The organism is Mycobacterium sp. NGS63 (assembly GCF_059812295.1).
Genome location: NZ_JCALCJ010000012.1, coordinates 1 through 54591, shown reverse-complemented (window position 1 = coordinate 54591; position 54591 = coordinate 1). Strand labels below are relative to the sequence as shown.

At 69.8% G+C, this 54591-nt stretch carries 64 protein-coding genes and 1 pseudogene (1 of these 65 only partly in view); 53 read left to right on the top strand and 12 right to left on the bottom strand.

The genetic code is table 11. From position 1 onward, the window contains the following. The 3 genes in view from AC5Y4Z_RS24650 to AC5Y4Z_RS24640 are tightly spaced (at most 3 nt apart) and all read left to right on the top strand, a layout consistent with a single transcriptional unit that may run on beyond the window. Window positions 1–264, top strand: partial view of a crotonase/enoyl-CoA hydratase family protein gene (locus AC5Y4Z_RS24650; protein ID WP_499967564.1) — the 3' end only. Its footprint begins 675 nt before the window's first position; 264 of the gene's 939 nt are visible here — the last part of the coding sequence; the start codon falls outside the window, past its left edge; it ends in the stop codon at window positions 262–264. A gap of 3 nt (window positions 265–267) precedes the next feature. After that, window positions 268–987 (top strand): PaaX family transcriptional regulator C-terminal domain-containing protein, encoded by a 720-nt coding sequence (locus AC5Y4Z_RS24645; RefSeq protein ID WP_499967562.1) that lies wholly within the window; start codon window positions 268–270, stop codon window positions 985–987. After that, a complete protein-coding gene (locus AC5Y4Z_RS24640) occupies window positions 984–1751 on the top strand; it encodes a crotonase/enoyl-CoA hydratase family protein (RefSeq protein WP_499967560.1) in 768 nt (255 codons plus the stop codon). The genes AC5Y4Z_RS24645 and AC5Y4Z_RS24640 overlap by 4 nt, the downstream gene beginning before the upstream one ends. 8 nt (window positions 1752–1759) lie before the next feature. On the opposite strand, the gene AC5Y4Z_RS24635 is transcribed toward AC5Y4Z_RS24640, so the two are convergent. Continuing rightward, window positions 1760–2242, bottom strand: a complete 483-nt coding sequence (locus AC5Y4Z_RS24635) for a DUF3060 domain-containing protein (RefSeq protein ID WP_499967559.1) — start codon at window positions 2240–2242, stop codon at window positions 1760–1762. Between the two features lie 15 nt (window positions 2243–2257). Continuing rightward, window positions 2258–2623: a DUF3060 domain-containing protein gene (locus AC5Y4Z_RS24630; RefSeq protein WP_499967558.1), complete on the bottom strand. Its 366-nt coding sequence runs from the start codon at window positions 2621–2623 to the stop codon at window positions 2258–2260. Between the two features lie 218 nt (window positions 2624–2841). On the opposite strand from AC5Y4Z_RS24630, the gene AC5Y4Z_RS24625 reads away from it, so the two are divergent. From AC5Y4Z_RS24625 to AC5Y4Z_RS24575, 11 genes and pseudogenes are all read left to right on the top strand, one after another. Further along, entirely contained in the window at window positions 2842–3486 is a 645-nt protein-coding gene (locus AC5Y4Z_RS24625) for a TetR/AcrR family transcriptional regulator (protein ID WP_499967664.1), read from the top strand. Window positions 3487–3757: 271 nt separating this feature from the next. Beyond that, window positions 3758–4132 (top strand): 30S ribosomal protein S12, encoded by a 375-nt coding sequence (gene rpsL, locus AC5Y4Z_RS24620; protein ID WP_007167812.1) that lies wholly within the window; start codon window positions 3758–3760, stop codon window positions 4130–4132. Next, window positions 4132–4602, top strand: a complete 471-nt coding sequence (gene rpsG / locus AC5Y4Z_RS24615) for a 30S ribosomal protein S7 (RefSeq protein WP_499967556.1) — start codon at window positions 4132–4134, stop codon at window positions 4600–4602. The genes rpsL and rpsG overlap by 1 nt, the downstream gene beginning before the upstream one ends. A gap of 93 nt (window positions 4603–4695) precedes the next feature. Next, complete coding sequence (gene fusA, locus AC5Y4Z_RS24610; protein ID WP_499967555.1) at window positions 4696–6801, top strand: elongation factor G; 2106 nt, start codon at window positions 4696–4698, stop codon at window positions 6799–6801. A 97-nt stretch (window positions 6802–6898) separates the two neighbouring features. Further along, window positions 6899–8089 (top strand): elongation factor Tu, encoded by a 1191-nt coding sequence (tuf, locus tag AC5Y4Z_RS24605; protein WP_499967553.1) that lies wholly within the window; start codon window positions 6899–6901, stop codon window positions 8087–8089. A gap of 182 nt (window positions 8090–8271) precedes the next feature. Next, window positions 8272–9993: a PE family protein gene (locus AC5Y4Z_RS24600; protein ID WP_499967551.1), complete on the top strand. Its 1722-nt coding sequence runs from the start codon at window positions 8272–8274 to the stop codon at window positions 9991–9993. Between the two features lie 129 nt (window positions 9994–10122). Next, a pseudogene (locus AC5Y4Z_RS24595) lies at window positions 10123–10422 on the top strand (PE family protein); the annotation flags it as partial. Window positions 10423–10974: 552 nt separating this feature from the next. Further along, entirely contained in the window at window positions 10975–11805 is an 831-nt protein-coding gene (locus AC5Y4Z_RS24590) for an SHOCT domain-containing protein (protein ID WP_499967549.1), read from the top strand. 49 nt (window positions 11806–11854) lie between these two features. After that, window positions 11855–12682: a mycofactocin-coupled SDR family oxidoreductase gene (locus tag AC5Y4Z_RS24585; protein WP_499967547.1), complete on the top strand. Its 828-nt coding sequence runs from the start codon at window positions 11855–11857 to the stop codon at window positions 12680–12682. 25 nt (window positions 12683–12707) lie between these two features. Further along, a complete protein-coding gene (locus tag AC5Y4Z_RS24580) occupies window positions 12708–13892 on the top strand; it encodes an NAD(P)/FAD-dependent oxidoreductase (protein WP_499967545.1) in 1185 nt (394 codons plus the stop codon). A gap of 7 nt (window positions 13893–13899) precedes the next feature. Beyond that, entirely contained in the window at window positions 13900–14877 is a 978-nt protein-coding gene (locus tag AC5Y4Z_RS24575; protein WP_499967543.1) for a D-2-hydroxyacid dehydrogenase family protein, read from the top strand. On the opposite strand, the gene AC5Y4Z_RS24570 is transcribed toward AC5Y4Z_RS24575, so the two are convergent. The 4 genes from AC5Y4Z_RS24570 to mftR are packed head-to-tail and all read right to left on the bottom strand — an operon-like array spanning window position 14874 to window position 18368. Continuing rightward, window positions 14874–16142, bottom strand: a complete 1269-nt coding sequence (locus tag AC5Y4Z_RS24570; protein ID WP_499967541.1) for a VOC family protein — start codon at window positions 16140–16142, stop codon at window positions 14874–14876. The two genes, AC5Y4Z_RS24575 and AC5Y4Z_RS24570, sit on opposite strands and share 4 nt — an antisense overlap. Continuing rightward, the gene (locus AC5Y4Z_RS24565) at window positions 16139–16672 is read right to left on the bottom strand and encodes an RNA polymerase sigma factor (protein ID WP_499967540.1); all 534 of its coding nucleotides are present in this window, start codon (window positions 16670–16672) and stop codon (window positions 16139–16141) included. Before AC5Y4Z_RS24565 ends, AC5Y4Z_RS24570 begins: the two co-directional genes overlap by 4 nt. Before the next feature lie 53 nt (window positions 16673–16725). Beyond that, window positions 16726–17748, bottom strand: coding sequence for a DUF2332 domain-containing protein (locus tag AC5Y4Z_RS24560; RefSeq protein ID WP_499967662.1), 1023 nt, complete (start codon window positions 17746–17748; stop codon window positions 16726–16728). 26 nt (window positions 17749–17774) lie between these two features. Then, the gene (gene mftR, locus AC5Y4Z_RS24555) at window positions 17775–18368 is read right to left on the bottom strand and encodes a mycofactocin system transcriptional regulator MftR (protein ID WP_499967538.1); all 594 of its coding nucleotides are present in this window, start codon (window positions 18366–18368) and stop codon (window positions 17775–17777) included. Between the two features lie 92 nt (window positions 18369–18460). Here mftR and mftA point away from each other — a divergent pair, with 92 nt between their 5' ends. From mftA to mftG, 7 genes are all read left to right on the top strand, one after another. Further along, window positions 18461–18550, top strand: a complete 90-nt coding sequence (gene mftA / locus AC5Y4Z_RS24550; protein WP_499967536.1) for a mycofactocin precursor MftA — start codon at window positions 18461–18463, stop codon at window positions 18548–18550. A gap of 5 nt (window positions 18551–18555) precedes the next feature. Further along, window positions 18556–18828: a mycofactocin biosynthesis chaperone MftB gene (gene mftB / locus AC5Y4Z_RS24545; protein ID WP_499967534.1), complete on the top strand. Its 273-nt coding sequence runs from the start codon at window positions 18556–18558 to the stop codon at window positions 18826–18828. Further along, window positions 18825–20015: a mycofactocin radical SAM maturase gene (gene mftC / locus AC5Y4Z_RS24540; RefSeq protein WP_499967533.1), complete on the top strand. Its 1191-nt coding sequence runs from the start codon at window positions 18825–18827 to the stop codon at window positions 20013–20015. The genes mftB and mftC overlap by 4 nt, the downstream gene beginning before the upstream one ends. Before the next feature lie 2 nt (window positions 20016–20017). Continuing rightward, on the top strand, window positions 20018–21199 hold the full coding sequence (gene mftD, locus AC5Y4Z_RS24535; protein ID WP_499967532.1) for a pre-mycofactocin synthase MftD: 1182 nt from the start codon (window positions 20018–20020) through the stop codon (window positions 21197–21199). Between the two features lie 177 nt (window positions 21200–21376). Then, on the top strand, window positions 21377–22108 hold the full coding sequence (gene mftE / locus AC5Y4Z_RS24530) for a mycofactocin biosynthesis peptidyl-dipeptidase MftE (RefSeq protein ID WP_499967531.1): 732 nt from the start codon (window positions 21377–21379) through the stop codon (window positions 22106–22108). Beyond that, window positions 22105–23517: a mycofactocin biosynthesis glycosyltransferase MftF gene (mftF, locus tag AC5Y4Z_RS24525; RefSeq protein WP_499967529.1), complete on the top strand. Its 1413-nt coding sequence runs from the start codon at window positions 22105–22107 to the stop codon at window positions 23515–23517. The genes mftE and mftF overlap by 4 nt, the downstream gene beginning before the upstream one ends. A gap of 6 nt (window positions 23518–23523) precedes the next feature. Continuing rightward, entirely contained in the window at window positions 23524–24963 is a 1440-nt protein-coding gene (gene mftG, locus AC5Y4Z_RS24520; protein WP_499967527.1) for a mycofactocin dehydrogenase MftG, read from the top strand. A 23-nt stretch (window positions 24964–24986) separates the two neighbouring features. Here mftG and AC5Y4Z_RS24515 read toward each other — a convergent pair whose 3' ends face one another. Further along, the gene (locus tag AC5Y4Z_RS24515) at window positions 24987–26372 is read right to left on the bottom strand and encodes a PE family protein (protein ID WP_499967526.1); all 1386 of its coding nucleotides are present in this window, start codon (window positions 26370–26372) and stop codon (window positions 24987–24989) included. Between the two features lie 386 nt (window positions 26373–26758). Continuing rightward, window positions 26759–27637, bottom strand: a complete 879-nt coding sequence (locus AC5Y4Z_RS24510; RefSeq protein WP_499967525.1) for a PE family protein — start codon at window positions 27635–27637, stop codon at window positions 26759–26761. Window positions 27638–27902: 265 nt separating this feature from the next. Here AC5Y4Z_RS24510 and AC5Y4Z_RS24505 point away from each other — a divergent pair, with 265 nt between their 5' ends. The 31 genes from AC5Y4Z_RS24505 to rplO all read left to right on the top strand — a co-directional run bounded on the left by AC5Y4Z_RS24505 (window position 27903) and on the right by rplO (window position 49051). Beyond that, window positions 27903–28514: a TetR/AcrR family transcriptional regulator gene (locus AC5Y4Z_RS24505; RefSeq protein WP_499967524.1), complete on the top strand. Its 612-nt coding sequence runs from the start codon at window positions 27903–27905 to the stop codon at window positions 28512–28514. Window positions 28515–28849: 335 nt separating this feature from the next. Further along, on the top strand, window positions 28850–29155 hold the full coding sequence (gene rpsJ, locus AC5Y4Z_RS24500; protein WP_003873519.1) for a 30S ribosomal protein S10: 306 nt from the start codon (window positions 28850–28852) through the stop codon (window positions 29153–29155). Between the two features lie 14 nt (window positions 29156–29169). After that, complete coding sequence (rplC, locus tag AC5Y4Z_RS24495; protein ID WP_499967523.1) at window positions 29170–29823, top strand: 50S ribosomal protein L3; 654 nt, start codon at window positions 29170–29172, stop codon at window positions 29821–29823. Further along, the gene (rplD, locus tag AC5Y4Z_RS24490) at window positions 29823–30488 is read left to right on the top strand and encodes a 50S ribosomal protein L4 (protein WP_499967522.1); all 666 of its coding nucleotides are present in this window, start codon (window positions 29823–29825) and stop codon (window positions 30486–30488) included. The genes rplC and rplD overlap by 1 nt, the downstream gene beginning before the upstream one ends. Beyond that, window positions 30488–30790, top strand: a complete 303-nt coding sequence (rplW, locus tag AC5Y4Z_RS24485; RefSeq protein WP_066934863.1) for a 50S ribosomal protein L23 — start codon at window positions 30488–30490, stop codon at window positions 30788–30790. Before rplD ends, rplW begins: the two co-directional genes overlap by 1 nt. Before the next feature lie 16 nt (window positions 30791–30806). After that, window positions 30807–31649, top strand: a complete 843-nt coding sequence (rplB, locus tag AC5Y4Z_RS24480) for a 50S ribosomal protein L2 (RefSeq protein WP_499967520.1) — start codon at window positions 30807–30809, stop codon at window positions 31647–31649. A gap of 18 nt (window positions 31650–31667) precedes the next feature. Then, the gene (rpsS, locus tag AC5Y4Z_RS24475; protein WP_010908582.1) at window positions 31668–31949 is read left to right on the top strand and encodes a 30S ribosomal protein S19; all 282 of its coding nucleotides are present in this window, start codon (window positions 31668–31670) and stop codon (window positions 31947–31949) included. Beyond that, a complete protein-coding gene (gene rplV, locus AC5Y4Z_RS24470; RefSeq protein WP_499967519.1) occupies window positions 31946–32494 on the top strand; it encodes a 50S ribosomal protein L22 in 549 nt (182 codons plus the stop codon). Before rpsS ends, rplV begins: the two co-directional genes overlap by 4 nt. Further along, window positions 32494–33345 carry a 30S ribosomal protein S3 gene (rpsC, locus tag AC5Y4Z_RS24465; protein WP_499967518.1) on the top strand — a complete coding sequence of 284 codons (852 nt, stop codon included), beginning with the start codon at window positions 32494–32496 and terminating at the stop codon, window positions 33343–33345. The genes rplV and rpsC overlap by 1 nt, the downstream gene beginning before the upstream one ends. Window positions 33346–33348: 3 nt before the next feature. Then, window positions 33349–33765 carry a 50S ribosomal protein L16 gene (rplP, locus tag AC5Y4Z_RS24460; RefSeq protein ID WP_067324153.1) on the top strand — a complete coding sequence of 139 codons (417 nt, stop codon included), beginning with the start codon at window positions 33349–33351 and terminating at the stop codon, window positions 33763–33765. Next, complete coding sequence (rpmC, locus tag AC5Y4Z_RS24455; protein ID WP_499967516.1) at window positions 33765–33998, top strand: 50S ribosomal protein L29; 234 nt, start codon at window positions 33765–33767, stop codon at window positions 33996–33998. The genes rplP and rpmC overlap by 1 nt, the downstream gene beginning before the upstream one ends. After that, window positions 33995–34363, top strand: coding sequence for a 30S ribosomal protein S17 (gene rpsQ, locus AC5Y4Z_RS24450; RefSeq protein ID WP_499967515.1), 369 nt, complete (start codon window positions 33995–33997; stop codon window positions 34361–34363). Before rpmC ends, rpsQ begins: the two co-directional genes overlap by 4 nt. An 86-nt stretch (window positions 34364–34449) precedes the next feature. Next, entirely contained in the window at window positions 34450–36810 is a 2361-nt protein-coding gene (locus AC5Y4Z_RS24445) for an arylsulfatase (RefSeq protein ID WP_499967514.1), read from the top strand. A 4-nt stretch (window positions 36811–36814) separates the two neighbouring features. Further along, window positions 36815–37468 (top strand): hypothetical protein, encoded by a 654-nt coding sequence (locus tag AC5Y4Z_RS24440; RefSeq protein ID WP_499967512.1) that lies wholly within the window; start codon window positions 36815–36817, stop codon window positions 37466–37468. A 53-nt stretch (window positions 37469–37521) separates the two neighbouring features. Then, window positions 37522–38448 carry a DUF4436 domain-containing protein gene (locus AC5Y4Z_RS24435; RefSeq protein WP_499967511.1) on the top strand — a complete coding sequence of 309 codons (927 nt, stop codon included), beginning with the start codon at window positions 37522–37524 and terminating at the stop codon, window positions 38446–38448. Between the two features lie 167 nt (window positions 38449–38615). After that, window positions 38616–39557 (top strand): DUF4436 domain-containing protein, encoded by a 942-nt coding sequence (locus tag AC5Y4Z_RS24430; RefSeq protein WP_499967510.1) that lies wholly within the window; start codon window positions 38616–38618, stop codon window positions 39555–39557. A gap of 27 nt (window positions 39558–39584) precedes the next feature. Next, window positions 39585–40475 (top strand): formylglycine-generating enzyme family protein, encoded by an 891-nt coding sequence (locus tag AC5Y4Z_RS24425; protein ID WP_499967509.1) that lies wholly within the window; start codon window positions 39585–39587, stop codon window positions 40473–40475. Between the two features lie 39 nt (window positions 40476–40514). Continuing rightward, window positions 40515–40757: an AbrB/MazE/SpoVT family DNA-binding domain-containing protein gene (locus AC5Y4Z_RS24420; protein ID WP_499967507.1), complete on the top strand. Its 243-nt coding sequence runs from the start codon at window positions 40515–40517 to the stop codon at window positions 40755–40757. Next, window positions 40754–41134 (top strand): type II toxin-antitoxin system VapC family toxin, encoded by a 381-nt coding sequence (locus AC5Y4Z_RS24415; RefSeq protein ID WP_499967506.1) that lies wholly within the window; start codon window positions 40754–40756, stop codon window positions 41132–41134. Before AC5Y4Z_RS24420 ends, AC5Y4Z_RS24415 begins: the two co-directional genes overlap by 4 nt. Before the next feature lie 146 nt (window positions 41135–41280). Beyond that, window positions 41281–44112, top strand: coding sequence for a PE family protein (locus AC5Y4Z_RS24410; RefSeq protein WP_499967505.1), 2832 nt, complete (start codon window positions 41281–41283; stop codon window positions 44110–44112). Between the two features lie 319 nt (window positions 44113–44431). After that, on the top strand, window positions 44432–44758 hold the full coding sequence (locus tag AC5Y4Z_RS24405; protein ID WP_499967504.1) for a hypothetical protein: 327 nt from the start codon (window positions 44432–44434) through the stop codon (window positions 44756–44758). Between the two features lie 139 nt (window positions 44759–44897). After that, complete coding sequence (gene rplN / locus AC5Y4Z_RS24400) at window positions 44898–45266, top strand: 50S ribosomal protein L14 (protein WP_003403649.1); 369 nt, start codon at window positions 44898–44900, stop codon at window positions 45264–45266. Next, window positions 45267–45584, top strand: a complete 318-nt coding sequence (rplX, locus tag AC5Y4Z_RS24395; protein ID WP_499967503.1) for a 50S ribosomal protein L24 — start codon at window positions 45267–45269, stop codon at window positions 45582–45584. It begins immediately after the preceding gene. Continuing rightward, complete coding sequence (rplE, locus tag AC5Y4Z_RS24390) at window positions 45584–46147, top strand: 50S ribosomal protein L5 (RefSeq protein WP_066962992.1); 564 nt, start codon at window positions 45584–45586, stop codon at window positions 46145–46147. The genes rplX and rplE overlap by 1 nt, the downstream gene beginning before the upstream one ends. A 2-nt stretch (window positions 46148–46149) precedes the next feature. Then, window positions 46150–46335 carry a type Z 30S ribosomal protein S14 gene (locus tag AC5Y4Z_RS24385; protein ID WP_011739072.1) on the top strand — a complete coding sequence of 62 codons (186 nt, stop codon included), beginning with the start codon at window positions 46150–46152 and terminating at the stop codon, window positions 46333–46335. A gap of 20 nt (window positions 46336–46355) precedes the next feature. Beyond that, window positions 46356–46754, top strand: a complete 399-nt coding sequence (gene rpsH / locus AC5Y4Z_RS24380; RefSeq protein ID WP_499967502.1) for a 30S ribosomal protein S8 — start codon at window positions 46356–46358, stop codon at window positions 46752–46754. A 13-nt stretch (window positions 46755–46767) separates the two neighbouring features. Further along, entirely contained in the window at window positions 46768–47307 is a 540-nt protein-coding gene (gene rplF / locus AC5Y4Z_RS24375) for a 50S ribosomal protein L6 (protein WP_499967500.1), read from the top strand. 41 nt (window positions 47308–47348) lie between these two features. Beyond that, window positions 47349–47717, top strand: coding sequence for a 50S ribosomal protein L18 (rplR, locus tag AC5Y4Z_RS24370; protein ID WP_499967660.1), 369 nt, complete (start codon window positions 47349–47351; stop codon window positions 47715–47717). Between the two features lie 22 nt (window positions 47718–47739). Beyond that, a complete protein-coding gene (gene rpsE, locus AC5Y4Z_RS24365) occupies window positions 47740–48429 on the top strand; it encodes a 30S ribosomal protein S5 (RefSeq protein ID WP_499967499.1) in 690 nt (229 codons plus the stop codon). Window positions 48430–48431: 2 nt separating this feature from the next. After that, window positions 48432–48614 carry a 50S ribosomal protein L30 gene (gene rpmD, locus AC5Y4Z_RS24360; protein ID WP_499967498.1) on the top strand — a complete coding sequence of 61 codons (183 nt, stop codon included), beginning with the start codon at window positions 48432–48434 and terminating at the stop codon, window positions 48612–48614. Further along, window positions 48611–49051: a 50S ribosomal protein L15 gene (rplO, locus tag AC5Y4Z_RS24355; protein WP_499967497.1), complete on the top strand. Its 441-nt coding sequence runs from the start codon at window positions 48611–48613 to the stop codon at window positions 49049–49051. Before rpmD ends, rplO begins: the two co-directional genes overlap by 4 nt. 94 nt (window positions 49052–49145) lie before the next feature. On the opposite strand, the gene AC5Y4Z_RS24350 is transcribed toward rplO, so the two are convergent. After that, window positions 49146–50072, bottom strand: coding sequence for an LLM class flavin-dependent oxidoreductase (locus tag AC5Y4Z_RS24350; RefSeq protein ID WP_499967496.1), 927 nt, complete (start codon window positions 50070–50072; stop codon window positions 49146–49148). A gap of 39 nt (window positions 50073–50111) precedes the next feature. Here AC5Y4Z_RS24350 and sppA point away from each other — a divergent pair, with 39 nt between their 5' ends. Continuing rightward, window positions 50112–51902, top strand: a complete 1791-nt coding sequence (sppA, locus tag AC5Y4Z_RS24345; protein ID WP_499967495.1) for a signal peptide peptidase SppA — start codon at window positions 50112–50114, stop codon at window positions 51900–51902. A 6-nt stretch (window positions 51903–51908) separates the two neighbouring features. Here the strand turns inward: sppA and AC5Y4Z_RS24340 are convergent, their stop codons facing one another. From AC5Y4Z_RS24340 to AC5Y4Z_RS24330, 3 genes are all read right to left on the bottom strand, one after another. After that, entirely contained in the window at window positions 51909–52823 is a 915-nt protein-coding gene (locus AC5Y4Z_RS24340; protein WP_499967494.1) for a class I SAM-dependent methyltransferase, read from the bottom strand. Between the two features lie 9 nt (window positions 52824–52832). After that, the gene (locus AC5Y4Z_RS24335) at window positions 52833–53741 is read right to left on the bottom strand and encodes a class I SAM-dependent methyltransferase (protein WP_499967493.1); all 909 of its coding nucleotides are present in this window, start codon (window positions 53739–53741) and stop codon (window positions 52833–52835) included. After that, the coding region (locus AC5Y4Z_RS24330; RefSeq protein ID WP_499967491.1) for a class I SAM-dependent methyltransferase at window positions 53734–54591 on the bottom strand (858 nt) is incomplete at its 5' end. The genes AC5Y4Z_RS24330 and AC5Y4Z_RS24335, both read right to left, overlap by 8 nt.

Genomic DNA, 54591 nt, shown 5'->3' with positions numbered 1-54591 from the left:
GAACGGACCGAGCGGCTGGTGGCGCGCATCGCCGCGCTGCCCATCAATCAGCTGGTCATGGTCAAGCTCGCGCTCAATTCGGCTCTGCTGCAACAGGGTGTGGCCACCAGCAGGATGGTCAGCACCGTGTTCGACGGCGTCGCGCGGCACACCCCCGAGGGCCACGCCTTCGTGGCCGACGCGGTGCAGCACGGCTTCCGCGATGCGGTCCGGCATCGCGACGAGCCGTTCGGCGACCACGGCCGCAAAGCGTCCGGGGTATAGCCCATGCCGGACATGACGGCCCGCTCGGTGGTGCTCAGCGTGCTGCTCGGCGCCCACCCGGCGTGCGCCAGCGCCGGCGAATTGATCGCGCTCACGGCCGATTTCGGCATCAAGGAGACGACGCTGCGGGTGGCGTTGACCCGCATGGTCGGCGCGGGCGACCTGATCCGGTCGGCCGACGGCTACCGGCTCTCGGATCGACTGTTGGCCCGCCAGCGCCGGCAGGACGACGCCATGCGTCCGCCGACCCGGCCGTGGCGGGGGGACTGGCTCGTGGCGATCGTGACCAGCGTGGGCGGTAACGCCCGCACCCGCGCCGCGCTGCGAAACACCATGCATGACAAGCGCTTTGGCGAACTGCGCGAAGGTGTCTGGATGCGGCCCGACAACCTCGACCCCGACCTGGGCGCCGATGCCGCCGCCCGGGTGCGGACGCTGACGGCGCGCGACGACGCGCCCGCCCAGCTGGCCGGCGAGCTGTGGGATTTGCCCGCATGGGCGCGGACCGGCCACCGCCTGCTCGGCGAGATGAGCACGGCCACAGGCGTTCCCGGCCGGTTCGTCGCGGCCGCGGCAATCGTGCGCCACCTGCTCACCGACCCGATGTTGCCCCCCGAGCTGCTGCCCGCCGATTGGCCCGGCGACCGGCTGCGCGACGCTTACCACGACTTCGCCGCTCAGCTGGCGCGGCGACGTGACACAACCCTGTTGGAGGCGAGATGAGTGATGCGGTGCGCATCGAGCGCAACGGCCCGGTGACCACGGTGATCCTCAACCGGCCGGGGGCGCGCAACGCCGTCAACGGCCCGACGGCCGCCGCCCTGTACGCGGCGTTCGAGGAATTCGACCGCGACAACTCCGCCTCGGTGGCGGTGCTGTGGGGGGACAATGGAACGTTCTGTGCCGGAGCCGATTTGAAGGCCTTCGGGACACCGGACGCCAATGCCGTGCACCGCACTGGCCCCGGCCCGATGGGGCCGACGCGGATGGTGCTGTCCAAACCGGTCATCGCCGCGGTCAGCGGCCACGCCGTCGCCGGCGGACTGGAGCTGGCCATCTGGTGCGACCTGCGGGTGGCCGAGGAGGACGCCGTCTTCGGGGTGTTCTGCCGGCGCTGGGGGGTGCCGCTCATCGACGGCGGCACCGTGCGGCTGCCCCGGCTGATCGGGCAGAGCCGCGCCATGGACATGATCCTGACCGGCCGCGCGGTCAAGGCCGACGAGGCGCTGGCGATCGGGCTGGCCAACCGCGTCGTGCCCAAGGGTCAGGCCAGGCAGGCGGCCGAGGAACTGGCGGCGAAGCTCGCGGCGCTGCCGCAGCAGTGCCTGCGCTCGGATCGGCTCTCGGCGCTAAACCAGTGGGGCGCAACGGAATTCGACGCGATCGATTTCGAGTTCGCCAGCATTTCCCGCGTCGCCGCGGAGGCCGCCGAGGGGGCGGGACGGTTCGCCGCGGGCGCCGGGCGGCACGGCGCGCCGGCGCACTAGACCGAACGTCAGCCCTTGTTGATGGTGTTGCCCGAGCCGAGGTTGTCGACCTTGGGCTCACCGTCTTTGTAAGTGATGGTGTTGTTGAGCCCCAGCACGGTGATGCGGGTGTCGACCTTGTCGATGGTGATCTTGTTGTTGGTGCCGCCGATGCTCACCGAGGAGCAGGTGCCCGTGACGGTCAGCGTGTTGTCCGAACCGGCCACGTTCAGCGACTTGCCACTGGCGCAGTCGAGCGTGGTCGTGGTGCCCATCGACCCGTAGTTCACCGAGTTGCCGATCTCCACCGACGCGGTGGTGCTCGCCCCGCTCGAGCTCGTCGGCGCCGCCGCGCCACTCGTCGTCGTGGTCGCGCTGCTCTTCGTCGTCGTGGTGGAACCACCGGGCGGGTTGGCCGTCGAACTGCAGCCCGCCAGCACTAGCGCGGCGGCGGCCGGCGCGAGGGCGAGCGCGGCCAGCCTGGACGCGCGATCGGCGGTGTTCTCACCCATTGGTCCTCGATTCACTCAGCCCGGCACCTGCTGGAGCCGGTTGGTCATGCCCAGTTCGCGCCCACGGTCCCACAGGAACGGCGAGCCGCCGTGGAAGAACACGGTCTCGTCGTAGCCGTACACGGTGATGTCGTGGGTGACCGAGTCCGCGACGACGGTGTTGCCCGACCCCATGACCGTCACCGCCCAGCAGTTGCCCTTGGCGTTGACGACGTTGCGCGTCCCGTTGACGTACAGCGTGGCGTCGTTGCAGTCCAGCGTCTGCTCGACGCCCTCGCCGATGACGTGGGTGTCGCCGTTCTTGGCGTGCGCGGGCGGCGACGGGACGACCGCGACGACGACGCAGGCGACGAGTGGACCCGCGACGGCTGTCCAGTTCACTGCGGCCTCCCCTGTGGGACGGATCGACAGACGGGTCGATCTGCTCGAACGAGCCTGGAATGAGATTACGTGCAGATGCCCACCGGTGGGCAGGGGTATTTTGCATTTCGCTTGGCGCCCGACGCCCCGCCATGGCGCGGTGGATTGACGGCGAGTGTCAACTAGAGTCATTAGTTAACCGACCCGGTCTCAAGCGAAGGGCGATCGCCATGGCAGCTATGGAATCGCCGTCGGCTGCTGGGCGCCAGCGCTCCGGAAGGTCGGCCTCCCGCCCGGCCAAGCTGAGCCGCGACGGCATCGTCGACGGCGCCCTGACCTTCCTGGACCGGGAGGGCTGGGACTCGCTGACCATCAACGCGCTGGCCACCCAGCTGGGCACCAAGGGGCCCTCGCTGTACAACCACGTGGACAGCCTGGAGGACCTCCGCCGCGCGGTGCGCATCCGCGTCATCGACGACATCATCACGATGCTCAACAGGGTCGGGGAGGGTCGCGCCCGCGACGACGCGGTGCTGGTGATGGCCGGCGCCTACCGCAGCTACGCCCACCACCACCCCGGCCGGTACTCGGCGTTCACCCGGATGCCGCTGGGCGGCGACGACCCCGAGTACGCCGCGGCCACCAGGGGCGCGGCCGCGCCGGTGATCGCCGTGCTGTCCTCCTACGGCCTCGACGGTGACGAGGCCTTCCACGCCGCCCTGGAGTTCTGGTCCGCGCTGCACGGCTTCGTGCTGCTGGAGATGACGGGCGTGATGGACGACATCGACACCGACGCGCTGTTCTCCGACATGGTGTTGCGCCTGGCCCGCGGTTTGGAGGGGCTGGACAGGCGCGCCGCACACGAGCGCGCCGCACCGAGCTAGAGTCCGATGACGGCGGTCCCGCCGCCGCTTTGACCTGCGAGACCGCCGGCGGGTATTGTGGTAGCTCGTGCCTGGCGGCTTACGGCGCCTGACGTAAGTGAGCGGATGCCGGGCTAATTCGCATGTCCACGACGCACCGGATCGATTTCCGTGCTGAGCGCTTGCGACACACCCGGCCGCGGGGTACGAAGCTTGTCCCGCGGCGGGGGCAAAAACTGCAGTACAGAGACTTGACAGCTAAGCCAGAACACGAACAACAGAAAGCCGGTAGATGCCAACCATCCAGCAGCTGGTCCGCAAGGGCCGTCGGGACAAGATCGCGAAGGTCAAGACCGCGGCTCTCAAGGGCAGCCCGCAGCGCCGTGGCGTGTGCACCCGCGTGTACACCACCACCCCGAAGAAGCCGAACTCGGCGCTTCGCAAGGTCGCTCGCGTGAAGCTGACGAGCCAGGTCGAGGTCACCGCCTACATCCCCGGTGAGGGCCACAACCTGCAGGAGCACTCGATGGTGCTGGTGCGCGGCGGCCGCGTCAAGGACCTGCCGGGCGTCCGGTACAAGATCATCCGCGGTTCGCTCGACACCCAGGGTGTCAAGAACCGCAAGCAGGCCCGCAGCCGTTACGGCGCCAAGAAGGAGAAGAGCTGATGCCGCGCAAGGGGCCCGCACCCAAGCGTCCGCTGGTCAACGACCCGGTCTACGGGTCGCAGCTGGTCACCCAACTGGTGAACAAAGTTCTGCTCAAGGGGAAGAAATCGCTCGCCGAGCGCATTGTTTATGGGGCGCTCGAAACAGCCCGCGAAAAGACCGGTACCGACCCCGTCATCACGCTCAAGCGCGCTCTCGACAACGTCAAGCCCGCGCTGGAGGTGCGCAGCCGCCGCGTCGGTGGTGCCACCTACCAGGTGCCCGTGGAGGTGCGGCCGGATCGGTCCACCACGCTGGCGCTGCGCTGGCTGGTCAGCTTCTCGCGGCAGCGCCGGGAGAAGACCATGATCGAGCGGCTGGCAAACGAGATCCTGGATGCCAGCAACGGCCTCGGGGCCTCCGTCAAGCGGCGTGAGGACACCCACAAGATGGCCGAGGCGAACCGCGCCTTCGCGCACTATCGCTGGTAGGAGCGCTGGCAGGAGCCGTTTCGGCGACATCTGGCAGCGTCGCCGGGGGCCGCAAGACCGCTAACAAGCAACCGAAAGAGTGGGAAGACTTCTGTGGCACAGAAGGACGTGCTGACCGACCTGAGCAAGGTCCGAAACTTCGGCATCATGGCGCACATCGATGCCGGTAAAACCACGACTACCGAGCGGATCCTCTACTACACCGGGATCAACTACAAGATCGGTGAGGTCCACGACGGCGCCGCCACCATGGACTGGATGGAGCAGGAGCAGGAACGCGGGATCACCATCACCTCCGCGGCCACGACGACGTTCTGGAAAGACAACCAGCTCAACATCATCGATACCCCCGGCCACGTGGATTTCACCGTCGAGGTGGAGCGCAACCTGCGCGTGCTCGACGGGGCCGTCGCGGTCTTCGACGGCAAGGAGGGTGTCGAGCCGCAGTCCGAGCAGGTCTGGCGCCAGGCCGACAAGTACGACGTGCCGCGCATCTGCTTCGTCAACAAGATGGACAAGATCGGCGCCGACTTCTACTTCTCGGTGCGCACCATGGAGGAGCGCCTCGGGGCCAAGGCCGTGCCGATCCAGCTGCCCATCGGGTCGGAGTCCGACTTCGAGGGCGTCATCGACCTGGTCGAGATGAACGCCAAGGTGTGGCGCGGCGAGACCAAGCTGGGCGAGACCTACGACACCATCGAGATTCCCGCCGACCTGGCCGACAAGGCCGAGGAATACCGCACCGCCCTGCTGGAGATCGTCGCGGAGACCGACGAGGAACTGCTGGAGAAGTACCTGGGCGGCGAGGAACTCACCGTCGACGAGGTCAAGGGCGCGATCCGCAAGCTGACGATCGCCTCGGAGATCTACCCGGTGCTGTGCGGCAGCGCGTTCAAGAACAAGGGCGTGCAGCCCATGCTCGACGCGGTGGTGGACTACCTGCCCTCGCCGCTGGACGTGCCGCCGGCCGTCGGACATCCGCCCGGCAAGGAGGACGAGGAGGTGGTCCGCAACGCGACCACCGACGAGCCGTTCTCGGCGCTGGCGTTCAAGATCGCCACGCACCCGTTCTTCGGCAAGCTGACCTACATCCGCGTCTACTCGGGCACCGTCGAGTCGGGCAGCCAGGTCATCAACGCCACCAAGGGCAAGAAGGAGCGGCTGGGCAAGCTGTTCCAGATGCACTCCAACAAAGAGAACCCGGTCGAGCGGGCCAGCGCGGGCCACATCTACGCGGTGATCGGGCTCAAGGACACCACCACCGGTGACACCCTCTCCGACCCGAACCAGCAGATCGTGCTGGAGTCGATGACCTTCCCCGACCCCGTGATCGAGGTGGCCATCGAGCCCAAGACCAAGAGCGACCAGGAGAAGCTGAGCCTGTCGATCCAGAAGCTGGCCGAGGAGGACCCGACGTTCAAGGTCCACCTCGACCAGGAGACCGGCCAGACCGTTATCGGCGGCATGGGCGAGCTGCACCTGGACATCCTGGTGGACCGCATGCGCCGCGAGTTCAAGGTCGAGGCCAACGTCGGCAAGCCGCAGGTGGCCTACAAGGAGACCATCCGCCGGGTGGTGGACAGCGTCGAGTACACCCACAAGAAGCAGACGGGTGGCTCCGGCCAGTTCGCCAAGGTGCTCATCAAGCTCGAGCCGTTCACCAGTGAGGACGGCGCGACCTACGAGTTCGAGAGCAAGGTCACCGGTGGCCGCGTGCCCCGCGAGTACATCCCGTCGGTGGATGCCGGCGCCCAGGACGCCATGCAGTACGGCGTGCTGGCCGGCTACCCGCTGGTCAACCTGAAGGTCACGCTGCTCGACGGCGCGTACCACGAGGTGGACTCGTCGGAGATGGCCTTCAAGATCGCCGGCTCGCAGGTACTGAAAAAGGCTGCGGCACAGGCACAGCCGGTGATCCTGGAACCGATCATGGCCGTCGAGGTGACCACGCCCGAGGACTACATGGGCGATGTGATCGGCGACCTGAACTCCCGCCGTGGCCAGATCCAGGCTATGGAGGAGCGGGCGGGTGCGCGCGTCGTCAAGGCGCACGTGCCGCTGTCGGAGATGTTCGGCTACGTTGGCGACCTGCGGTCCAAGACGCAAGGCCGGGCGAACTACTCCATGGTGTTCGACTCGTACGCCGAAGTCCCGGCGAACGTGTCGAAGGAGATCATCGCTAAGGCGACGGGCCAGTGACCATTCGGTCGGAGTAACCTTGCCGGGTCAGAACCGCGGCACAACTGGAAAACACAACACTGCTTAACAAAGCACCAACAAGTCGGAGGACACAACAGTGGCGAAGGCGAAGTTCCAGCGGACCAAGCCCCACGTCAACATCGGGACCATCGGTCACGTTGACCACGGCAAGACCACACTGACCGCGGCTATCACCAAGGTCCTGCATGACAAGTTTCCGGACCTGAACGAGTCGAAGGCGTTCGACCAGATCGACAACGCTCCCGAGGAGCGTCAGCGCGGTATCACCATCAACATCGCGCACGTCGAGTACCAGACCGACAAGCGGCACTACGCCCACGTCGACGCGCCGGGCCACGCGGACTACATCAAGAACATGATCACCGGCGCGGCCCAGATGGACGGCGCGATCCTCGTCGTCGCCGCCACCGACGGCCCGATGCCGCAGACCCGCGAGCACGTGCTGCTGGCCCGCCAGGTCGGTGTCCCCTACATCCTGGTCGCGCTGAACAAGGCCGACGCCGTCGACGACGAGGAGCTGCTCGAGCTCGTCGAGATGGAGGTCCGCGAGCTGCTGGCCGCCCAGGAGTTCGACGAGGACGCCCCGGTGATCCGGGTCTCGGCGCTCAAGGCGCTCGAGGGCGACGCCAAGTGGGTCGAGTCCGTCGAGGAGCTGATGAACGCCGTCGACGAGTCGATCCCGGACCCGGTCCGCGAGACCGACAAGCCGTTCCTGATGCCCGTCGAGGACGTCTTCACCATCACCGGCCGCGGCACCGTGGTCACCGGTCGTGTGGAGCGCGGCGTCATCAACGTCAACGAGGAAGTCGAGATCGTCGGCATCCGTCCGGAGACCACCAAGACCACGGTCACCGGCGTGGAGATGTTCCGCAAGCTGCTCGACCAGGGCCAGGCCGGCGACAACGTCGGGCTGCTGCTGCGCGGTATCAAGCGTGAGGACGTCGAGCGCGGCCAGGTGGTGACCAAGCCCGGCACCACCACCCCGCACACCGAGTTCGAGGGCCAGGTCTACATCCTGTCCAAGGACGAGGGTGGTCGGCACACGCCGTTCTTCAACAACTACCGTCCCCAGTTCTACTTCCGCACCACCGACGTGACCGGCGTGGTGACGCTGCCGGAGGGCACGGAGATGGTGATGCCCGGTGACAACACCAACATCTCGGTGAAGCTGATCCAGCCCGTCGCCATGGACGACGGCCTGCGGTTCGCGATCCGCGAGGGTGGCCGCACCGTCGGCGCGGGCCGGGTCGTCAAGATCATCAAGTAGTTTCGCCACGACGCAAGCCCGGGCTGCCGATTCGGCAGCCCGGGCTTGCGCGTTTTCGGCTGCGACGTAGCCGGGCGAAACCGCCCGTCGGGGCCCTGGCCGCGGATACGATCTGGCCAGTATCGAGTCGGTTTTCGGGGTGCCGCGCATACTGCGGCAGCCAAACTGTGCCGGAGGTCGCGATGTCATTCGTGTTCGCCACGCCCGAGTATGTCCAAGCCGCGGCGGCGGACTTGGCGAATCTGGGTTCGACGATCAGCTCCGCCAACTCGGCCGCCTTCGCACCCACCTCCGCGGTGCTGGCCGCCGGCGCCGACGAGGTGTCGGCCAGCGTCGCGGCCCTGTTCGGCGCGCACGCGCAGGCCTATCAGACTCTCAGCGCCCAGGCGGCGCAGTTCCACCAGCAGTTCGTGCAGCTCATGAACGGCGGCGCGGCCCAGTATGCCGCGGCAGAGGCCGCCAACGCCTCGCCGCTGCAGACCGTCGAGCAGGCGGCGCTGGGGGCCATCAACGCGCCGTTTCAGACCTTCACCGGACGTCCCCTGATCGGCGACGGCGCCAACGGCACGGCCGCCAGCCCGAACGGCGGCGCCGGCGGATGGCTGTACGGCAACGGCGGCAACGGCTTTGCCAGCACCACCGCGGGCGTGAACGGCGGTAACGGCGGGTCGGCCGGGCTGATCGGAAACGGTGGCAACGGCGCCGCCGGCTTCAGCCCCGGCACCGCTTCCGGCGCCGTCGCGGGTACCAGCGGCGGCTCGGGCGGCCACGGTGGCTGGCTGTACGGCAGCGGCGGCGCCGGCGCCCCCGGCGGCAGCGGCGCGACGGGGCTGGTCGCCGGCGACAGCGGCGGTAACGGCGGCAACGGCGGGGCCGGCGGGGCGGCCGGGCTGTTCGGCGGTGTTCCAGGGGCGGGCGCCAACGGCGGGGCGGGAGGCAACGCCTTCCAGAGCGCGACGGTTGCGAATGGCGGCAACGGCGGCAGCGGGGGTGCCGGCGGCGCCCCCGGGTTGGTCGGGAACGGCGCGCTCGGCGGGTCCGGCGCAGACGGCGGGCTGAACCAGACCGGGCTGCCCGGAAACAACAACAATCTCGGCGGCAACGGCGGCGTCGGCGGCGCCGGGGCTGCCGGCGGCCGCGGCGGGTGGCTGTACGGCGCGGGCGGCGACGGCGGCAACGGCGGCGCCACCAATGCGTTCAACGTCGCCAACGGCGGGGCCGCCGGCAACGGCGGCAGCGCCGGGCTGTTCGGCGTCGGCGGGGCCGGCGGGGTTGGCGGCGCGCTACCGGGTGGCGGCACCGGCTTTACAGCCGGCGCATCGGGCACCGGGGGCGGCGGCGGGTTCTTCGACGGTGCCGGTGGTGCTGGCGGAGTCGCGACGGCGTCCAGCAACGGAGTCGGCGGCGCGGGCGGCAGCGCCGGCCTCTTCGGTATCGGCGGCGCCGGTGGCGCCGCGTCCGGAAACTTCGGTCATGGCGGTCAGGGCGGCGCCGGCGGGCAGCTATACGGCGCGGGCGGCGCCGGCGGCGCCGCGACCGGAATCACTTCGACCGGCGGAAACGGCGGCGCCGCCGGCTGGTTCGGCACGGGCGGTGCGGGTGGTGCCGCGTCCGCCGCCCCGGGCGGAACGGGCGGTGCCGGCGGGGCCGGCGGCAGGCTGATCGGCGACGGGGGCGCCGGTGGGGCCGCCGGCGTCAACGGCCATGGCGGTAACGGCGGCAACGGCGGCGTGAGCGGCAACGGCGGCGCCGGTGGGTCGGCGACGGGTCCCCAGAGCACTGGCGGCAACGGCGGCAACGCCCAATACATCGGCAACGGTGGCAACGGCGGGAATGGCAATACGCCCGGCAAGGGCGGCGCCGGCGGCACGCTGTCCGGCACCGCCGGCGCCAACGGCACCTGAGCGCGCATCACGAATCGGCGCATGTGTTGGCGGACCGCGCCGGCCACGATACGATCGGTCTCCGCTTGTTGAATCCGTGTCTAATGAACCGGGTCAAGCGTGATGCCGTGATCGTGTCGGGAGGTGTGGATGTCGTTCGTGTTCGCAACGCCGGAATATCTGGCGGCGGCGGCGTCCGACCTGGCAAGCCTCGGTTCGGCGATCGGCTCTGCCAACGCGGCCGCGCTGGGCCCGACGTCGGGCGTGCTCGCCGCGGGCGCCGACGAGGTGTCGGCGACGATCGCCGCGCTGTTCGGCGCGCACGCCGAGGCCTACCAGGCCCTCAGCGCCCAGGCGGCGCTGTTCCACCAGCAGTTCGTGCAGCTCATGAGCGGCGGCGAGGCGCAGTACGCGCTGACCGAGGCCGCTAACGCCGCGCCGCTGCTGCAGACCGCCGGGCAAGGGGCGGCGAGCGGGATCTCCATGCCCCTGCAAGCTGCGGCGGCCGCCCCGGCCACCGGCACTGCGGCCACCGGGGTGCTGGCGGCCGACACCGCCGCCGCGCCCGGCTCGCTCGGTTCCGGTGTGGCCGGCGCGTCCGGCCAACTGGTCGGCAGCGTCGGCGCGGGCCCGGCCGCCGCGGCCCTCAGCGGCGCATCCTTCGGTCCCGGCGGAGCCGGTTACGCGGGCAGCCTCGTCGCCTCCGGCGGCGCCACCGCGACCGCAGCAAGCGCGGAGGAGGTCGGTATCGCCGGGACGCCGCTGGCGGCGGCCGAGACCGATCCCGTGATGACGCCGCTCGCGGCGGTGCCGGCCGCGGCGCCGGCCGCCTCCACGGCCGCCGTGCGGCCCGCGACCCCGGCCTATTCTCCGGCGGCGGCCGCGGCGGGCGAGTCTTCCGACGAGTGACCCGCGCGGTTTGCTGCCAGATTTGGGATCGGTAGCTGTGGTGCCGGCGCTAGTCTGACACCACTTGTACGGGTCACAGTGAGGAGCAGCCACGTGTTTGCGCGCTACCTGAAGGCACAACTGGTCGTTTTGCTGTGCGGCGGCCTCGTCGGGCCGATCTTCCTGATCGTCTACTTCACCCTCGGGCTCGACAGCTTGCTGGGCTGGATGCTCTACGTCGGCCTGCTGATCACCATCGCCGACGTCGTCGTCGCACTCGCGCTGGCCAACTACGGGGCCAAGTCGTCGGCCAAGAACGCCGAACTGGAGCGCAGCGGGGTGCTGGCGCTCGCCCAGATCACCGGCATCAGCGAGACCGGCACCTGGGTCAACAACCAACAGGTGGTCAAGCTGCACCTGCACGTCGCCGGCTCCGGGTTCTTGCCGTTCGACAGCGAAGACCGGGTGATCGCCAGCGTCACCCGGCAGGGCAACTTCAATGCCCGCAAGGTCGTGGTCCTTGTCAACCCGACCACGCAGGAATACCGGATCGACTGGGAGCGAAGCGCGTTGGTCAACGGGCTGGTGCCGGCGCAGTTCACCGTGGCCGAGGACAACCAGACCTACGACCTCAGTGGACAGGCCGACCCGCTGATGGAGATCCTGCAGATCCTCAAGGCCAACAGCGTCCCGCTGGACCGGATGGTCGACATCCGGTCCAATCCCGGGCTGCGCCAGCAGATCCAGGCCGTCGTGCGGCGGGCCGCGGAGCAGCAAGCGCCTGCCGCCCAGCCCGCGACCGCCGGCGGCCCGGCTCCGGTCGTCACGCCGCCGCAGCCGTCGATCGCGCAGCGGCTCCAAGAACTAGAGACCCTGCGTTCCAGCGGCGCTCTCAGCGAGCAGGAGTACAACGCCCGGCGGGCCCAGATCATCTCCGAAATCTGAATCCCGGTCGCGTTAGAACACGTTTCAGTTCCGCTGCTAGCCTGTCCTGGTGGCTGCTCAGGTTGGATCACTGCAAGGGCGGGTCGCGTTCGTCACCGGCGCCGCCCGCGCGCAGGGGCGCGCGCACGCGGTGCGGCTGGCGCGCGAAGGCGCCGACATCATCGCGCTGGACATCTGCGCGCCGGCCTCCGACACCCTGACCTACACGCCGGCCACGCCCGAGGATCTCGCCGAGACCGTCCGCCTGGTCGAGGCGGAGGGCCGCAAGATGCTGGCCCGCGAGGCCGACATCCGCGACGACGCGGCGCTGCGGCAACTGGTGGCCGACGGCGTCGAACAATTCGGCCGGCTCGACATCCTGGTGGCCAACGCCGGGGTGCTGGGCTGGGGCCGGGTGTGGGAGCTCACCGACGAGCAGTGGGACGCCGTGATCGGGACCAACCTGACCGGCACCTGGCGCACCCTGCGCGCCGCGATTCCCGCGATGATCGAGGCGGGCAACGGGGGATCCATCATCGTCGTCAGCTCGTCGGCCGGCCTGAAAGCGACACCGGGCAACGGCCATTACTCCGCCAGCAAGCACGGGCTCACCGCGCTGACGAACACGCTTGCCATCGAGCTCGGCGAATACGGCATCCGGGTCAACTCGATTCACCCGTACTCGGTCGACACCCCGATGATCGAACCCGAAGCGATGATGGAAATCTTTGCCAAGCACCCCCGTTTCGTGCACAGCTTCCCGCCAATGCCGATGCAGTACAAGGGGTTCATGACGGCCGAGGAGGTTTCCGACGTCGTCGTCTGGTTGGCCGGCGACGGCTCGGGCACCCTATCGGGCACCCAGGTTCCCGTCGACAAGGGCGCGTTGAAGTACTGACCGGCCATCGTGGTATGAACACCACGTGACCAGTAGCGAAGGCGTCAAGCACATCGTGATCGTGGGCGGTGGGCTCGCCGCCGCCCGGACCGCCGAGCAACTGCGTCGGTCGGAATACGCCGGCTCGATCACGATCGTCAGCGACGAGGTGCACCTGCCCTACGACCGCCCGCCGCTGTCCAAGGAGGTGCTCCGCAAGGAGGTCGACGACGTCGCCCTCAAACCGCGCGAGTGGTACGACGAGAAGGACATCACCCTCCGCTTGGGCTCGGCTGCGACCGGTCTGGACACGGCCAACCAGACGGTGACCCTCGACGACGGAACCGCACTCGGCTACGACGAACTCGTCATCGCCACCGGCCTGGTGCCGCGGCGCATTCCGGCGTTGCCGGACCTCGAGGGCATCCGGGTGCTGCGCTCGTTCGATGAGAGCATGGCGTTGCGGGAGCAGGCGTCGGCCGCGCAGCGCGCCGTCGTCATCGGCGCCGGTTTCATCGGCTGCGAGGTGGCGGCCAGCCTGCGCAGCCTCGGCGTGGACGTGGTGCTGGTCGAGCCGCAGCCGACGCCGCTGGCGGCGGTGCTCGGCGAGCAGATCGGTGAACTGGTGGCGCGGCTGCACCGCGACGAGGGCGTCGACGTGCGCCTCGGGATCGGGGTCGCCGAGGTGCGCGGCCAGGGGCATGTCGAGACCGTGGTGCTCACCGACGGCACGGAGCTGCCCGCCGACCTGGTCGTGATCGGCATCGGATCACGCCCGGCGACCGGATGGCTCCAGGGCAGCGGCGTCGACGTCGACAACGGCGTCATCTGCGACGAGGCCGGACGCACCAGCGCCCCGAACGTGTGGGCGCTCGGCGACGTCGCCTCCTGGCGCGACACCACGGGACATCAAGCGCGCGTGGAACATTGGAGCAACGTTGCCGACCAGGCCCGCGTGGTGGTGCCCGCCATGCTCGGCCAGGAGGTGGCGTCGGCCGTGGTCGTGCCGTACTTCTGGAGCGACCAGTACGACGTCAAGATCCAGTGCCTGGGGGAGCCCGAGGCCACCGACACCGTGCACCTCGTCGAGGACGACGGGCGCAAGTTCCTGGCGTACTACGAGCGCGACGGGGTGCTGGTCGGCGTGGTCGGCGGCGGGATGCCCGGCAAGGTCATGAAGGTCCGCGCCAAGATCGCGGCGGCCGCGCCCATCGCCGAGGTGCTGGGCTGACGCAGCCATGCCCAAGGTGGCGATCCTCGACGACTACGCCGGACTGGCCCTGGAGCTCGCCGACTGGTCGGCGGTGCAAAGCCGCTCGGAGGTAACGGTTTTCGGCCGCCACCTGTCCGAGGCGGAAGCCGCCGAGGCGCTGCGGCCGTTCGACGTGATCTGCACCATGCGCGAGCGCATGGCGCTGCCGCGCACGCTCCTCGAGCGGCTGCCGAACCTCAAGCTGATCACCATCGTCGGCGCAAGCCTGCCGAATCTGGACCTGGCCGCGGCCACCGAGCGCGGCGTTCTGGTCGCCCACTCCGACTTCGCGCATCCGCGGTTTCGGGCCGTGCGCGACGCCACCCCGGAACTGGCCTGGGGACTGCTGATCGCGACGGTGCGCAACCTGGCCGACGAACATCGGCGCATGCGCGACGGCGGCTGGCAGACCACCGCCGGTATGACGTTGTCCGGCAAGACCCTTGGGCTCCTCGGCCTGGGCAGGACCGGCACCCGCATGGCCGAATACGCCAAGGCGTTCGGCATGCGGGTCATCGCGTGGAGCCAGAACCTCACCGAGGAGACCGCCGCGGCCGTCGGCGCCCGCCGGGTCGACAAGGTGACCGTGTTCGAGCAATCCGACGTGGTCTCCGTCCACCTGGTGCTCTCCGAGCGCACCCGGGGCCTGGTCGGAGCGCCCGAGCTGGCCCGAATGAGGCCACACGCCTACCTGATCAACACCTCCCGCGGCCCGATCGTCGACGAGGCCGCGCTGATCGAGGCGCTGACCTCCGGGCGCATCGCCGGGGCCGGGCTCGACGTCTACGACGCCGAACCGCCCCCGCCCGACCACCCGCTGCGGTCCCTGCCGAACGTGACGCTGTCGCCGCACCTGGGCTACGTCACCCGCGAAATGCTCGGCGCCTTCTACGAAGACACCATCGAAGCCGTGGTGGCCTGGCTGGACGGGACGCCGATCCGCATCGCGAACCCGGGGGCTTAGAACTCGCCGAGATAGAAGCGGCCACCCTGATCGTCGGAGCATTCGGCGCTCAGGCCGTACGGTTGGCGGTCCGGCTCGGCCAGTACCGAGCCGCCGGCCTCGCGGACCCGCGCGACGGCCGCGTGGATGTCCGACACGGTCCACATCGGCACAGTGGTGGAGCGCTCGCCGCCGCCGGCGGCGCCCGACATCGGGTGCGCGTCCTGCACCTGCCAGCCGTCGGTCACCCGGCCGGGCTCAAAGGACCAGCCCAGCACCCGGCCGTAGAATTCGCGGAAGGCCGCGGAATCCGCCACCTCGTAGGTGACGTACGACAACTCGCCGGGCCCGGATCCGTTGAGCCCCGGGCGCTTTCGTCCGGCCGCCGGCTCGTACACCGCGAACGCCGCCCCCTGCGGGTCGGTCGCGTCGAGCAGCACGCCGTACGCGGTGTCCCGAACCTCACCCGGGACGCCGCCGGCCTGCGCGATCGCCGCGCGGGCGGCCCGCACGTCGGCCACGGCGTAGCAGCAGAACAGGGTGGGCGGTCCGGGGTTCGCCGAAATGCCGGTCGGCAGGTCGGTATTGGTGACCCGGTGCGACGCCGCATCGTACGTCCAGCCCAGCACGTGGCCGTAGAAGGCGGCCGCGCGCTCGGCGTCGGGGGCCCACACGGACACGTAGCCGATGTCACCGTGCCGGATGCGATCGACGGGCGAGGCGACGGGCCCGGTCAGCATCCACCGGTGGCCGAACGGGTCGATGATGGTGGCGGTGCGGCTGCCGTAATTCTCGTAGGGCTCGCGCTGGACCGTGGCGCCGTGTTCGGCCGCCCTGCGCATAACGGCGTCGGTGTCGGCGACGGGCAGCATCAGACTCACCGAAACCCCGCCGGGCGCCGGGGCTTTCAGCCCCAGTTCCGGATACTCGTCCGCCAGGTACAGCACGCCGTCGCCGATCGCGAGCTCCGCATGCCCGATCCGGCCGTCGTCCATCACGATCGGCTCGCCGGCCACGACGGCGCCGAACGCGTCGGTGTACCAGGCGATCGCCGAGCGCCCGTCGGCGACGCTCAGGTACGGCAGCGCCGCGGGACGGGGCGCGTCGTGAGCCGTGGTCGGCTCGGTGAGTTCGACAATCGCTTCAGCGGTGCCGCTCATGACAACTCCTTCCGGTAGGGACAGCGCGGATTGCAGTCGCCGGCGCAGACTTTCGGCGAACGCCGGATCGGGTTGCACCGGAAGGTCGTCGGCGTGCAGCACGTCGAGCGGATCTTGCGGGCTCATGACGTGCCTCCTTCCGGATACTGGCGTTTGAAGGCCCGGCGGGCCCGGACCAAGAGCGCCTCGGTGGCATGCACGGTGCGGCCGATCAGCTCGGCGCACTCGCCGACCGAGCAGTCGTCCATATACCGCAGCACCAGCACCGCGCGGTGCGGCTCGCTCAGCCGGGCCAGCACGGCCTCGGCGACAATGCGGTCCAGCTCGGCGTCCCAGTCGTCCGCGGCCCCCCTCGCTTCGAAGGCCGGCTCCGGAGGCTCGGCGACCGGCACCGCCAGCCGCTGCGGGCCGCGCCGATAGTGGTCGGCCAGCTTGTGCCGGGCCACGCCCAGCAGCCACGGGATCGAGACCGGCGCCGGATCGCTCCTGCGCGCGGCGTCCATCGCCGCGAGGAACGTCTCCGACGTCAGGTCCTCCGCCGTGGCGCGCTCGGCGCAGCGCCGGACGAAGTACCCGTACACCACGGGCAACGCCTCGTCGTAGAGCGCGAGCAGCGCGCGTCGAGCGTCGGGTGGGTGGTCCGGTTCGGCGCTCACACCCCTATCGTCGCCGCGGCGGGCGGACTTCCGACGGGTCAATAGAAAAAAATCTACCGCCAGTTCACCGGCGGTCCGTGCGGATGACATTCGCCGAGGACCGCGAGCTCGCCGCCCGGCCAGCTGCGGGCGCGCACCAAGAATTCGATCGGCGCGCCCGGACCTTGGCGCCACGGCTCGAGGGTGAGGTGGGCGAACGGCGAGCGCGCGCCGGCGCGCGCACCGAGCGCCTCGATGCCGTCGCGGACCGCGGCGCGTTCGTCGTCGGACAGGTACTGCCAGGTGATCGAATGCCACAGCACGGTCAACGCGCCCTCGGCGAGGGTCAGCCCGGCCACCGCCTCGGCCGCCGTCCGGCGCTCGAGCCGCGCCGGGACGTTGCGGGCGACGGCGATGGCGCCGCGCAGCCGCCGCAGCCGGGCGTCCTGGTCGGGCCAGACGTAGCTCAACACGGTCAGCTCCCCGTCGGGGCCGGTGACGTCGATCGGCGCGATGTCGTAGCCGCTGCGCTCGACGATCCGGACGGGACCGTCGGGCGGCAGGGCGCCCCGCCAGGCCTCGTCGATGGTCACCGGCGAGTCTTCGGGCCCCCACCGGCCGCCGTCATAGCGATACTGATAGTGGTCGGCCCGCATGTTCAGCCCCGCGCTCGACCCGATCTCGAAAAGCCTTACCGGCAAACCGGATCCGCGATCCAGCCGCAACAGCCCGCCGATCAGCGCGGCCGACCGGCCCACCTCGTTGGTCTGCGGCGGTTGATCGAGCGCCGCGCGCAGCGAATCGCCGTGCTGCACGGCGGCGCGCAGGATTTCCGGCCAGGCGCTCGCCGCGTCCCAGCTGCCGCCGGTGCTGGGATACCAGCGGCGCAGTTGCGGCGCCCGCCCGTCGAGCACCAACCGGTGCAGCCCGCCGAGCAGCCGCAGCGGCACCGCCTGCCGGGAGGGCGCGTCCTCGTGGCCGGACAGGATGGTCGCGAAGACACCGGCCGCCTCCACGTCGTCGGCCACCAGATCGAAGAGCTCCCCGTACATCGGGGAGCCGGAGCCCGCGCAGAACCGGCCCTGGGACCGCAGCATGTGCAGCAGGTGCTCGGCCCCGGCGCTCACCGGCCCAGCCGTTCCAGCCCCGCGCCGACGACGTCGAACGCGTTGCCCAGCGCGGTCGGCAACGTGACGGATTCGTCGCTCAGCCACTGCTCGTAGGCGCTCAACGCCACCGCGAGCATCGTCCACGCGACGGTCTGCGGCAACAGGTCGGTGGTCTTGCAGTCCGAGCGGCGCGCCACGAAGCCGGCGATCACCTCCCGCCACCCGGCGTACATTGTCATCGAATACGCTTGCAGCTCAGCGGTTTGCAGGATGACGCGCATGCGCTGGCGGTGCCGGGCGGTCTCGGAGTCGTCAAAGGTGTTGAACGCCAACAGCGCCGAGCGCAGCGCCGCACCCAGCGGCACGCGTTGATCGACGTTGTCGAGCAGCTCGCGCAGGTGCTCGAGGTGGGTATCGAAATCCCCCCAGGGAATGGCGTTTTTCGACGCGTAATAGCGGAACAGCGTGCGGCGGGAAATACCGGCGGCGTGCGCGACATCGTCGACGCTGACATCGGCGAATCCGCGCGCGGTGAACAACTCGATGGCGACGTCGGTGATGTCCTGCGGCGTCGTCGAGCGGCGCCGGCCCACCCGCGACTGCGGCATGTCGGACCCCGCCCTTCCGTTTCGGCACTCGATGCCATATTCTGGCGACGATCGTGACCCGTTGTCGAGTCCCATGGCGAAAGGTAATCCAGATGGACCACGAAACCGAGACCCAAACCGAGCTGGTCACCGAGACCCTCGTCGAAGAGGTGTCCATCGACGGCATGTGCGGGGTCTACTGACCCGCGTGTTCGATCCCGATCGCGGCTGGCGGCTGCACCCGCAGGTGGCGGTGCGGCCCGAGCCGTTCGGCGCGCTGCTCTACCACTTCGGGACCCGCAAGCTGTCCTTCCTGAAGAATCGCACCATCCTCACGGTGGTCCGGTCGCTGGCCGACCATCGCGACGTCCGGTCCGCCTGCCGCGCCGCGGGCGTGGACGACCCCGCCCACGGGCCCTACCTGCACGCGCTGGGCGTGTTGGCCGATTCAAAAATGTTGGTACCCCAGGAGGCCCAATGACGGCGACGGCTGTACCGCGGCTCATCGAGCAGTTCGAGCGCGGGCTGGACGCGCCCATCTGCCTGACCTGGGAGCTGACGTACGCGTGCAATCTGGCGTGCGTGCACTGCCTCTCGTCGTCGGGCAAGCGCGATCCGCGGGAGCTGTCCACCCGCCAGTGCATGGACATCATCGACGAGCTGGAACGCATGCAGGTGTTCTACGTGAACATCGGCGGCGGGGAACCCACGGTGCGACCGGACTTTTGGGAGCTGGTCGACTACGCGACCGCCCACCACGTCGGCGTGAAGTTCTCCACCAACGGGGTGCGCATCACCCCGGAGGTCGCGGCCCGGCTGGCCGCCAGTGACTACGTCGACGTGCAGATCTCGCTCGACGGCGCCACCGCCGAGGTCAACGACGCCGTGCGCGGCGCCGGCTCGTTCGACATGGCGGTGCGGGCGCTGGAGAATCTCGCGGCGGCGGGCTTCAAAGACGCGAAGATCTCCGTCGTGGTGACCCGCCACAACGTCGACCAGCTCGACGACTTCGCCGCGCTGGCGAGCCGCTACGGCGCCACGCTGCGCATCACCCGGCTGCGGCCCTCGGGGCGCGGCGCCGCCGTCTGGGAAGACCTGCACCCCACCGCCGCCCAGCAGGTCCAGCTCTACGACTGGCTGGTCGCCAAGGGGGACCGGGTGCTCACCGGTGACTCCTTCTTCCATCTCTCCGGCCTGGGTGAACCCGGCGCGCTGGCCGGCCTGAACATGTGCGGGGCCGGCCGCGTGGTGTGCCTGATCGACCCGGTCGGCGACGTGTACGCCTGCCCGTTCGCCATCCACGACCGCTTCCTGGCCGGAAACGTGTTGTCGGACGGCGGATTCGACAACGTCTGGAAGAACGCACCGTTGTTTCGCGAGCTGCGCGAACCGCAGTCGGCGGGCGCCTGCGGCAGCTGTGGGCACTACGACAGCTGCCGGGGCGGATGCATGGCGGCCAAGTTCTTCACCGGCCTGCCGCTGGACGGTCCCGACCCCGAGTGCGTCCAGGGACACGGCGAGCCCGCGCTGGCCCGTGAGCGCCAGACGCCGCGGCCCCGGGCCGACCATTCCCGCGGCAAGCCCGTCCGCCAGCCGGTGCCGCTGACCCTGTCGGTTCGGCCGCCGGCGGTCCCGCCCGCGCGCCTGTGCAACGAGAGCCCGCTGTAGCGATGGCCAACGAATGGTTTGAAACGGTCGCCATCGCCCAGCAGCGCGCAAAACGCCGGCTGCCGAAATCCGTCTATTCGGCGCTGGTCGCGGCCAGCGAAAAGGGAATCACCGTCGCCGACAACGTCGAAGCGTTCGGCGAACTCGGATTCGCCCCGCACGTGGTCGGCGCGCCGGAAAAGCGCGACCTGTCGACTACCGTTATGGGACAAGATATTTCGATGCCGGTGATGATTTCGCCGACCGGCGTCCAGGCGGTGGATCCGGAGGGTGAGGTCGCCGTCGCGCGCGCCGCCGCGGCGCGGGGCACCGCGATGGGACTGTCCTCGTTCGCCAGCAAGCCGATCGAGGAGGTGATCACCGCCAACCCGAAGTTGTTCTTCCAGGTGTACTGGCTGGGCGGGCGCGACGCGATCGCCGAGCGGGTGGAACGGGCGCGCCAGGCCGGCGCGGTCGGATTGATCGTCACCACCGACTGGTCGTTCTCGCACGGCCGCGACTGGGGCAGCCCGCAGATCCCCGAGCAGATGAACCTGCGGACCATCCTGCGGCTGTCCCCGGAGGCGGCGTTCAAGCCGCGCTGGCTGTGGAAGTTCGGCAAGACGCTGCGGCCGCCGGAGCTGCGCGTGCCGAACCAAGGCCGCCGCGGCGAGCCCGGACCCCCGTTCTTCGCCGCCTACGGCGAGTGGATGGGCACGCCGCCGCCGACCTGGGAGGACATCGCCTGGCTGCGCGAGCTGTGGGGCGGACCGTTCATGCTCAAGGGCGTGATGCGCGTCGACGACGCCAAAAGGGCTGTGGACGCCGGTGTTTCGGCGATCTCGGTGTCCAATCACGGCGGCAACAACCTGGACGGCACCCCGGCGTCCATCCGGGCGCTGCCCGCGGTGGCGGCGGCGGTCGGCGACCAGGTCGAGGTGCTGCTCGACGGCGGCGTCCGGCGCGGCAGCGACGTCGTCAAGGCGGTGGCGCTGGGGGCGCGGGCGGTGATGATCGGCCGCGCCTACCTGTGGGGCCTCGCCGCGGCCGGCCAGGGGGGCGTCGAAAACGTGCTCGACATCCTGCGCGGCGGGATCGACTCGGCGCTGATGGGTCTGGGGCACGCCAGCGTCCACGACCTGAGCCCCGACGACATCCTGGTGCCCGACGGCTTCGCCCGGGCCCTCGGTGTCCCGCCCGCCTAAATTCGGCCAGGTTGGCCCCTTTACCAGTGTTTCTATTAGCGTTTATCCGCAAATGGACGTTCGCGAAAATTGTGGTGCTCGCGAGGCGACCGTGACGGACGAGCCGAGAATTCGACCGTTCGGTGTACAAGCCGGAAAAAAAATAATTTTGAAGGGTCAACAATTGGTGCACGCCAGGTGAATTCGTCCTACCATCGGCGAGTGCCCGTACTCGGCGAATTAGGAACGGCGACGTCGAGCCAGCTATCAAGCACCTCGCCGTCGATAATGGTCCCGCTGGGGTCGACCGAACAACACGGTCCGCACCTGCCGTTGGACACCGACACCCGCATTGCGACCGCGGTCGCCCGTGGGGCCCGGGCACGCCTCGACCAAGAATGGTCGGTGGCGCCCGCCATCGCCTACGGCGCCAGCGGCGAGCACCAGCACTTCGCCGGAACGATCTCCATCGGCAGCGAAGCGCTGACGCTGCTGCTCATCGAGTACGGCAGGTCAGCCGCCAGCTGGGCCCGGCGGCTGGTCTTCGTCAACGGCCACGGCGGCAACGTCGGCGCGCTGAACGAGGCGGTGGGCCGGCTGCGCGCCGAGGGCCGTGACGTCGGCTGGTGCCCCTGCGTCGCCCCCGGCGGCGACGCGCACGCCGGGCATACCGAAACATCGGTGTTGCTGCATATCTCGCCGGCCGACGTGCTGACCGACCGGTGGCTCACCGGTAACCGGGCGCCGTTGCCCGAACTGCTGCCCTCGATGCGCCGCGGGGGAGTCGCGGCGGTCAGCCGGGTCGGGGTGCTGGGGGACCCGACCACCGCGACGGCCGCCGACGGGAAACGCATCTTCGCCGAGATGGTCGAGGAGTGTGTCCGTCGAGTCGCCCGGTGGTCGCCAGGGCGCGACGGGATGCTGACATGACGGCCACCCGGCTGCCCGACGGATTCGCCGTCCAGGTCGACCGCCGCGTCCGGGTGCTCGGCGACGGCTCCGCACTGCTGGGCGGCTCGCCGACGCGGCTGCTCAAGTTGGCCCCCGCGGCCCAAAGCATGCTGTCGGACGGCCGGCTGAAGGTTCGCGACGACCTGAGCGCGCAGTTGGCCCGCACCCTGCTCGACGCCACGGTGGCCCATCCCCGGCCCGCCGGTGGCCCCTCGCACCGCGACGTGACCGTGGTAATCCCGGTGCGCGACAACGTTTCCGGAACCCGGCGCTTGGTCAGCTCGCTGCGCGGGCTGCGTGTCATCGTGGTCGACGACGGCTCCTTCCCGCCGATCGAGCCCGAAGACTTCATCGGTGCGCACTGCGACGTCGAGGTGCTGCGGCACCCTAACAGCAGGGGTCCGGCGGCGGCGCGCAACACCGGCCTGGCCGCCTGCTCGAGCGACTTCGTCGCGTTCCTGGACTCCGATGTGACGCCGCGCCGGGGCTGGCTGGAAGCCCTGCTCGGCCACTTCTGCGATCCCACCGTCGCCCTGGTCGCCCCGCGCATCGTCGGCCTGTCACACAGCGAGAACGTGGTGGCGCGCTACGAGGCGGTGCGTTCGTCGCTGGACCTCGGGGAGCGCGAAGCCCCGGTGCTGCCCCACAGCACGGTCTCCTACGTTCCCAGCGCCGCCATCATCTGTCGGCGCTCGGCCATCCGTAACGTCGGGGGGTTCGACGAGACCATGCAGTCCGGCGAGGACGTCGACCTGTGCTGGCGGCTCATCGAGGCGGGCGCCCGGCTCCGCTACGAGCCGATCGCGCAGGTCGCCCACGACCACCGCACCGAATTGCGGGATTGGCTGGCGCGCAAGGCATTCTACGGCGGCTCGGCGGCTCCACTGTCGGTGCGCCACCCGGACAAGACCGCCCCGGTGGTGATCTCCGGCTGGGCGTTGATGGCCTGGATACTGATGGCGCTGGGGACCAGCCTCAGCCAGCTCGCCTCGATCGCGGTCGCCCTGCTGACCGGCGGGCGCATCGCCAAGGCGATGCGCGGCGCCGAGACCTCGCTGCTGGACGTCGTCGCGATCGCGACCCGCGGCCTGTGGTCGGCGGCGTTGCAGCTGGCGTCGGCGCTGTGCCGGCACTACTGGCCGCTGGCCCTGCTCGCGGCCGTCCTGTCGCGGCACTGCAGACGGGTGGTGCTCGTCGCGGCGGTCATGGACGGCGTGGTCGACTGGCTGCGCCGCCGCGACGCCACCGGCGAGGAGGCCGAGCCGATCGGGCTGCTGACCTACCTCGTGCTCAAGCGCGTCGACGACCTGGCCTACGGCCTGGGGCTGTGGTGGGGCGTGGCGCGCGAACGCAACGTGCGCGCGCTCAAACCGCAGATCCGCACGTAGACCAGCTTGACTAACGCCGCCCCGCACTGCGATGTGCTGATCGTCGGTGCCGGTAGCGCTGGATCGGTTGTTGCCGAACGCCTTTCCGCGGATCCCGGACGCGCGGTGACCGTCCTCGAGGCGGGCCCCGGACTCGCCGACCCGGTGTTGCTGGCCCTGACCACCAATGGGTTGCAGCTGCCGATCGGGGCGGGCAGCCCGCTGACCCAGCGCTACCTGACCCAGCTCACCGACCGGCACGCCCTCAAAGTTCCCCTCGTGCGCGGGACGACGGTGGGCGGTTCGGGCGCCGTCAACGGCGGCTACTTCTGCCGCGCGCTGCCGCGCGACTTCGACCGCGCCCCGCTGCCCGGCTGGGCATGGCCAGAGGTACTCGAGCACTTCCGCGCCATCGAGACCGACCTCGACTTCGACACCCCCGCCCACGGCAATGAGGGTCCGATCCCGGTGCGCCGGACGCGCGAAATGACCGGCGCCAGTGAGGCTTTCATCGCCGCGGCCGAACGCGCCGGCTTTGCCTGGATCGACGATCTCAATGATTGTGGGCCGGAACTGGTTTCGGGGCTGGGGGCGGTCCCGCTGAACATCGTCGACGGCGTGCGCGTCGGCTCCGGCGCCGCGTATCTGCTGCCGGCGCTCGGGCGGCCCAACCTGACCGTGCTGGAGCGCACCCGGGCGGTGCGGCTGCGGTTCTCCGGGACGGCCGCGGTGGGGGTCGAGGCGATCGGGCCCCAGGGCCCGACGACACTGGCCGCAGATCGAATCGTGGTGTGCGCCGGGGCGATCCAGTCGGCACACCTGCTGATGGTCTCCGGCATCGGCGAGGAAGCCATGCTGCGGGCGGTGGGCATCGGGCCGGTTGTGCCCCTGCCGGTGGGGACATCGTTCGGCGACCACCCGGAGTGGGTGCTGCCGACGAACTGGACGGTGGCCCCGGGCCGGCCCGTGCTGGAGGTCGTGCTGTCCACCGACGACGGCGTCGAGATCAGGCCGTACACGGGCGGCTTCGTGGCGATGACCGGCGACGGCACCGCGGGACACCCCGACTGGCCGCACATCGGGGTGGCGCTCATGCGGCCGCGGGCGCGCGGGCGCCTCACGCTGGTCTCGGCGGATCCGGTCGTGCCGCTGCGCATCGAGCACCGCTACGACAGCGATCCCGACGACGTCGCGGCGCTGCGCCGGGGCAGCGAACTCGCCCGCGAATTGGCCGGCGCGGCAACATCGGTCGGGTCACCGGTGTGGTCGACGTCCCAACACCTGTGCGGCACAACCCCGATGGGTGTCGACGGCGATCCGCGCGCCGTCGTCGACCCGCGCTGCCGGGTCTACGGCATCGAAAACCTGTGGGTGATCGACGGTTCCATCCTGCCGACCGTCACCAGCCGCGGGCCGCACGCGACCATCGTGATGCTCGGGCACCGGGCCGCCGAGTTCGTCGGGTGAAACTTGGCGCGCAGTACGCGCGATCAGAAGAAAGTGACGCCGTCCGGTCCAGGTACGCCCAGCAGCGAGCCGCCCTGCCCGCCGACGCCGGCAGCATCGAGGGTGGCCTTGAACCCGTTGCCGCCGTTGCCGCCGTTGCCGATCAGTTGCGCGTCGCCGCCGTTTCCGCCGGCGCCATCAGCGTTGAAGCCGAACCCGCCGTTACCGCCCGAACCGCCGTTGCCGATCAACGCGGCCCTACCGCCGGCGCCGCCGTGGCCGCCGATCTGGCCATCCCCGCCGGCTCCGCCGGCTCCGCCGTTGCCAACCAGGAATCCCGCCGTCCCGCCGGCACCGCCCGGACCGCCGGTGGCACTCGCGTTGACCAATCCGCCCGCGCCGCCCGCGCCGCCGTCCCCGCCGAGAATGCCGCCATTGCCGCCGGCGCCACCAGCGCCGGCGGTGAGTCCGGCTCCGCCCACACCACCCGCGCCGCCGGCCGCCCAAACCCCGCCGGTTCCACCGGTTCCTCCGGTTCCGCCGATGTTTGCGGTGCCGAAGCCTCCCGTGCCCCCGGCCCCGCCGGCACCGAACAATCCGCCGGCGCCCCCGCCGCCGCCGTTCCCGCCGCCCGAGGCGCCCAGGCCGCCGGCGCCGCCAACCCCGCCGGCTGCCAGGAATCCGCCCGCCCCGCCCTGGCCACCGGTACCGCCGACACCGCTGACGAATGCCGCGCCGCCCTGGCCGCCGACCCCGCCGACCGCGAAGAGCCCACTCGCGCCGCCGTTGCCGCCGGCCCCGCCGCTACTCGGACCGCCGATGCCGCCGTTGCCGCCGGCCCCGCCGACGCCGCCGAAGAAGCCGCCCGCGCCGCCGTTACCACCGGTGGCTCCTTCGCCGCCGGCTCCGCCGGCCCCGCCGGCTCCGCCGAAGAAACCGCCGGCCCCGCCATTACCACCGTTTTGGCCAGCTGCGCCATACGCGCCATTGCCGCCGTTGCCAAACAGCCAGCCACCGTCCGCGCCGTTCGCGCCCGTGTTCGGTTTTCCATTGGCGCCGTTGCCGATCAACGGCCGGCCCGTTAGCAGCAGGCTGGGCGCGTTGATCACATTCAGCACGTCCTGCTCGACGGTCTGCAGCGGGTTGGCGCTGGCGGCCTCGGTGACGGCGTATTGAGCGCCACCGGCATTGAGCAGCTGCACGAACTGCTGATGGAACGCCGCCGCCTGGGCGCTGACCGCCTGATAAACCTGTCCATGAGCGCCGAACACGGCGGCGACGGCCTCCGAAACCTCGTCCGCGGCCGCGGCCATGATGTTGGCCGTCGGGGCGAACGCGGCCGAGTTGGCCGAGCCAATCGTGGAACCGATGTTCGCCAGGTCTGCCGACGCCGCCGCTACATACTCGGGCGCTGCGAGAACGAATGACATGGGGGGTCCCTTCAGCGAGCCGGGATGCCGCTTCCCCCGCCTTGACGGCTGTTGTGGGTTGAAGCGTAGCTCGATCGGCGGTTCCGCTCGGTCCGTTTCCTGTTAACCACAAAAAATTTCAAAGATTGCTCGCGCCCGCGCAGGCATGCCTTGATGCGAAGCCGCTGACGAAGTGATCGATTGACATTGCCGGGCCGCCGGGAGAAATTCGCCTGGCATTCCAGGCGCGTTCATGGATTGGACCTATGCGATGACCGTTTCGCGCGCGGAGGACCCATGCCCGTGTCATGGCTTGCTATGCAAGCCATCGATGTTTGCGGATGGCTGCGATGATCGGCGCCGGCACGACGGTCACCTTGAGCGCCATCTCGCGTTCGTTCAGTGAATCAGGCTGAATAGGGCGGTATTTCGACCGCTTCGGCCGTCGCCACCGGTTGCTCCCTGCCGGCCGCCGCGGGCGCCGCCGCCGGGGAATAGGCCGGCGTGGCCGGAGAGTAGTTCGGCGTCGCGGCTGGCGCCGCGGTGAGGGGAGTACCGATCGGCATCGCCTGCGCCGCGGTGGCAGGGGAGAAGACCGGCGCTTCCGCCTCGACGGCGGCCACCGGGGCGACCGCGGACGCGGGCGCCGCCACCACGGGAGAAACTTCCGCCGCGGGGAACGCCGCAGCCGGTGCGCTGGCCGGGGCCAGCGGGGCCGAAGCCGCCGCCAGGGGTGCCCCCGCGAGCGGCGTACCCGTCGGCGCCAACGCGACCGGAGCCGCCGACACCGGCGCAACCGAAGCCGTTACCGGCGCCGCCGTGGCGGCCGGGGCCGCGCCACCGGCCACCCCCGCCGACGCCGCCGGCACGCTGGCCGCCGCGGACCCCGCCGATGCCGCTCCGCCGACGAGCGGCTGCGCGGTCGACGCGGCGCTGACGGCCTGACTCTGGACCCCGCCGCCGTTCGCGCCGCCGCCCAGCACGCCCTGGCCGAGCGACTGCAGGTTGGCGGCCTCGCTGACCGCGTACTGCTCGGCGCCGGAGCTCATCAGCTGGACGAACTGGGCGTGGAAGGCCTGCGCGGCGGCGCTGATCGCCTGATACGCCTGCGCGTGCGCGTCGAAGAGGCTCGCGATGCCGGCCGATACCTCGTCGGCGCCCGCAGGCACCACGCTGGACACGGGACCCAACGCTGCGGAGTGGGCGTCGTTGATCGCGGATCCGATGTTGCCCAAATCCATTGCCGCGGCCGCCACGTACTCCGGCGCTGCGATCACATAGGACATTCCGCTCCCCCGGCTAGCCTCGACATCGTCCGCCTCCCCGTGACGGACGCTGCTCAAGCCGGATGGTAGCGCCCACCGCCGGTGCGCCGGGGCGTTTTCAGACGATTCCGGCCGACCCCGGGACTACCGCCGACGCGCGTCGCATCAGTACGCTGATCACGCCGTACCACGTTTCGAGACTCATAGTCTCGTTTGTCAGTCAGGGAGGTGGCTCGCAATTACCGGCGGGAGTACCGATCCCCGGCCAGCGCGGTCGCGAGCCCGCTTGCTCGAGGCCGCCTCCGCGCTACTGCGCTCCGGGGGACCCAGCGCGGTGACCGTCGACGCGGTCACCCGCAGCGCCAACGTGGCGCGGGCCACGCTGTATCGGCACTTCCCGAGCGGAAACGACTTGCTGGCAGCGGCGTTCAACAGCCTGATACCGCCGTCGCCGATGCCGCCGCCCGAGGGCACGCTGCGGGATCGGCTCATCGCGTTGGTGCTGGCCCAGGCCGACGCCGTGGCGCATGCGCCGGCCGCGCTGGCGGCGATGTCGTGGCTGGCCCTGGGGCGCGACCTGCAGGCGTGGCCGGAGCCCCGGCACGAGCCCGCGGCCGACACCGCATCGATCACCACGCTGCGCGAACGCATCGCCCAGCAGTACGCGGCGCCGTTCGACGCGATCTTCGACAGCCCGGAAGCCGCCGCCGAGCTGGGCGAGGTCGACCGGTCGCGCGCGATCGCCCTGCTGATCGGACCGCTGGTCCTGGGCCGGCTGTCCACGCTGCCCGACTTCGATTACCGCGAATGCGCGCGCGAGGCCGTCGACGGTTTCCTGCATGTTCAGCGCGCGCTACACAGGGCCAGCGCGGCGAGCATCGAATCGGCAGGTGCCTGAGCCCGTCCGGCCCGGCGCCGAATTTTGACCGAGAATGATCTTCAGGCATACTGTTCAGGTTGCCTTTCGCCAGGTTCTGCGCCTGGCCGGGCATACGACCAGCGCCCACAACGGGCGCGTCCGGTCCCATCCTTGGTACGCGACTAATTTGGCCGCGAGCAAGGCTGCGTAAGGGTGACACGCCCGACCGCGGGGGCCGGTGGACCACGACAGGTAAACAGCGGCGCAGTATCCGGCGCGGCGCTCGATCGGCCCTCGCGGGCCGGCCGATGGGCGCGCCGGGAGGCACCAGGCTCGGACACGGGCCATTTTCGAGGAGTGAGGGTAGGAGAAGCGTGGCGGGACAGAAGATCCGCATCAGGCTTAAGGCCTACGACCATGAGGCCATCGACGCATCGGCGCGCAAGATCGTCGAGACCGTCGTCCGCACGGGTGCCAGCGTCGTAGGTCCGGTGCCGCTGCCGACCGAGAAGAACGTGTATTGCGTCATCCGCTCTCCGCATAAGTACAAGGACTCGCGGGAGCACTTCGAGATGCGCACCCACAAGCGGTTGATCGACATCCTCGATCCCACGCCGAAGACGGTCGACGCGCTGATGCGCATCGACCTGCCGGCCAGTGTCGACGTCAATATCCAGTAGGAGATCCAGAACTCATGGCAAGAAGAGGCATCCTGGGTACCAAGCTGGGCATGACGCAGGTGTTCGACGAGAACAACAGGGTTGTGCCCGTGACGGTGGTCAAGGCCGGCCCCAACGTGGTGACCCGCATCCGCACGCCCGAGCGCGACGGCTACAGCGCCGTGCAGTTGGCGTACGGCGAGATCAGCCCCCGCAAGGTCAACAAGCCGGTGACCGGTCAGTACACCGTGGCGGGCGTCAACCCGCGCCGGTACCTGGCCGAGCTGCGCCTGGACAATTCGGACGCCGCCGCCGAGTACGAGGTCGGCCAGGAATTGACGGCCGAGATCTTCGCCGACGGCAGCTACGTCGACGTGACCGGCACCTCCAAGGGCAAGGGCTTCGCCGGAACCATGAAGCGGCACGGCTTCCGCGGCCAGGGCGCCAGCCACGGCGCCCAGGCGGTGCATCGCCGGCCCGGTTCCATCGGCGGCTGCGCCACCCCGGCGCGTGTCTTCAAGGGCACCCGGATGGCCGGCCGGATGGGCAACGACCGGGTGACCGTGCAGAACCTGTTGGTGCACAAGGTCGATACCGAGAACGGCGTGCTGCTGATCAAGGGCGCGGTCCCCGGCCGCACCGGTGGGCTCGTGATGGTCCGCAGCGCGGTCAAACGAGGTGAGAAGTGATGGCTGCCAAGAACGCGCTCAAGATAGATGTCAAGACGCCCGACGGGAAGGTCGACGGCTCCATCGAGCTGCCGGCCGAGTTGTTCGACGTCGAGGCCAATATCGCGCTGATGCACCAGGTGGTGACCGCGCAGCGCGCGGCCGCCCGCCAGGGCACGCACTCGACCAAGACGCGCGGCGAGGTTAGGGGCGGGGGCCGCAAGCCCTACCGGCAGAAGGGCACCGGGCGCGCCCGGCAGGGCTCGACGCGCGCCCCGCAGTTCACCGGCGGTGGCACCGTGCACGGACCCAAGCCGCGCGACTACAGCCAGCGCACGCCCAAGAAGATGATCGCCGCGGCGTTGCGCGGGGCGCTGTCCGACCGCGCCCGCAACGGACGCATCCACGCCGTCACCGAACTGGTGGCGGGCCAGACCCCGTCGACCAAGAGCGCCAAGGCATTTCTGGCCACGCTGACCGACCGCAAGCAGGTGCTGGTGGTCATCGGGCGCGCCGACGAGGCCGGTGTGAAAAGCGTGCGCAACCTGCCCGGCGTGCACGTCCTGTCGCCCGACCAGCTCAACACCTACGACGTGCTGCGCTCCGACGACGTGGTGTTCAGCGTCGAGGCCCTCAACGCCTACATCGCTGCCAACAACCAGACCGCCGAGGAGGTTTCGGCCTGATGGCGACCATCGCTGACCCCCGCGACATCATCCTGGCGCCGGTCATCTCCGAGAAGTCCTACGGGCTCCTCGATGACAACGTCTACACGTTCGTGGTGCACCCCGATTCGAACAAGACGCAGATCAAGATCGCCATCGAGAAGATCTTTTCCGTCAAGGTCGCGTCGGTGAACACCGCGAACCGGCAGGGCAAGCGCAAGCGCACCCGGACCGGATACGGCAAGCGCAAGAGCACCAAGCGGGCCATCGTGACCTTGGCTCCGGGCAGCAAGCCGATCGACCTCTTCGGCGCACCGAGCTAGAAAGACCTGATTAGACATGGCAATTCGTAAGTACAAGCCGACGACCCCGGGCCGCCGGGGCGCCAGTGTGTCCGACTTCGCCGAGCTGACCCGGTCGACGCCGGAGAAGTCGTTGGTGCGTCCGCTGCACGGTCATGGCGGCCGCAACGCGCACGGCCGCATCACCACCCGCCACAAGGGCGGTGGGCACAAGCGCGCCTACCGGGTGATCGACTTCCGTCGCAACGACAAGGACGGCGTCAACGCCAAGGTCGCCCACATCGAGTACGACCCGAACCGCACCGCGCGGATCGCGCTGCTGCACTACCTGGACGGGGAGAAGCGGTACATCATTGCGCCGCAGGGCCTCTCGCAGGGCGATGTGGTGGAGTCGGGCCCCAACGCCGACATCAAGCCGGGCAACAACCTGCCGCTGCGCAACATCCCGGCCGGCACCCTGGTCCACGCCGTGGAGCTGCGGCCCGGTGGTGGCGCCAAGCTGGCGCGCTCGGCGGGGTCGAGCATCCAGCTGCTCGGCAAGGAGGGCAGCTACGCCTCGCTGCGCATGCCCAGCGGCGAGATCCGCCGGGTCGACGTGCGCTGCCGCGCCACGGTCGGCGAGGTGGGCAACGCCGAGCAGGCAAACATCAACTGGGGCAAGGCCGGTCGGATGCGCTGGAAGGGCAAGCGCCCGTCGGTCCGCGGTGTGGTCATGAACCCGGTGGATCACCCGCACGGTGGTGGTGAGGGTAAGACCTCCGGTGGTCGCCACCCGGTCAGCCCGTGGGGCAAGCCGGAGGGCCGCACCCGCCACCCGAACAAGCAGAGCAACAAGCTCATCGTCCGACGCCGGCGCACCGGCAAGAAGCACGGTCGCTAGGAAGTCGAGGAGTAACCCATGCCACGCAGCCTGAAAAAGGGACCGTTCGTCGACGACCACCTGCTCAAGAAGGTGGACGTCCAGAACGAGAAGAACACCAAGCAGGTCATCAAGACCTGGTCGCGTCGTTCGACGATCATCCCCGACTTCATCGGCCACACCTTTGCGGTGCACGACGGGCGCAAGCACGTCCCGGTGTTCGTCACCGAGGCGATGGTCGGCCACAAGTTGGGTGAGTTCGCCCCGACGCGCACCTTCAAGGGGCACATCAAGGATGATCGGAAGGCCAAGCGGCGATGACCACAACTGAATTTCCGTCGGCGGTCGCCAAGGCGCGGTTCGTGCGGGTGTCGCCGCGAAAGGCGCGCCGGGTGATCGACCTGGTGCGCGGCAAGTCGGTGACCGACGCGCTGGACATCCTGCGCTGGGCGCCGCAGGCCGCCAGCGAGCCGGTGGCCAAGGTGATCGCCAGCGCCGCGGCCAACGCGCAGAACAACAATGGCCTGGACCCCGCGACGTTGGTGGTCGCCACCGTCTACGCCGACGAGGGGCCGACCGCTAAGCGCATCCGCCCGCGGGCCCAGGGCCGCGCGTTCCGGATCCGCAAGCGCACCAGCCACATCACGGTCGTGGTGGAGAGCCGCCCGGCCAAGGACCAGCGGTCGGCGAAGTCGACGCGTGCCCGCCGCGCCGAGGCCAGCAAGGCCGCCGCGACGGCGCCGGCCAAGAAGGCCCCCGCCAAGAAGGCGCCCGCCGCGAAGAAGACGCCCGCCAAGAAGGCGCCTGCGAAGAAAGCCGAAGCCAAGACGTCTGAGACTTCTGAAGCGAAGGGAGGCTCAGACTAGTGGGCCAGAAGATCAATCCGCACGGCTTCCGGCTGGGCATCACCACCGACTGGAAGTCGCGCTGGTACGCCGACAAGCAGTACGCCGAGTACGTCAAGGAAGACGTGGCGATCCGCCGGCTGCTGTCCACCGGCCTGGAGCGCGCCGGCATCGCCGACGTGGAGATCGAAAGGACGCGGGACAGGGTTCGCGTCGATATCCACACCGCGCGCCCCGGCATCGTCATCGGCCGGCGCGGCACCGAGGCCGACCGGATCCGGGCGGACCTGGAGAAGCTGACCGGCAAGCAGGTTCAGCTCAACATCCTCGAGGTGAAAAACCCGGAGTCGCAAGCACAATTGGTGGCCCAGGGCGTCGCCGAGCAGTTGAGCAACCGCGTGGCGTTCCGCCGCGCGATGCGCAAGGCCATCCAGTCGGCGATGCGCCAGCCCAACGTCAAGGGCATCCGGGTGCAATGCTCCGGCCGTCTCGGCGGTGCGGAGATGAGCCGCTCGGAGTTCTACCGCGAGGGCCGGGTGCCGCTGCACACCCTGCGCGCCGACATCGACTACGGCCTGTACGAGGCCAAGACCACCTTCGGCCGGATCGGCGTGAAGGTGTGGATCTACAAGGGCGACATCGTCGGCGGCAAGCGCGAATTGGCCGCCTCGGGAGTGGGGGCCCCGGCGGGCGCCGACCGTCCACGCCGCGAGCGGCCGTCGGGCGCGCGTCCGCGGCGCAGCGGCGCGTCGGGCACCACGGCGACCAGCACGGAGGCCGGCCGGGCCGCCGGTGCCGAGGAGACCACCGCGTCCGCCGCGCCCGCCGCCGAAGGGGCGCCCGCCCCCGAACCGCAGAGCACGGAGAGCTGAATCATGTTGATTCCCCGCAAAGTCAAGCACCGCAAGCAGCACCACCCCCGCCAGCGCGGCATCGCCAGCGGCGGCACGGCGGTGCACTTCGGTGACTACGGCATCCAGGCGCTCGAGCACGCCTATGTCACCAACCGGCAGATCGAGTCGGCGCGTATCGCGATCAACCGGCACATCAAGCGTGGCGGCAAGGTGTGGATCAACGTCTTCCCCGACCGCCCGCTGACCAAGAAGCCCGCTGAAACCCGGATGGGTTCGGGTAAGGGCTCCCCGGAGTGGTGGGTGGTCAACGTGAAGCCGGGCCGGGTGCTGTTCGAGCTCAGCTACCCCAATGAGGCGGTGGCCCGCGCGGCGCTCACCCGTGCGATCCACAAGCTGCCGATCAAGGCACGCATCGTTACCCGAGAGGATCAGTTCTGATGGCAGTGGGAATTTCGCCTGGCGAACTGCGCGAGCTCACCGACGAAGAGCTCACCGAGCGTCTGCGCGAATCCAAGGAGGAGCTGTTCAACCTGCGCTTCCAGATGGCGACCGGGCAGCTCACCAACAACCGCCGGCTGCGCACGGTGCGGCAGGAAATCGCGCGCGTCTACACCGTGCTGCGGGAACGTGAACTGGGTCTGGCCAGCGGGCCCGACGGTAAGGATTCGTGATGGCAGAAGCTAAGAAGTCGGCCGCCAAGGCCGCCCCGAAGAAGGCCGCCGCGAAGAGTGCGGCCGCTTCCGACAAGCCCAAGGGCCCCAAGCACACCCCGACCAACCCCAAGTCGCGCGGCCGGCGCAAGGTGCGCATCGGCTACGTGGTGAGCGACAAGATGCAGAAGACCATCGTGGTCGAGCTCGAGGACCGCATGCGGCACCCGTTGTACGGCAAGATCATCCGGACCACCAAGAAGGTCAAGGCCCACGACGAGAACAGCACCGCCGGCATCGGCGACCGGGTCTCGCTGATGGAGACCCGCCCGCTGTCGGCGACCAAACGCTGGCGGCTCGTGGAGATTCTCGAGAAGGCCAAGTAGTAAAGGCCACCTAGCCCGCTTCGAAACGAGTGTGACGCCGCTGCGAAAACCGGCCGGATCTTTCGCGGTGGCGTTACGCTCGGCGCATGTCCGCTGACTCGGCAGAATTTCAGGGCAAGATCGAGCTGGATATCCGCGACTCGGAGCCGGATTGGGGGCCGTACGCGGCACCGACGGCGCCGGAGAACTCGCCGAACATCCTCTATCTGGTGTGGGACGACACCGGCATCGCGACCTGGGACTGCTTCGGGGGGCTGGTCGAGATGCCCGCCATGACGCGGATCGCCGAGCGCGGCGTGCGGTTGTCGCAATTCCACACCACCGCGCTGTGCTCGCCGACCAGGGCGTCGCTGTTGACCGGTCGCAACGCGACCACGGTCGGCATGGCCACCATCGAGGAATTCACCGACGCGTTCCCGAACTGCAACGGACGGATCCCGGCCGACACCGCGCTGATCTCCGAGGTGCTCGCCGAACGGGGCTACAACACGTATTGCGTAGGCAAGTGGCACCTGACGCCGCTCGAAGAGTCCAATCTGGCCGCGACCAAACGACACTGGCCCACCTCGCGCGGCTTCGAGCGGTTTTACGGGTTCATGGGCGGCGAGACCGACCAGTGGTATCCCGACCTGGTGTACGACAACCACCCCGTCAACCCGCCGGGCACACCCGAAGACGGCTATCACCTCTCGAAGGACATCGCCGACAAGACCATCGAATTCATCCGCGACGCCAAGGTGATCGCGCCGGACAAACCGTGGTTCAGCTACGTGTGCCCGGGCGCCGGGCACGCGCCGCACCATGTCTTCAAGGAGTGGGCGGACCGCTACGCGGGCCGATTCGACATGGGCTATGAGCGCTACCGCGAGATCGTGCTGGAAAAGCAGAAGTCGATGGGCATCGTGCCGCCGGACACCGAACTGTCGCCGGTCAACCCGTATCTCGACGTGAAGGGGCCCGGCGGCGAGCCGTGGCCGCTGCAGGACACGGTGCGGCCCTGGGACTCGCTCGACGACGACGAGAAGAAGCTGTTCTGCCGGATGGCCGAGGTCTTCGCCGGGTTCCTGAGCTACACCGACGCCCAGATCGGCCGCATCCTGGACTATCTCGAGGAGTCCGGCCAACTCGACGACACCATCATCGTGGTGATCTCCGACAACGGCGCCAGCGGTGAGGGCGGCCCCAACGGATCGGTGAACGAGGGCAAGTTCTTCAACGGCTACATCGACACCGTCGAGGAAAGCATGAAGCTCTTCGACCACCTGGGCGCTCCGGAAACCTACAACCACTACCCGATCGGGTGGGCGATGGCCTTCAACACGCCCTACAAGCTGTACAAGCGCTACGCCTCGCATGAGGGCGGCATCGCCGACACGGCGATCGTCTCCTGGCCCAACGGCATTGCGGCCCACGGCGAGGTCCGCGACAACTACGTCAACGTCTGCGACATCACGCCGACCATCTACGACCTGCTGGACATGACACCTCCCGAAAGCGTCAAGGGCATCGCGCAGAAGCCGTTGGACGGTGTGAGTTTCAAAGCCGCCCTTGGCGATCCGGGCGCCGACACCGGCAAGCGGACGCAGTTCTACACCATGCTGGGAACCCGCGGCATCTGGCACGAGGGCTGGTTCGCCAACACCGTCCATGCCGCCACGCCGGCCGGTTGGTCGCACTTCGACGCCGACCGCTGGGAGCTCTACCACATCGAGGCCGACCGCAGCCAGTGCCACGACCTGGCCGCCGAACAGCCCGACAAGCTGGAAGAGCTTAAAGCCCTGTGGTTTTCGGAGGCGGCCAAGTACAACGGCCTGCCGCTGGCCGATTTGAACCTAATGGAGACGCTCACCCGCTCCCGGCCCTACCTGGCGGGGGAGCGGTCCAGCTACGTCTACTACCCCGACTGCGCGGACGTCGGCATCGGCGCCGCCGCCGAGATCCGCGGCCGCTCGTTCGGCGTGCTGGCCGATGTGACGGTGGATACCGCCGGCGCCGAGGGGGTGCTCTTCAAGCAGGGCGGCGGCCACGGCGGGCACGTGCTTTTCATCCAGGACGGGCGGCTGCACTACGTGTACAACTTCCTCGGCGAGCGCCAGCAGTTGGTGTCCTCGTCCGGCCCGGTGCCGCTGGGCCGCCACGTCTTCGGTGTCCGGTACGCGCGGACGGGGACGGTGGAGAACAGCCACACCCCGCTCGGCGACCTCACCCTGTTCGTCGACGACGAGGCGGTCGGCACGCTGGCGGATGTGATCACCCATCCCGGAACGTTCGGGCTGGCGGGGGCGGGCATCACCGTCGGGCGCAACGGCGGCTCCGGGGTGTCGAGCCGCTACAAGGCGCCGTTCGCGTTCACCGGCGGCACCATCGCCCAGGTCACCGTCGACTTTTCGGGTCGGCCGTATGAGGACGTGGAAAGGGAGCTCGCGCTTGCGTTTTCGCGCGACTGAACCGTTGGCCGCCCTGCTCTGCCTTGGGGCGGTCGTAACCGGGGGTTGCGACAAGACCACCGGCGGCACCGCCACCCGCACCGGCGGGCCGGCCGCGTCGACGAGCCGCACGGCGCCGGTGTCGTCCGACCCGGCCGAGCCCGTGCCGGGCGTCGAAGTCACACTGCCCGACCACATTCCGCCCAACGCCGTGGTGTGTTTTCCGCCGCCCCCGGCGAGCGGCAGCATGGTCCGGGCGTCGGTCCCCGACCCGGTGGCCCCCGCACTCACGGTCCCGCTGCCCAACGGCTGGGATTCCGCGCCGGGCACCGGCGACGTGGCGCTGACGGCGCGTGGGCCGGGCGGCATGTCGGCGCGGGTGACCATCGCGCCGACCGACCTCGACCCCGGCGGCGCCTTTCTGCGCTACGCCACCGACCTGCGCACCGGCCATCCCGGCGTCAACGTCACCGTCGCGCCCGCGCAGTTCTGCGGCTACAGCAGCCAGGTGCTGAGCGGCACGGGGCCCGGCTCGCTCGATTTCGCCGACCGCATCACCCACGTCTGGACCAACACCAAGGCGTTTCTCGTCGCGATTCATGTGGAGGGGCCGGCCGGCCCGCCCTTCGACGCCGCGAAATCCACAGCGATGCAGCAATTTGCCGTCGTCATCCCCTGAAAAGACTCGGTTTCGGCTCCGGCGCCGGTAGCATTTGGCCCCGTGATGCCGCAATGACCACCGACGCAGCGCCACCGCCGGCGCCACCCGAGGCGCGGGGACCGCGCGTTGCCATCGCGTTCGGGATCGTCGTGGCCGTCATCGTCATCTACGTCCTGTCCCTGATCGCCGTGCACCTGCTGGCCAAGTCGGCGCCGGCGCTGCCCGCCGTGGACCTCAGCAAGGTCGAGGCCGAGGACAGCGTCGTGCAGGTGCGCATGGAGAAGCTGGATACGGTGGCAAACCGCCTGACGGTGAATGTGCTTGTGTACCCGAAGGATTCGCTGTACGACAAGAACTTCGGCGTGCTCACCACCGACGCGGCCGTGCGCCTCTACCCGGAGAACGACCTCGGAGACTTGCAGTACCCGGTGGGAAAGGCGCCGGCGCAAGTCAGCACCACGATCCAGGCCCAGGGCGACCCGGGTAACTGGCCGTTCGACACGTACAAAACCGAGGTGATCGCCGCCGACGTCTTCACCGGGTCGGGGCAGAGTCGCGAAAAGGCCTCTGCCCGTGTCGAGGTCACCGGGAAGCTCGACGGTTGGGACGCCACCGTCGCGCGCGTGCACGACCCCGCCGATTCCAACCCCGATGCCCTGGACAACGTGATCATCACGCTGCACCGGGCCAGGGGCCCGCTGATCTTCGACATCGGCATCTGCCTGGTCCTCATCGCCCTGCCGGTGTTGGCGTTGTGGGTCGCCATTCCCGTGGCGTTGGGCAGGACCTCGTTCCTGCCGCCGATGACGACCTGGTACGGCGCGATGCTGTTCGCCATCGTCCCGCTGCGCAACATCCTGCCGGGCAGCCCGCCGTACGGTTCGTGGATCGACCAAGCCGTCGTGTTGTGGGTGTTGATCGGGCTGGTTGTTGCCATGGCGCTGTTCCTGGTGGGCTGGTGGCGGCAACGGGAACGAAGGCAACCCAACAAGGGCTGACCATTTCGGCTTCGCTGGGTGACGAACCGGCGCGTGGCGGCCCGGCGGGAAATGCCTCTTTACGGTGGGAATTCCATCGCCACGCGCGGAGGGCCCCGGTTCGCTACCATCTAATCCTCGTGTGCTCGCGCGCCGCGCTCCGCATGCCCGGACGAAGGTGTTGACCGATGACTCATCAGGCTCCACCCGCACCGCCTCCCTCTGCCACGCCCGAGCCGCCGCCCGCGGCACCCCCCGAGGCTCCCGCCAAGCGCGGAAGACGGGGCAGGGCAATCGGTCTCGGCATCCTGGCGGCCTTCGTCCTCGTCTACGGCCTGTCGTTGTTCGGCGTCCACCTGCTGTTCAACGCGGCGGGACCGATCAAGCCGCCGGACCTCAATGCCAACGACGACACCGTCGTGCTGGTGCGCCTGGAGAAGCTGGACACCGTCGCCAACCGCCTCATGGTGAAGGTGCTCGTCATTCCCCAGGACAAGATGTTCGACAAGCGCCTCGATGTGTTGACCACCGACACCGCGGTGCGGATGGATCCCCCGAATGATCTGGGAGACTTGGTCTACCCGGCGGGGAAGTCGCCCGCGCAGGTCGCCACCACGGTCGAGGCGCACGGCAACCCGAACAACTGGCCGTTCGACTCCTACAGCACCGACACCCTCTCGGCGGACGTGCTCGTCGGCCAGGGCGACGCCCGCCAGTACATCCCGGCCCGGGTCGAGGTGGCCGGGCAGCTGGACGGCTGGGAGGTCAGCCTGCGACGCGTCGGCGAGGCCAGCCAGGACTCGGACCGCGGGGACAGCGTGGTCATCACCTTGCACCGGGCCAAGGGTCCGCTGATCTTCGACCTGCTGATCTGCCTTGTCCTGTTCGCCTTGCCGGCCCTGGCTATTTCGGTGGCGATACAAATCGCCTTGGGGAGAAGGAAATTCGTGCCGCCGTTCGTCACGTGGTTCGCGGCCATGCTGTTCGCCGTCATCCCCATCCGCAACTTCCTTCCCGGCTCGCCACCGCCGGGTGCGTGGATCGACCAGGCCCTCGTGATCTGGGTGCTGATAGCGCTGGTCGGTGCGATGGCCCTGTACATGCGCACCTGGTACCGACAATCGGACTAGCGCGCATCGCATCACTACCCTGAGGGGGTGCTCACCGAGCTGGTCGACCTGCCCGGCGGATCGTTCCGCATGGGCTCGACGAGCTTTTATCCCGAAGAGGCCCCGATCCACACCGTGACCGTGGCGGCCTTCGCGGTGGAGCGCCACCCGGTGACCAACGCGCAGTTCGCCGAATTCGTCTCCGCCACAGGCTATGTCACCATCGCCGAGCAACCGGTCGACCCGACGCTTTACCCGGGGGCGGACCCGAACGACCTGTGCCCGGGGGCCATGGTCTTCCGGCCGACGCGCGGGCCGGTCGACTTGCGCGACTGGCGGCAGTGGTGGGCCTGGGTGCCGGGCGCCAACTGGCGAAATCCGTTCGGGCCGGGCAGCGACCTCGAAGGCAGGGCCGATCACCCGGTGGTGCAGGTGGCCTACCCCGACGCCGCGGCGTACGCGCGGTGGGCCGGGCGGCGGTTGCCCAGCGAGGCCGAATGGGAGTACGCCGCCCGCGGTGGGGCCGGCACGACGTACTCGTGGGGCGACGAGCCCAACCCCGGGGGCCGGCTGCTGGCCAACACGTGGCAGGGAAAGTTCCCGTACCGCAATGAGGGTGCGCTGGGCTGGGTGGGCACGTCGCCGGTGGGCACGTTTCCGCCGAACGGCTTCGGTCTTCTCGACATGATCGGCAACGTGTGGGAGTGGACGGCCACCGAATACTCCGCGCACCACCGGCTCGATCAGCCACCCAAGGCGTGTTGCGCGCCGACCGGTCCCGCCGATCCGAGCGTTAGCCAGACGCTGAAGGGCGGCTCGCATCTGTGCGCCCCGGAGTACTGCCACCGCTACCGCCCGGCGGCGCGCTCCCCGCAGTCACAGGACACCGCGACGACCCACATCGGGTTCCGCTGCGTGGCCGATGGGGCCGCCAGCTGATCCGTGGCACAAATGCTGTACTTGTGGCAGCATTTGTACATGAGTGTCACGCTGAGGCTCGGCAAGCAGGGCCGGATCGTCATCCCCGCCGACATACGCGAGTCGCTCGGGCTCTCACCGGGTGATCAGGTCCACGTCCGCCTTGACGGCTCGCGGATTGTCATGGAAAGGCCGGCGGATGCGATTGACGAAATCCGCGCGCTGGGCCGGGGGAAGGCACCGAATCGTTCCCTTGTCGATGAGCTCATCGCAGAGCGCCGCGCCGAGGCACACGGCAATTGACTGTCCTCGACGCGTCGGCGCTGCTAACCCTGATTCACGAAGAGCCCGGCGCCGACCTCGTCGCGGAGGCGATGACCGGTGCGGTCATCGGTACGCCGAACCTTGCCGAGGTCGTCGGCAAACTCGTCGACGCGGGGATTGACGCCTCGGGCATCCGCCGGCTTGTGGTGGCCGCAGGTGGCGCCATCGAACCGTTGACCGCCGATGACGCGGTGCTTGCCGGCGCTCTGCGTGCCATTACCGGAGGAAAACAGCTTTCGCTCGGCGACCGATGCTGCCTTGCCCTGGCTGTGCGCAGTTCGCCCCCGATCGTGATGACCGCCGACCGCACTTGGGCCGGCCTCGACCTGCCGATCGAGGTCCGGCTGATTCGCTAGCTGGCCTAGTGGCTCGTTAGTCCCGCTGCGAGGCTAAGGTCCGCGGAGCACGTACCGATGTTTTGAATTCCTGGAGTCTTGGATTGAAAGGTGGATACTCACTTCCATCTCATTTCCGATGGCCGGGGCACGATGGAGGGACAACGGTGTCCTATCTGATCGCAACACCAGGGATCGTGTTGGCAGCGGGAACGGATGTGGCCGAGATCGGTTCGTCGCTCTGTGCGGCCTTTGCGGCGGCGGCTCCAACAACCGCGGTGGCAGTTGCTGCGGGCGATGAAGTGTCGAAGGCAATCGCGGCGCTGTTTTCTTTTCATGGTCAGCAGTTCCAGTCGCTGGGCGCGCAGATGGCCGCGGTCGATCAGCAGTTCGCCGCCTCCCTCACCGCGGCGGCGAGGGCCTATGCGGGAGCGGAGGCAGCCAACGCGTCACCCTTGCAGACCGTCGAGCAAGCCCTGCTCAACGCCGTGAATGCGCCCACCGAGATGCTGTTGGGCCGACCGCTGATCGGCAACGGCCTCAATGGAATTGCGGGAGGGACATTGGCGCAAGCCAATGGTGGTCCCGGCGGGATTCTGTTCGGTAATGGCGGGGCCGGCGCGACCGACGCGGCTGGACAGGGCGGCACCGGCGGGGCCGGCGGGCTGATCGGGAGTGGTGGTGCCGGTGGTGCGGGCACTGGCGGCGGTGCCGGTGGTCGCGGCGGCGCCGCCGGTTTGCTTTACGGCAACGGTGGCATGGGTGGGGTTGGTGGCGCCGCCACCGGCGGCGGGGCTGGTGGGGCTGGCGGGGCCGGCGGGTCTGGGGGCTTTCTGGGCAACGGCGGAGCCGGCGGCAGTGGTGGGGCTGGCGGTGACGCGACCGTCGCCGGCGGTAACGGCGGGCCCGGCGGGGCTGGCGGGGCCGGTGGTAACGCCGGGCGTGTTGTCGGCGATGGCGGGGCCGGGGGTAGCGGCGGGGCCGGCGGTAACGGCGGGGCGGTCAGCGGCAGCACTGTCTTATCCGGCGACGACGGCGGGGCGGGCGGGGCAGGCGGGGCTGGCGGCTGGGCGGGCGGGCTGCTCGGCAACGCCGGTGCCGGCGGGGCCGGCGGCGCCGGCGGGCCGGGTGGGGCCGTGAGCGGATCCAGCATCGTCTACGCCGGCGACGTCGGCGGGGCGGGCGGGACCGGCGGCGTCGGCGGCCCGGGTTTCGGCGGCCAGGCTGGTAACGGCGGTGCCGGCGGGGCCGGTGGCGCCGCCGGCACCGTCACCGACAGCACCGTGTACTCCGGCGACACCGGTGGAGCCGGCGGCAACGGCGGCGCCGGCAACTACACCGGGTATTTCGGCGACGGAGGTCACGGCGGCGCCGGCGGTAAGGGTGGTGCCGGGGGCGCCGTCACGAATAGCGTCGTGCAGGCCGGCGACACCGGCGGCAACGGCGGCGCCGGCGGGGGCGGTGGCCTTGGCGCGTTTGTCGGTGACGGCGGGAGCGGTGGTGCTGGCGGTAGCGGCGGCGACGCCGGGCTGGTCACCGGCGGTTCCTCCGTCAGCATGGGTGACTTGGGCGGGGCCGGCGGTGCCGGCGGCGCCGGCAACAATGCCGGGTTAGTCGGTAACGGCGGTAACGGTGGCGCCGGCGGTAACGGCGGGGCAGGCGGGGCCGTGAGCGGATCCAGCACCATCACCACCGGCGACGACGGCGGGGCCGGCGGGGCCGGAGGCACCGGCTCCGGCGGTACCCACGGCACCCGGGTTATTCACGGGGGTAATGGCGGGGCCGGCGGGACCGGCGGGACCGTCACGGGCAGCACCGTTCACTCCGGCGACAACGGCGGGGCTGGCGGCGCTGGCGGGAGCATCGTTGGTGGTAATGACGCTGACGGCGGCACCGGCGGGGCCGGCGGAGCTGGCGGGGCCGTCATCGATAGCACCGTCACCGTCGGCGACGACGGTGGAGCCGGTGGTGCCGGCGGCAACGGCGCCTTTGCGGGGCAGATCGGTAACGGCGGCGCTGGTGGCGCCGGCGGTAACGGCGGGGCAGGCGGGGCCGTGAGCGGATCCAGCACCATCACCATCGGCGACGATGGCGGGGCCGGCGGGGCAGGCGGCAACGGCAACCTTAGCGGGTATGTCGGTAACGGCGGTGCTGGTGGCGCCGGCGGTAACGGCGGGGCTGGTGGGGCTGTGAGCGGATCCAGCATCGTGACCACCGGCGATATCGGTGGGGCCGGTGGGACCGGCGGCAACGGCGACCTAGCCGTGTTATTCGGTAACGGCGGCACCGGCGGGGCCGGTGGTGTCGGCGGGGCAGGGGGCGCCGTGAGCGGATCCAGCACCGTCACCACCGGCGACATCGGCGGGGCCGGGGGCACCGGTGGCGCCGCCGGCCTCGCCTCGGATGTCGGTAACGGCGGCGCCGGCGGTAACGGCGGCACCGGTGGGGTCGGTGGGGCCGTCACCGACAGCACCGTCGGCTTCGGCGATGTCGGCGGGGCCGGCGGGATCGGCGGAGCCGGCGGCGCCGTACTCGTGCTCGGCAACGGCGGGATCGGCGGTGCCGGTGGGGTCGGTGGGGCCGGCGGGGCCGTCACCAACAGCACCATCTCCACGGGCGATGTCGGCGGGGCCGGAGGCTCCGGCGGTGGCGGCGGGATCAACATGATCGGCATCAGCGGCGGTCATGGCGGCGCTGGCGGTGCCGGCGGCGACTCCGGCGCCGTGACCGGCAGTCAACCCGGTACCGGGGACACCGGCGGGGCCGGCGGGGCGGCCGGCGCCGGCGGCCAGGCGATCGGACTCGGCAACGGCGGTGACGGAGGTACCGGCGGGGCCGGCGGCAACTCCGCGACCGGTCACGGTGGCGATGGCGGAGACGGCGGTGGCGGCGGCGGCCCCGGGCTGATCGGCTCCGGCGGTCACGGTGGCCCGGGCGGTGACGCCGGCACCGGCCCCGCCGGCAACGGCACCAACGGCCAGCCAGGCCAGTCCGGTTAACCTCAGTTCCGCACCGGTTTTTGCCCCTTAGCCTCGATATTGCGTGGTGGTTGGCGGGGGCTGGGGTTGATGTCGAGTTGTGTTGCTGGGTAGTGATTTTCGTGTGGCGGTGTGGTTGATGTGTCCCGTGTCGCCGGGTGGGGCGGGCACTTCCCAGTGCCTGTTGGTCTTTCCTGATCGTTTGGTCAGATGGGCCTGGGTGTTATCGGAAGGCGGTGCGGAGGTGTTGCCAGGCGGTCGCGATCTGTGATGCCCACCGCCAGGTGGCGTCGATGCGTAAGCGGATTTGGCGGGCGCTGCGGGTGATGCGGGCTGCGGCGTGCATGTCAGCTTCACCATCCGGCTGCACCGGGTCCGCACCGAGCACGAGCCCGCCCTCGAGTCGATGTTCAACGACCTGCGGGCCCGCCGCTTCCGCTACAACGACTGCGACATCGACGCCACGCTCGCCGAGCTGGCGGCGGCCGCGGCGGGATTTCGCGACGAGGTCGCGCGCACGGCGGACTGGGACCGCGCGGGGACCCGGTTGCCGGGCGAGCGGCGCACCGCGCGGTGGCTCGTTCGCCAGGCGATGCACGAAGGCGTCCACCACCTCGCCGATATCCGCGAGATCGGTGAATTTGGCTCTGAGCAGGTCGTCCCCTAGACTCTAGGGGTTGCCTTGGGCAGACCTCGGCCGGTGCATATCGGCCCCGCGTGCCCTTCGGTGACAAACCGCTTTGAAAGACCGCGCACGCTCGAGGTTAGCTCCTGCCGTGCACACGTGAACCAGGTCAGGAGATCGAGTGATTCAGCAGGAATCGCGGCTGAAGGTCGCCGACAACACCGGCGCCAAGGAGATCTTGTGCATCCGGGTGCTCGGCGGCTCGTCGCGACGCTATGCCGGCATCGGTGACGTCATCGTCGCCACCGTCAAGGACGCCATTCCCGGCGGCAACGTCAAGCGCGGCGACGTCGTCAAGGCCGTCGTGGTGCGCACGGTCAAGGAGCGCCGGCGTCCCGACGGCAGCTACATCAAGTTCGACGAGAACGCCGCGGTGATCATCAAGCCCGACAACGACCCGCGCGGGACGCGCATCTTCGGGCCGGTCGGCCGCGAACTGCGCGAGAAGCGGTTCATGAAGATCATCTCGCTGGCCCCGGAGGTGTTGTAGATGAAGGTGCACAAGGGCGACACCGTCCTGGTCATCGCAGGCAAAGACAAGGGCGCCAAGGGCAAGGTCCTGCAGGCGTACCCGGACCGTAACCGCGTGCTCGTCGAGGGCGTCAACCGGATCAAGAAGCACACCGCGGTTTCGACCAACCAGCGCGGGGCCCGCTCGGGCGGCATCGTCACCCAGGAGGCGCCGATCCACGTTTCCAACGTGATGGTGGTCGACTCCGACGGCAAGCCCACCCGCATCGGCTACCGCACCGACGACGAAACGGGCAAGCGCGTCCGCATCTCCAAGCGCAACGGCAAGGACATCTGATGACCACTGCAGAAAAGACCCAGCCGCGCCTGAAAGAGCGCTACCGCAACGAGATTCGCGATGCGTTGCACAAGCAATTCGGCTACGGCAACGTCATGCAGATCCCGACGGTGACCAAGGTCGTCGTCAACATGGGGGTGGGCGACGCCGCCCGCGACGCCAAGCTGATCAACGGCGCGGTCAACGACCTGGCGCTGATCACCGGACAGAAGCCCGAGATTCGCAAGGCGCGCAAGTCCATCGCGCAGTTCAAGTTGCGCGAGGGCATGCCGATCGGCGCACGGGTGACGTTGCGCGGGGACCGGATGTGGGAGTTCCTCGACCGCCTCACCTCGATCGCGCTGCCGCGTATCCGTGACTTCCGCGGGCTGTCGCCCAAGCAGTTCGATGGCGTCGGCAACTACACCTTCGGGCTGGCCGAGCAGTCGGTGTTCCACGAGATCGACGTGGACAAGATCGACCGGGTCCGCGGCATGGACATCAACGTCGTCACCTCGGCGACAACCGACGACGAAGGACGAGCGCTGTTGCGGGCCCTCGGCTTTCCGTTCAAGGAGAACTGAGCATGGCAAAGAAGGCACTGGTCAACAAGGCCGCACGCAAACCGAAGTTCGCGGTGCGCGGCTACACCCGCTGCAGCAAGTGCGGCCGCCCGCGCGCGGTGTTCCGCAAGTTCGGGCTGTGCAGGATTTGCCTGCGCGAGATGGCGCACGCGGGCGAGCTGCCCGGCGTGCAGAAGAGCAGCTGGTGACGGGACACGGGGACTAAACCATGACGATGACTGACCCGATCGCAGACTTCTTGACCCGTCTGCGCAACGCCAATTCGGCGTATCACGACGAGGTGACGTTGCCGCACTCGAAGATCAAGGCCAACATCGCCCAGATCCTCAAGAACGAGGGCTACATCACCGACTTCCGGACCGAAGACGCCCGGGTGGGCAAGTCGCTGGTCGTGCAGCTGAAGTACGGACCGAGCCGGGAGCGCAGCATCGCCGGCCTGCGCCGGGTGTCCAAGCCCGGCCTGCGGGTGTACGCGAAGTCGACCAACCTGCCGCGGGTGCTCGGCGGGCTGGGCGTGGCGATCATCTCGACGTCGTCGGGTCTGCTCACCGACCGTCAGGCAGCCAGACAGGGCGTGGGCGGCGAAGTCCTCGCGTACGTGTGGTGAGTAGGGGATAGACATGTCGCGCATTGGTAAGCAACCCATTCCGATCCCCAGCGGGGTCGATGTCACGATCGACGGGCAGAACGTCTCGGTGAAGGGGCCCAAGGGCAGCCTGAATCTGACGGTGGCCGAGCCGATTACGGTAGGCCGCAACGACGACGGCGCGATCGTGGTCACCCGCCCCAACGACGAGCGGCGCAACCGCTCGCTGCACGGGCTGTCGCGCACGCTCGTGTCCAACCTGGTCACCGGCGTCACCGAGGGCTACACCACCAAGATGGAGATCTTCGGCGTCGGCTACCGCGTGCAGCTCAAGGGCTCCAACCTCGAATTCGCGCTCGGCTACAGCCATCCCGTGGTGATCGAGGCGCCCGAGGGCATCACGTTCGCGGTGCAGTCCCCGACGAAGTTCACGGTCACCGGGATCGACAAGCAAAAGGTCGGCCAGATCTCGGCGAACATCCGCCGCCTGCGCCGTCCCGACCCGTACAAGGGCAAGGGCGTGCGCTACGAGGGCGAGCAGATCCGCCGCAAGGTCGGAAAGACAGGTAAGTAGTCATGGCGCAAAAACAGGCTGACACCGCCGCGCGAAAGCCGGTGGGGCAGAGCGTATCCGCGACCCGGCGGGTTTCCCGGCTGCGCAGGCACGCGCGGCTGCGCAAGAAGATCGCGGGCACCGCGCAGCGCCCGCGGCTGGTCGTAAACCGGTCCGCGCGGCACATTCACGTGCAACTGGTCAACGACGAAAACGGCACCACCGTGGCGGCCGCGTCGTCGATCGAGGCCGACGTGCGCGGCCTGGACGGCGACAAGAAGGCCCACAGCGTGCGGGTCGGTCAGTTGATCGCCGAGCGCGCCAAGGCCGCCGGCATCGACACCGTGGTCTTCGACCGCGGCGGCTACACCTACGGCGGACGGATCGCGGCGCTGGCCGATGCCGCACGCGAGAACGGATTGAGTTTCTGATGACAACTGGAAGGACCGCATAATGGCGGAACAGTCGACCGGCGGGCCGGGCGCCCCGGACAGCCGCGACTCGCGTGGTGACGGCCGCGACAGCCGCGGCCGGCGCGACGGGGGTGGCCGCGGCGGCCGTGATCGCGACCGCGACGGCGACAAGAGCAACTACCTCGAGCGCGTCGTCGCCATCAACCGCGTCTCCAAGGTGGTCAAGGGTGGCCGCCGATTCAGCTTCACCGCGCTGGTCATCGTCGGCGACGGCAACGGCATGGTCGGCGTCGGCTACGGCAAGGCCAAGGAGGTGCCCGCCGCGATCGCCAAGGGCGTGGAGGAGGCGCGCAAGGGCTTCTTCCGGGTGCCGCTGATCGGCGGCACCATCACGCACCCCGTGCAGGGCGAGGCGGCCGCCGGCGTGGTGCTGCTGCGTCCGGCCAGCCCGGGTACCGGTGTGATCGCCGGCGGTGCGGCCCGCGCCGTGCTGGAATGCGCTGGGGTGCACGACATCCTGGCCAAGTCGCTGGGCAGCGACAACGCGATCAACGTGGTGCATGCCACCGTCGCCGCGCTCAAGCTGCTGCAGCGTCCGGAGGAGGTGGCCGCGCGCCGCGGCCTGCCGATCGAGGACGTCGCCCCAGCCGGGATGCTCAAGGCGCGCCGCGAAAGTGACGCGCTCGCCGGCCTGCCCGCGGGCGCGGCGGTCCGGGAGGGGACGGCATAGCCATGAGTCAGCTCAAGATCACCCAGGTGCGCAGCACCATCGGGGCGCGCTGGAAGCAGCGCGAGAGCCTGCGCACGCTGGGGCTGCGACGGATTCGCCACTCGGTGATCCGTGAGGACAACCCGCAGACCCGCGGCCTGATCGCGGTGGTGCGCCACCTCGTCGAGGTGGAGGAGGCCAAATGACCATCAAGCTGCACGACCTGAAGCCCGCACCCGGCTCCAAGACGGCCCGTACCCGCGTCGGCCGCGGCGAGGGCTCCAAGGGCAAGTCCGCGGGCCGCGGTACCAAGGGCACCAAGGCCCGCAAGAACGTCCCGGCCACCTTCGAGGGCGGCCAGATGCCGATTCACATGCGGCTGCCCAAGCTCAAGGGGTTCCGGAACCGGTTCCGCACCGAGTACGAGATCGTCAACGTCGGCGACATCGGCCGGCTGTTCCCGCAGGGCGGGCCCATCGGCGTCGACGAGCTGGTGGCCAAGGGCGCGGTGCGCAAAAACTGCTTGGTCAAGGTGCTCGGCGACGGCGAGTTGTCGGTGAAGGTCGACGTCACCGCGCACAAGTTCAGCGGCAGCGCGCGCGAGAAGATCACCGCCGCGGGTGGCTCGGTCACCGAGCTTTAGCCCCGCGAGCAGACGCAAAAGCACCCGCACGCACGGCGTGTCGGGTGCTGTTGCGTTCCCCCGGCTTCGCGGGGGCGCCCCCAGCTCGCGCAATCTAAGCCAGCCGCGGAATGACCTCCGCGGCAAGGCGTTCCATCTGCTCGCGGTTCTCGGCGACATCCGCGCCGACGGGATTGAGCAGCAGCATCTCGGCGCCCGCGCCGATTACCTCGCGCAGCCCGCGGGCCACGTCGTCGGGTGTGCCCGACACCGGGACCGCGTCGACACCCTTCATCTCGCCGTAGATGCGGCGCAGCCCGGCCAGCACCCGCTCGCGGGCGCGCGCCGCGTCGTCGTCGACGGTGAGGTAGACCCGTTTGCCAATGGTGAAGTGCGCGGGGTCCTTTCGCTGCTCGTCGAGTTCGCGGCGTACCACCTCGACGGCCCCGGCGAACGCCTCGGTGGTTGACGAGCCCGCGCCCAGAAACGAGTCGCCGTGGCGCACCGCCCGCGCGAGCGCCTTGGGCGCCAGCCCACCGAACCAGATCGGCGGGTGCGGCCGCTGCACCGGCTTGGGCGCCATCGGCAGGTCGTCGACGTCGCGGAAGCGGCCGTGGAACGTCACCCTGGGTTCGTCGGACCAGGCCGCCTTCATCAGCTCCAGGCCCTCGGTGAAATACGAGATGTACGTGGACTTCTCGACGCCGAACGCGTCGAATCGCCGGAAGCCGCCGCCGGTCCCGACGCCGAGGTCCAAGCGGCCGTGGCTGAGCCGGTCGACGGCGGTCGCGGCCGAGGCCAGCTGGAGCGGGTCGTGCAGCGAGGTCACCAGGACGCCGACCCCCAGGCGAAGCCGCTCGGTGCAGGCGGCGCAGTACGCCAGCAGCTCCAGCGGCGCCAGCAGCGGCGCGGGCCCGATGATCTGCTCGAGCACCCAGCCGCCCTCGAACCCCAGCTCCTCGGCGCGGGCGAGAAAGGACCGTAGGCCGGCCGCGTCGAAGCGGTCGTAGTCGAATTGGGGGATGGCGATGGAAAACCTCACCCGACCACCGTACGGCGGACGATCGGTACCCTGCACAGTATGTTCGCCTTCCTGCCGTCCCTACCCGGAATCGACGACGTGCGCGCCCTGGCCGGCCGGGTCGACACCGCACGCCACCACGGTGTCCCCAACGGCTGCGTGCTCGAGGTCGACCTGCGCTCGGCGCCTCCGGAGACGACGGGCTTCGATCCGCTCGCGCTCGTCACCGGCGGCGGCCGCGCTATGTCGCTGCGCGACACCGTCGCCGCGATCCACCGCGCCGCCGAGGACCCCCGGGTCGTCGGGCTGATCGCCCGCGTGCAGCTCGCGGCGTCGCCGCCGGCGGCGGTCCAGGAGCTGCGGGAGGCGTTCGCGGCTTTCACCGCCGTCAAGCCGTCGCTGGCGTGGGCCGAGACCTACCCCGGCACGCTGTCGTACTACCTGGCCTCGGCGTTCGGTGAGGTCTGGATGCAGCCCTCGGGGAGTGTCGGCCTGATCGGGTTCGCGAGCAACGCCATGTTCCTGCGCGACGCGCTGGACAAGGCGGGCATCGAGGCGCAGATCATCGCGAAGGGTGAATACAAGTCGGCGGCAAACCTTTTCACCGAGGGCGGGTTTACCGAGGCCCACCGCGAGGCCGTCACCCGGATGCTGCAGAGCCTGCAGGAACAGGTGTGGCGGGCGGTCGCCGAGTCGCGCAAGCTCGACGCGGATGCGCTCGATGCGCTGGCCGACCGGGCCCCGTTGCTGCGCGACGACGCGGTGTCCTCGGGTCTGGTCGACCGGATCGGGTTCCGCGACGAGGCCTACGCGCGGATCGCGGAACTCGTTGGCTCGAAAGACGTTTCGGACGAAGAGGATCATCCGCCGCGGTTGTATTTGGCGCGTTACGCGGGTGCGGCCCGGTCGCGGCTGGCCCCGGCGGTGCCGGCGGTGCCCGGCCGGCGTCCCAAGCCGACGTTCGCTCTGGTCACCATCGACGGCGCGATCGTGAACGGCCGCGGCGGTCCGCAGTTCCTGCCGCTGGGCACGCCCACCGCCGGTGGCGACACCGTCGCGGCGGCGCTGCGGGAGGCCGCCGCCGACGATTCGGTGTCGGCGATCGTGTTGCGGGTGGACAGCCGCGGGGGCGCGGTCACCGCGTCGGAGACCATCTGGCGCGAGGTGAGAAGGGTCCGCAAGCGCGGCAAGCCGGTGGTGGCCTCGATGGGTTCGGTCGCCGCCTCCGGGGGCTACTACGTCGCCGCGGGCGCCGACGCGATTGTGGCCAATCCCGCCACGATCACCGGATCGATCGGCGTGATCAGCGGCAAGCTGGTGGTGCGTGACCTCAAGGGCCGGCTCGGGGTGGCCTCGGATACCGTGCGCACCAACGCGAACGCGGATGCCTGGTCGATCGACGCGCCGTTCACACCCGAACAGCGGGCGCACCGGGACGCCGAAGTGGACCTGCTCTACACCGACTTCGTGGAGCGGGTCGCCGAGGGCCGCAACCTGACCACCGAGGCCGTGGATGCCGTTGCGCGCGGTCGGATCTGGACCGGCGCCGACGCCGTCGAGCGCGGCCTGGTCGACGAGCTGGGCGGGTTGCGGGCCGCGGTGCGCCGGGCGAAGGTCCTGGCCGGCCTGGACGAGGACACCGATGTGCGCCTCGTCAGCTATCCGGGTTCGTCGCTGCTGGACCTGGTGCGGCCACGCGCGTCGTCGCGGCCGGCCGCCGCGTCGCTGCCGGACGCGCTGGCCGCGCTGGCCGGCATCTCGATCGCCGGCGTCGTGCAAAGCATTTCGGACAGCGTCGAGCAGACGCTGTCCGGTGCCAGCGCCCTGTGGCTGGGCACGTCGCGCCTCTAGCCGTTGTCAGCCGGGCAGCCTGGCGCTGATGAAGATGATCTCGCCGAGCGGGTCGTCGTATTCGGCGGGCGGCACCTCGATGTCGTTGCGCCTGAACAGTTCGGTCCGCGTCACGCCCTCGGCGTCCCACCCTTTGGAGCGCAGGTAGTCGACGACGTGGTTGCGCTCGCCGGCGTAGACCAGCGACCCCATGTCGATGTCGACGCCGTGGTCCCGGAAGGAACTGGACCGCTCCCGCATGCGCTCGGCGTCGAAATCGATGATGCCCGGGACGAATTCGGTGGCGACGGTGCTTCCGGGAGCGCTGAGCGCCGTGATGTTGTCGAACAGTCGGTCCTGGGCTTCCGGCGGCAGGTAGATCAGCAGGCCTTCGGCCAGCCACGCGGTCGGCGCGGTCGGGTCCAGCCCCGCCGCCGTCAGGGCGGCCGGCCAGTCCGCGCGCAGGTCGATGGCGACGGTGCGACGTTCGGCGGACGGTTCGGCGCCGAGACCGGCCAGCGTGGTGGTCTTGAACTCGATCACCTGCGGCTGGTCGATCTCGTAGACCACCGTGCCGTCCGGCCAGGGCAGCCGGTAGGCGCGGGCGTCCAGCCCGGACGCCAGGATCACCACCTGGCGCACCCCCGCGCCGGTCGCTTTCATAAAGTAGTCGTCAAAGTACTTGGTGCGCACCGTCATTCCGTCGATCATCGCCTGAACGCGCACCGCCGAGGCGTCCTCGATCGCCGCGACGTCGAGCTCACCGTCCATCATCTTGGTGAAGAAGTCCACTCCGACGGCGCGCACCAGCGGCTCGGCGAACGGGTCGTTGATCAGACCGCGGGGATCCCTCGTCGCCATCGCGCGCCCGGCCGCGACCATCGTCGCGGTCGCGCCCACGCTGGACGCCAGGTCCCAGTTGTCGTCGTGAGAGCGTGGCATGGCTCAACCCTACTTCAGGGTCGCCGCGACGTAGCTCAGCTCGCCGAAGGTGGCCGCCATCTCCTCTTCCGGGAACTCAAACCCGTTGCGCGCGTACAAATCCCTGGCCGGATAGGGCGTCACCGCCCAGCCGTGGGTGGTCAGGTAGTCGACAACCACGTTGCGCTCGCCGCGGTAGAACAGGTCCGCCGCGTTGAGGCCGAAACCGAGGCGCTGCCAGCGCTCGGAGATGCGCTGCAGCCGCTCGTCGGTGAACGCATTCGGGTCGGGCACGTGTTCGGTGGCCAGCCGGCTGCCCGGCGCGCTGAGCGCGGTGACGTGGTCGAACAGCCGGTCCTGGGCCTCGGGCGGCAGGTAGGGCAGCAGGCCCTCGGCGCTCCACGCGGTCGGTTGGGTGACGTCGAAGCCGCCGTCGCGCAGCGCCGCGGGCCAGTCGTCGCGCAAGTCGACCGCGATCGCGCGGCGTTCGGCGGTCGGGGTGGCCCCGAGGCCGGCCAGCGTGTCGGTTTTGAACGCGATGACCTGCGGCTGGTCGATCTCGTAGACCACGGTGCCGGCCGGCCACGGCAACCGGTAGGCCCTGGTGTCCAGGCCGGAGGCCAGGATCACCGCCTGCCGCACGCCGTCACCGGTGGCGCCGATGAAGAAGTCGTCGAAAAAACGGGTGCGGACCGTGATCTGCTCCCGCCGCCTCTTGCGGTTGAACAGCGGGTCGTTCTCGAAGTCGATCTCGCCGTCGATGATGCGGACGAAGGGTTCCATCCCGACGGCGCGGACCAGCGGGTCGGCCAGCGGGTCGTCGAGCAGGGGATCGGGTCCCTGCGACGCCACGGCGCGCGATGCAGCGACCATGGTGGCCGTGGCGCCCACGCTGGATGCCGGCCCCCAGCTGTCGCCGTCGGTGCGGCCGCTACTCATGGGTGCCGCTCACATAGAGCACGTCGCCCATGCGCGTGTCGTCGTCGTCGAGCGGCGGAAGGCCGTTGGCCGAGAACAGCTCTCGGATGCTGACGCCGTTCAGGGCCCACCCGCGGTCGCTCAGGTAGGGGGCCGCCTCGTTGCGGTCTCCGAAGTAGACCAGCCCGGTCATGTCCAGCTCGAAGCCGTGGGCGCGCCAGCGTTCAGAGATGCTTTGCATGCGCTCCTTCATCTTGTCCTCGTCGCCGGGCTCGGGGTTGGGTGCGCTTTCGGTGGCCAGCCGGCTGCCCGGCGCGCTGAGCTCGGTGATGGTGTCCAGCAGGCGGTCCTGCGCCTCCGGCGGCAGGTAGCCCAGCAGCCCCTCGGCGCTCCACGCGGTCGGCAGGCTCGGGTCGAACCCGGCGGCGCGCAGCGCGGCTGGCCAGTCCTCGCGCAGGTCGATGGCCACCACCCGGCGCTCGGCGGTGGGCGCGGCGCCCAGCTCGGCCAGCGTGCGGGACTTGAACTCGATGACCTGTGGCTGGTCGACCTCGTAGACCACGGTCCCGGCCGGCCAGGCCAGCCGGTAGGCGCGCGAATCGAGCCCGGACGCCAGGATCACGACCTGCCTGATCCCGGCCTGCGTGGCGCCCAGGAAGAACTCGTCGAAGAACTTGGTGCGCACGGCCATGTTGTCGGCCATGCGGGACATGGCGCCGGTGGACCGCGTGGCGCCGTCCTGGACGTCGTGGACGTCGTTTAGCTCGGTCGGGTTCAAGTCGCCGCTGGCCAGCCGGGAGAGCAGGTCCACGCCGACGGCCCGCACCAGCGGCTCGGCGAACGGGTCGTTGATCAGCGGGCGGTCGGCCCG

What these genes read in the sequence shown, in the direction of transcription:
- AC5Y4Z_RS24335 (WP_499967493.1), bottom strand. Translation starts at nt 53,741, where the DNA reads ATGAGTAGCGGCCGCACCGACGGCGACAGCTGGGGGCCGGCATCCAGC.
- AC5Y4Z_RS24560 (WP_499967662.1), bottom strand. Translation starts at nt 17,748, where the DNA reads ATGCTGCGGTCCCAGGGCCGGTTCTGCGCGGGCTCCGGCTCCCCGATG.
- rplD (WP_499967522.1), top strand. Translation starts at nt 29,823, where the DNA reads ATGGCTGCCAAGAACGCGCTCAAGATAGATGTCAAGACGCCCGACGGG.
- AC5Y4Z_RS24430 (WP_499967510.1), top strand. Translation starts at nt 38,616, where the DNA reads ATGACTCATCAGGCTCCACCCGCACCGCCTCCCTCTGCCACGCCCGAG.
- rplP (WP_067324153.1), top strand. Translation starts at nt 33,349, where the DNA reads ATGTTGATTCCCCGCAAAGTCAAGCACCGCAAGCAGCACCACCCCCGC.
- AC5Y4Z_RS24510 (WP_499967525.1), bottom strand. Translation starts at nt 27,637, where the DNA reads ATGTCCTATGTGATCGCAGCGCCGGAGTACGTGGCGGCCGCGGCAATG.
- AC5Y4Z_RS24340 (WP_499967494.1), bottom strand. Translation starts at nt 52,823, where the DNA reads ATGCCACGCTCTCACGACGACAACTGGGACCTGGCGTCCAGCGTGGGC.
- AC5Y4Z_RS24645 (WP_499967562.1), top strand. Translation starts at nt 268, where the DNA reads ATGCCGGACATGACGGCCCGCTCGGTGGTGCTCAGCGTGCTGCTCGGC.
- rpmD (WP_499967498.1), top strand. Translation starts at nt 48,432, where the DNA reads ATGAGTCAGCTCAAGATCACCCAGGTGCGCAGCACCATCGGGGCGCGC.
- AC5Y4Z_RS24575 (WP_499967543.1), top strand. Translation starts at nt 13,900, where the DNA reads ATGCCCAAGGTGGCGATCCTCGACGACTACGCCGGACTGGCCCTGGAG.
- AC5Y4Z_RS24385 (WP_011739072.1), top strand. Translation starts at nt 46,150, where the DNA reads ATGGCAAAGAAGGCACTGGTCAACAAGGCCGCACGCAAACCGAAGTTC.
- rplF (WP_499967500.1), top strand. Translation starts at nt 46,768, where the DNA reads ATGTCGCGCATTGGTAAGCAACCCATTCCGATCCCCAGCGGGGTCGAT.
- AC5Y4Z_RS24420 (WP_499967507.1), top strand. Translation starts at nt 40,515, where the DNA reads ATGAGTGTCACGCTGAGGCTCGGCAAGCAGGGCCGGATCGTCATCCCC.
- rplB (WP_499967520.1), top strand. Translation starts at nt 30,807, where the DNA reads ATGGCAATTCGTAAGTACAAGCCGACGACCCCGGGCCGCCGGGGCGCC.
- mftA (WP_499967536.1), top strand. Translation starts at nt 18,461, where the DNA reads ATGGACCACGAAACCGAGACCCAAACCGAGCTGGTCACCGAGACCCTC.
- mftC (WP_499967533.1), top strand. Translation starts at nt 18,825, where the DNA reads ATGACGGCGACGGCTGTACCGCGGCTCATCGAGCAGTTCGAGCGCGGG.
- rpsL (WP_007167812.1), top strand. Translation starts at nt 3,758, where the DNA reads ATGCCAACCATCCAGCAGCTGGTCCGCAAGGGCCGTCGGGACAAGATC.
- AC5Y4Z_RS24640 (WP_499967560.1), top strand. Translation starts at nt 984, where the DNA reads ATGAGTGATGCGGTGCGCATCGAGCGCAACGGCCCGGTGACCACGGTG.
- AC5Y4Z_RS24625 (WP_499967664.1), top strand. Translation starts at nt 2,842, where the DNA reads ATGGAATCGCCGTCGGCTGCTGGGCGCCAGCGCTCCGGAAGGTCGGCC.
- AC5Y4Z_RS24570 (WP_499967541.1), bottom strand. Translation starts at nt 16,142, where the DNA reads ATGAGCCCGCAAGATCCGCTCGACGTGCTGCACGCCGACGACCTTCCG.
- AC5Y4Z_RS24635 (WP_499967559.1), bottom strand. Translation starts at nt 2,242, where the DNA reads ATGGGTGAGAACACCGCCGATCGCGCGTCCAGGCTGGCCGCGCTCGCC.
- rplC (WP_499967523.1), top strand. Translation starts at nt 29,170, where the DNA reads ATGGCAAGAAGAGGCATCCTGGGTACCAAGCTGGGCATGACGCAGGTG.
- rpsH (WP_499967502.1), top strand. Translation starts at nt 46,356, where the DNA reads ATGACGATGACTGACCCGATCGCAGACTTCTTGACCCGTCTGCGCAAC.
- sppA (WP_499967495.1), top strand. Translation starts at nt 50,112, where the DNA reads ATGTTCGCCTTCCTGCCGTCCCTACCCGGAATCGACGACGTGCGCGCC.
- rpsS (WP_010908582.1), top strand. Translation starts at nt 31,668, where the DNA reads ATGCCACGCAGCCTGAAAAAGGGACCGTTCGTCGACGACCACCTGCTC.
- mftD (WP_499967532.1), top strand. Translation starts at nt 20,018, where the DNA reads ATGGCCAACGAATGGTTTGAAACGGTCGCCATCGCCCAGCAGCGCGCA.
- AC5Y4Z_RS24445 (WP_499967514.1), top strand. Translation starts at nt 34,450, where the DNA reads ATGTCCGCTGACTCGGCAGAATTTCAGGGCAAGATCGAGCTGGATATC.
- AC5Y4Z_RS24435 (WP_499967511.1), top strand. Translation starts at nt 37,522, where the DNA reads ATGACCACCGACGCAGCGCCACCGCCGGCGCCACCCGAGGCGCGGGGA.
- rplW (WP_066934863.1), top strand. Translation starts at nt 30,488, where the DNA reads ATGGCGACCATCGCTGACCCCCGCGACATCATCCTGGCGCCGGTCATC.
- rplV (WP_499967519.1), top strand. Translation starts at nt 31,946, where the DNA reads ATGACCACAACTGAATTTCCGTCGGCGGTCGCCAAGGCGCGGTTCGTG.
- rpsG (WP_499967556.1), top strand. Translation starts at nt 4,132, where the DNA reads ATGCCGCGCAAGGGGCCCGCACCCAAGCGTCCGCTGGTCAACGACCCG.
- AC5Y4Z_RS24600 (WP_499967551.1), top strand. Translation starts at nt 8,272, where the DNA reads ATGTCATTCGTGTTCGCCACGCCCGAGTATGTCCAAGCCGCGGCGGCG.
- rpmC (WP_499967516.1), top strand. Translation starts at nt 33,765, where the DNA reads ATGGCAGTGGGAATTTCGCCTGGCGAACTGCGCGAGCTCACCGACGAA.
- mftR (WP_499967538.1), bottom strand. Translation starts at nt 18,368, where the DNA reads ATGCCGCAGTCGCGGGTGGGCCGGCGCCGCTCGACGACGCCGCAGGAC.
- rplX (WP_499967503.1), top strand. Translation starts at nt 45,267, where the DNA reads ATGAAGGTGCACAAGGGCGACACCGTCCTGGTCATCGCAGGCAAAGAC.
- rplE (WP_066962992.1), top strand. Translation starts at nt 45,584, where the DNA reads ATGACCACTGCAGAAAAGACCCAGCCGCGCCTGAAAGAGCGCTACCGC.
- mftF (WP_499967529.1), top strand. Translation starts at nt 22,105, where the DNA reads ATGACGGCCACCCGGCTGCCCGACGGATTCGCCGTCCAGGTCGACCGC.
- rpsE (WP_499967499.1), top strand. Translation starts at nt 47,740, where the DNA reads ATGGCGGAACAGTCGACCGGCGGGCCGGGCGCCCCGGACAGCCGCGAC.
- AC5Y4Z_RS24515 (WP_499967526.1), bottom strand. Translation starts at nt 26,372, where the DNA reads ATGTCATTCGTTCTCGCAGCGCCCGAGTATGTAGCGGCGGCGTCGGCA.
- rplO (WP_499967497.1), top strand. Translation starts at nt 48,611, where the DNA reads ATGACCATCAAGCTGCACGACCTGAAGCCCGCACCCGGCTCCAAGACG.